Below are 56514 nucleotides of genomic sequence, written 5' to 3'. Positions count from 1 at the left end.
GTTTCGAGAAAGCCGACGGGCAAATCTCGCCTCAGGATATCCGTGATCGCCTGTTGTTCGTCCAGGCCCTGGAAACGGTGCGTTGTCTGGAAGAGGGCCTGCTGGTCTCGACCGCCGACGCCAACGTCGGCTCGATCTTCGGCATTGGCTTCGCGACCTGGACCGGCGGTGCGTTGCAGTTCATCAACCAGTATGGATTGCGCGATTTCGTGGCTCGGGTCCAGTACCTGGCCGAGCAATATGGCGAGCGTTTCTCGCCGCCGGCATTATTGCTGGAAAAAGCCGCCAGGCAGGTGCTGTTCTGAGACGCTGAGGGGCTTGCCTTGGGACCGTGTTTCGAGGCAGGCTCTGGGGTGTGCAATATTCCCATCATCGTGTCAGGTATTTTTTATGTCCCTACGCATCTGCATTCTGGAAACCGATATTCTGCGTCCAGAACTGGTCGATCAATATCAGGGTTACGGGCAGATGTTCCAGCGCCTGTTTTCGCAGCAGCCCATTGCCGCCGAATTTGTCGTCTACAACGTGATGCAAGGCCATTACCCCAGCGATGACGAGCAGTTCGACGCCTACCTGGTCACCGGCAGCAAAGCCGACTCCTTCGGTACCGACCCCTGGATTCAAACCCTCAAGACCTACCTGCTGGAGCGCTACCAGCGGGGCGACAAGTTGTTGGGCGTGTGCTTTGGTCATCAACTGTTGGCGCTGTTGCTCGGTGGCAAAAGCGAACGCGCCACCCAAGGCTGGGGCGTGGGCACCCATAGTTACAAACTGGCCGCCAAGGCGCCCTGGATGAGCCCGGTGAGGGAAGAACTGACCTTGCTGATCAGTCACCAGGACCAGGTCACCGAACTGCCGGAGAATGCCACGGTGATCGCTTCCAGCGATTTCTGCCCATTCGCCGCCTATCACATCAACGATCAGGTGCTGTGCTTCCAGGGCCACCCGGAGTTCATCCACGATTACTCCCGGGCCTTGCTGGAAATTCGCCAGCAACACCTCGGCGAGCAGATCTACAGCAAAGGGATGGCGAGCCTGGACCAGGAACACCATGGCACGACGGTGGCAGAGTGGATGATGCGTTTCGTAGCTCAGAAGTAGGTCTGAGCTACGAGCTACGAGCTGCAAGTCGGAGCGGCGACGCTAACTTGCAGCTTGCAGCTGCCTCCTACAACCATCCCGAACGTTTGAAGCTCCACCACAGCGAGGAGCAGCCCACCGCAATAACCCCCAGCACCGCAAAGTAGCCGTATTGCCAGCTTAGCTCTGGCATGTCCTGGAAGTTCATCCCATAGATCCCGGCCACGGCCGTGGGGAACGCCAGGATCGCCGCCCAGGCCGCAAACTTGCGCTGCACCACGCTCTGGCGCGAAGCTTCGAGCAGCACACCGACTTCAATGGTCTGGCTGGCAATGTCCGCCAGGGTCGTCAGGTCTTCCATCTGTCGGGTGACATGGATCTGCACATCGCGGAAATAGGGGGCCATGTTTTTGTCGATGAATGGAAAGTCGAGTTTTTGCAGTTCTTCGCTGATTTCCACCATCGGCGCCGCATAACGGCGCAGGCGCAGCACGTCACGGCGCAGGCTATGCAGGTTCTGGATGTCCCGTTCGTTCAGGGAACTGCACAGGACGTTGCGCTCCAGCTCATCGATCTCGGCGTGGATGGCTTCGCCCATGGGTTGGTAGTTTTCAATGACGAAATCAAGGATCGCGTAGAGGACGAAATCTTCCCCGTGCTTTAGCAACAGGGGACGCGCCTCACAGCGTTGTCGGACATGGGCGTAGGACGCCGAATGGCCGTTGCGGGCGGTAATGATATAGCCCTTGCCGGCAAAGATATGGGTTTCGATGAACTGCAGCTTGCCGTCCTTGCGGATCGGCGAGTAGGTGACGATGAACAGCGCGTCGCCAAAGGTCTCCAGCTTGGGACGACTGTGTTTCTCCATGGCGTCTTCGATCGCCAGTTCGTGCAGGTTGAACTGACGTTGCAGGTTGGTCAGTTCCAGGGCTGTCGGCTCTTCCAGGCCGATCCAAACGAAATGACCTGGTTTTGCAGCCCAGGCGCTGCCTTCGTCGAGGGTGATGTTGGTGACTTTCTTACCGGCGCTGTAGACCGCAGCGGCAACGACTCTACCCATAATGGTGATTCACTTCTTATTGGAAAATGGCAGTAGCAGGCACTTGCCCAGCTTAGCGCGCCCTGTTCCTTGGGCGTCAGCAAAATTTGCGCAATGTCGCGGCAAAAGAAAACCCGCCGTGAGGGTAACGCCGATCAGTTAAGGATCAAACGGTGCAAACCCTGTGGGAGCAAGGCTTGTTGTGGGAGCAAGGCTTGCCCGCGATGAAGTTGACGCGATCTGAAGTCGTGGCGCCTGTATCGCGAGCAAGCTTTGCTCCCACGGGTTTGTGGCTTAACTGATCGGCATTAGCCGTGAGGGCGGGTTTTCATTCACGCGGCTTGCAACTGCCGGTCCATCGAGGCGATGCACTCGCGCATCTGCTCGCGGCATTGGGCGATGAGCCGGGGCATGTCATCCATGCTCAACCCTGCCGTGGGAATTGCCGGCAATGATCGTATGAGAATGTCGCCGCTGCGCCAGCGGTTGAGGCGCATGTGCTTGATGTAGCTGCTGACGCACACCGGGACAATCGGCACCCCGGCCGCAATCGCCATCTGGAATGCGCCTTTCTTGAAGGGCAGCAAATCCTCGCCCAGATTGCGCGTGCCCTCCGGGAACACCCAGATCGACGTGTCCTCATGTTGCAAGGTATGGGTGGTGGTCAGCATCGCCCGGCGCGCCTTGATCGCGTTGCCACGGTCGATCAACACATTGCCTGCCAGCCAGAACAACTGTCCGAACAGTGGTACCCATTTCAGGCTCTTCTTGCCGATGCACACGGTACGGCGCGGCACCACGTTGCCGAACACGAACAGGTCATAGTTGGATTGGTGGTTGGCGATGATCACGCAGCTCTGGGGCTTGCCCCGCAGCGTGTCAACATCGGCCTTCACCCGCAGGCGCAAGATCCACATGGCTGGCAATGCATAGAGGCGTGCGCATAAACGGCTGTTGTCCGGATTGAATGGTCGACACAGGCCCAGGATCGTCCCAAACACACCCGCCAGGCAAAAGTGCAAGCCCATCAACAGCATACGCAGAACAAACAGCATCTACAGGTCCACCGGGACAAAAGGTGGCGCAGTGTACGGACGTGCACTGTTTTCGGCAATTGCCTGCTATAGAGGTAGGAAATGGATGATGTTCAAGTCGCACGTTTCAACGTAACGCGACAGAAGCGGCCTAGAGCTGTCGACCTAACGAGTGGCGAGGGAACCCGCTCCCTCGCCACGATGATCCGTGCAAGCGTTAAATGACTTGGTGGCGTTAGCCGAAGCTTTCCTGATCCAGCAGGATCGCACTGTCCAGCGTATCCAGCAGGGCTTTGCGAACCTTCAATTTGGTGTTCTTGTGGGCCGTCATATTGATCTTCTTCAACTGGCGCGCAGCTTCCAGGGCGGCGTCGTGCAGCTCTTCGGCGGCGACCACCTTGTCGAGGAAACCAGCATCCACGGCGCCCTGCGGGTTGAACATCTCGGCATTGATCACCGAACGATGAAACGCCGACTTGCGCAGCCGATCACGGGCCAGCTCGATACCGGCGTGGTGCATGGTCATGCCGATCTGCACCTCGTTCAGGCCGATGCTGAACGGCCCGTCCACACCGATGCGGTAGTCCGCCGAAAGCAGCAGGAATGCGCCCTTGGCCACCGCATGCCCCGGGCAAGCGACAACGATGGGGAAGGGGTGCGACAGCATACGGCGGGTCAGCGTCGAGCCCGCGGTGACCAGGCTCACCGCTTCCTTGGGACCGGCGGTCATCACTTTCAAGTCATAACCGCCCGACAGGATCCCCGGCTGCCCGGTAACGATCACCACCGCCCGATCCGCCGTCGCCTGGTCCAGCGCAGCGTTGAACGCGGTGATCACCTGGGGCGAGATGGCATTGACCTTGCCGTTGTTCAAGGTCAGGGTCGCGATACCGTCTTCGAGATGGTAGGCAATCAAGTCGCTCATGACGCTATTCCTTGTAAAAGAAGTGACGCAGACGTTACCCACCGGGGCAGGACAGGTAAAGCGCCATGACTGACTCGCCGGTCACTGCTCCAGGCCCATGAACCCGCTGCGCTGCCCAACCGGCCGCACCTTCCCCTATCGCGCGGGGCATTCGTTGCGCCGAAGATTGGCAGGTTTGCCATGTCCGAGAGCGTTGGAAATGACGGATGGCCTTAACCACATGAAAATTCTGAAAAAAACCTTTGCCATCGCCAAGGCTTTCGACTACATTAGCGCGCCTCGACAGACTGAACAGTTTGTAGAGCTACGGTGAAGTGTCCGAGTGGCTTAAGGAGCACGCCTGGAAAGTGTGTATACAGGAAACTGTATCGAGAGTTCGAATCTCTCCTTCACCGCCAAATTTGAAACGCCTAAACCCCTGAAAACGTTAAAGTTTTCAGGGGTTTTGTGTTTTCTGAGGGCCAAAAAAGGCCCATATGGGAACATCGGTGGGAATGGGGAGGAAACAGTAGGCGTGAATTCGTATTCAGAAATACAAAGCGCAGCTTGTGCTTGCGGATCGTCTTATTGTCCCGCTCGACGACCTCTACCGTCTCCGCTCTCTTGGTCTGGTTGATCGCGTCTAGCTTACGCAGCGCGTCCCACGCAGGCTCCAGCAGCCGCACCTTGCGAGTGGAGCGCCGGGTTTTCGTAACACGGTAAGCTCCGCGCACTTTGGATCTATTCGTTCAAGATGAGGGGGTAGAACCTGGAGTGGGAATGTTGCTGGGTGAGGCGCGGCTAAAAGGTAGGCAACTATTATGGATACTGTCGACGAAACTCAACCGGCCCTCCATTGAGAAGGGCAGGGCCTGGTTGAATAGTATGAGCCCAACAATCCACAGCCAAGCGCTATCGCGTTGGCTCTTCGAACAGACGCCTCGCATCGAAGATCTGCCAAAAGTTACCGCAGCGGCAGCATCAACGTAACCGGTGACAGCCCTGGGCAAGGGATGAATCCAGCGTACTTTATATAAAATTTGGACAGCCGCTCGTCGAGCGGGTGGACAATCAACGCGGTGGAGCCAATGGCCGCCGAGGCAGTAATCGTCCTTTCAATCGCGTCTTGCAGCAAGTCGATTGCAAAGCCTTGGCCTTGGGCTTCGAGAGTAATGCCCATGCGACCCAGAAGCGTCACTGGATGGACGTTCGGGGAGTTGCGTTGGCGGTTTTTCGGAGCCACGTTCTCGCGAGCAACCGACCCGCTTGATAGCGTGTAATACCCCATGACGACAGGCGTATCCTTGCGGCAGATAACGTAAACCACGGCCTGCTTTGCCGCTTGAGCCTTTCGCGCCTGTCGATGAAGGTAATCGTTGATCGACTGCACGCCTGAATCGAACTCGTCCAGGATGTGTTCTTCGTTCAGCTTTTCTGGAGCCCTCAGCTCCATCGTTTGGGTCTTTCGAGAAGTTGTTGGAGGCATTTGTTACCTCGAATCGGATTGGCTTCCATTGCCTGTTCAAATGCGTCAAATGCAACGTCGTCGAGAAGGAACAAACGCTTATCCAGAATGACTTCCTCTGCTTTCTGACAAGCAGCTTCCAGGATAAAGCTGGTTCGATCACGACCAGACATAGCAGCTGCCAAATCGATCAGGTTCCGTTTTTTTTCATCCGCTCGCATGTTGATGGGAACGGGCTTCGATCTTTCGACGTTTTCAATACTTACGGTCATGTAGATTCCCGCCTTGGAGATGCCTCAATGCTTCGCTTAATGTGATCAGTCGTTGGAAAGATCTATCGATTGAGATTTGATGCCGTTGAGTCGGCTTCGTGGTTAACACTATATGAGTGTGTAGCTATTGTCTATACGCGTATATCGTTTAGCTACACGGCCTGTGACCCTGTCAATCCTCGCCCAACCCACTCCGCCACCTGCGTAACAACGACATTTCCGGCACTGAAAGCCTCTGCAAGGTTGGCCGCATCCAGTCCGAGGCAAAACCCATCACCTGCTGATGCCGGACACCGCCGTTTTTTGGCGTCTCCTCTCCAACACCCATTCAAAAGATACGATTTCCCTAACCCTGACTCCGCCATTCCAATGACTAACCCCACGCGCGGCCGTGCTAAAAATCGGTCTCAATCAACGCGTGGAAAAAAGAAGATGCCACCAATCTCCCAACAAAAAAATGCCCCGCGGTTCGGTCTGTTTTGCGTAGCCAGTTTCCTGTTGTCCATCTCTTACGGCGCCACGTTCCTGGTCTCGCTGCTGGTGACTTCCCTGGGAGGCAGCGAGCGTGACGCGGGGCAGGTTTTTGCCGTGGCCATGTTGAGTACCCTGGCGGCGGTGGTGGGGTCGGGGCATTTGATGCAGCGCCTGGGGGCCGCGCGGTGTGTTGCTCTCGGTGCCGCGTTTCTAGCTATCGCATCCATGGGGTTTGCCCTGATATCCGGGCTCGGCAACGGACTGCTGGCGTGTGGCCTGATGTTGGGGATCGGCTGGGGGTTGTTCTACACCCTTGGCCCTATCATTGTGGCCGCGATGGTGGAGCCTGCCAGGCGGACTCATTGCTTCGCGCTGTTGTCGGGCAGCATGTTGACGGGGATCGGCAGTGGTCCACTCGCCGGGAAGTTGGCCAGTCATTTCGGGCTGCCCCTCCAAACCGCGTTCTTCTGCGCGGCGACCGCGGCGGTGTTGGGAGGTGTGTATTTTTGGCGGCTCAGAACACTTTCTACCGAGCGGATCGGCACCAAGGTCGAGATCGGGTTGAAATCGGCCGCGACGGTACTGCGCTCGCGCTCCGCGTTGTCTATTTTGATGGTGGGGTTGGGAGGGGCGGTCTTTGGTGGGCTGGGCAGTTTCCAGACCAGTTATGCTGCCAATCAAGGGCTGGATTATTCGCTGTTTTTCATCGGTTTCATGGGCGCGGCTATCGCGTGTCGATTGTTGATTGCCGGTTGGGTCGTCAAGCGCAATCCGTTCGCCACTTCCTGCCTGTTGACCACCCTCATGTTGATCGCCGTGACAGGTTTTGGCGAGTGGGTCCATGACGGTCTCAGCTATGGGTTGACCGCCGCATTGCTCGGAGTCGGCTACGGGCTGAACTATTCGGTTATCAACGGCCTGGCGGCCAACGAAGCCCCTCCTGGCCTGACCGCTCAGGCGCTGTTGCTGTTCAGTCTTTCCTATTTCATTGGCGTATTCGGCTTTCCGTTCATCGCCGGCAAGCTGATCAGCAGCGCCGGTGTGGACGGGATGTTGCTTGGCGTGCAAGTGATCGCATCGTTTGCCTGGCTCCTGAGCGCGAGCCGCTGGCTGGCCGGGCAATTGCGCAAGCATACCCGGCTAGCGACATAAAAACGGCTCGTTGATGAGACGAGCCGTTCATCAGGTATTCAATGCCAATTGCGGCGTATCCGGATTGAGTTGCTGGCGCCGGAACTGCCCCGGCGGCTGTCCATGTATCTGGCGAAAACGCCTGGAAAAATAGGCCTCGTCGGCAAACCCGCACAACCTCGCCACTTCACCCACGGGGCGCGTGCCGTTAAGCAAATAGTTGCGTGCCGCATGCATCCTGCGCTCGAGCACCAGTTCGGTGAAGGTCTTGCCGATTTCCTTGCGCAACCAGTGGGTCAGGTACGTCGGCGACAGGTAAGTCGCCGCGGCGACCTTGATCAGGTTCAGGTCCGGGTCGGCAATATTCTTGCGCAAGTACTCGGACATCCGGCCCAGGGCATCGCGGCGGCTGACCTCGGCGGCATTTTCTTCAGCCAGACGCTTGAGCGGTTCGGCATACAAGGCGCACACGCTGCCAATCAGTTGCAGCAGCAAGCCCTTGAGCATCTCGCGGGTGCCGAACTGCCGGTTCTCGTCCAGGGCGCGCATCTGTTCGATCAGCGTGCAGACCTGGTTGAAATCCTTGTCCTCGAGAATGAAGTCCAAGTGTTCCTGGAAACGGAACGGCGACAGCTCGGGCGCCAGCAGGATCGAGACTTCTTCCAGGTCCATCGGGTCGCATTGCAGGTGCGGCAGCAGGAAAGTCTGGGAGAAATTGATCACGATGAAATTGCTGTCCGCCGGATGCGGAATGACGTGCACGCGGTGGGGCAGGATGAACGCCAGGGTGTTGCGCGGAAACGGCCGTTCGACGTTGCCGATGTGCTGCACGGTGTCGCCGCCAAGGTTGATCTGGACCTGGAAGTATTCATGGCGATGTGGGCTGGTTTCGGCGCGCCGCCCCTTTCTGTCGCGGATGTAGAAGTCCGTCAATTCGCTGCGTTGCTGCATGACATAAGTAGGGACTCGACTCGGTGATGACATCTCCTGGAAACCCTCTGCGGTGCGTGGCGATGTCGACGATTGTGACGTCGCATCTGGCGGTTTTTCAAGAAGTTATACGATGACATCGCGCCGACTGGCCATTTTTTGCTGCTCCACGGCGGAGCGTGGCTGTCCAAAAACACGTAGGCGACCTTGTGATATTTTTCGTTTAAAAACAGCATGTTATGAATTGTATGAAAACAGAGCGGAGAATTCAGCCGAATTGATTTTTTTGGACAGGTTCCTTGTTGACGGTTTCAACGGGTAAAAATGATCTAACACCTCGGTTGATTTTGAACTGTTGTACGACCACTGTGGGGTCACGCAACCCATCCTGCTCTCCAAAAACAATCAAAAGGTGCGCACTCCATGAACCTGTTCCTGTACCTCGTTGACCCTCCCGATTGCTCCGCCGACCGATCCTGGCGCAAGGCCTCTTTGAACACCTGACACCGGCCGTCGGCACCTCTCACCCCAGTAGCGATTGTTCTGCCCCGGTATCGAGGGCATCGATTTCGGCTGCTCGTAAACATCTCGACGCTTCCAACAATAATGAGGTCTATCCATGTCGAACCCACACACCTCTCAGACTACCGCCGCGTCGGTGATGGCCGGCACCCGGGACGCCGCCGTGCCAGCGCGCCTGCCGTCGCGACGGCGCTGGTTCATGCTGTCGTTGCTCTTGATCGCGACCATCATCAACTACATCGACCGGGTGAACATTTCGATTGCCGCGCCATTCCTGGCCAAGGACCTGGGGCTGGACAAGATCGAAATGGGCCTGATTTTTTCGGCGTTCGCCTGGACCTACGCGATTGCACTGGTGCCTGCGGGCTTCATCGCCGACCGCTTCGGTTCCCGCTTCACCTACGGGGTGTCGTTGATCAGTTGGTCGACAGTCACCGTATGCCAGGGCCTGGCCACGGGGTTTGCCTCGTTGTTCGGCCTGCGCCTGGCCGTCGGCGCGATGGAAGCGCCGGCGTTTCCGGCCAACAGCCGTGCGGTCACGGTGTGGTTTCCGGCCCGTGAGAGGGGGCTGGCCAGCAGCATCTACGTGTGCGGCCAATACCTGGGCACGGCGTTGTTTACGGGTGCGTTGCTGTGGCTGGCGACCACCTTCGACTGGCGCCATGTGTTCTACAGCACCGGCGCGCTCGGCATCGTTTTCGGCGTGGCCTGGCTGTACCTGTACCGCGATCCGTTGAACTGCAAGAAGGTCAGCCAGGAAGAACTCAAGTACATCGAAGCCGGGGGCGGGCTGGTCAAGAGCAGCCAGGAGCGCACCCGTTTCAACTGGCGGCAGGTCGCTGAGCTGTTCAGCCATCGGCAGGTCTGGGCGATCTGCATCGGCAAGTTCGCCAGCACGTCGGCGCTGTATTTCTTTCTTACGTGGTTCCCGACGTACCTGATCGAGGAACGGCAACTGACCACGATCAAGGCCGGGATCTTCGCCGTATTGCCGTTCGTCGGTGCAACGGTGGGCATTTTGCTGGCCGGGATCGTCTCCGACCTGTTGATCCGCCGCGGCTACTCACTGTCCTTCGCCCGCAAGTTACCGCTGGTGGTGGGGTCGATGCTGGGTATGTCCATCGTGCTGGTGAATTTCACCGATTCGAACCTGATCTGCATTGCCGTGCTGACGATTGCTTTCTTTGCCCAAGGTATCGCGTCGTCCTCGTGGGCGGCGGTGTCGGAAGTGGCGCCCAAGGAACTGATTGGCCTGACCGGCGGGATCACCAGTCTGGCGGCCAACATTGGCGGGATCGTCACCCCCATCGTGATCGGCGCGATCGTGCACAAGACCGGCTCCTTCGCCTTGGCCTTCTGGTTCATCGGCGGCGTCGCGCTGATGGGCACCTTGTCCTACTCGCTGCTGCTTGGCCGCTTGTATCGCATTGAGCTCAAGGCGCGCTGAATCCGACATTCACCGTTTTTCTCCAACACGAGGCGGCATTTCTCCAACTTCACCCGGGATTGCCGCCGTACGCTGACGTTTCCCACAGGACTTTCATCAGGATGAACATGCCCGAATACGTCTTTACCCCGGACCTGCCAGTGACCTTGCCGGTGCTTGGCAGTCAGCAGCGTTTTCCCGTCGGCCGGGTCTTTTGTGTGGGTCGCAACTATCCATGGCCTGATACCCAGGGTGAATCCCGAGTGCCGCCGGTGTTCTTCATGAAGCCCTCGACATGCGTGGTGGACGCCGTTGGCGAAGTGCCGTTCCCGACGGTGACCGAGGAGTTCGTTCATGAAATCGAACTGGTCATCGCCATCGGTGAAGGTGGCGCGAATATCCCCGAGGAGCAGGCGCTGGCCTATGTCTGGGGTTACGCCGCTGGCCTGGACCTGACCCGGCGCGATGTCCAGCGCCTGGCCAAGCGCGACGGTTTGCCGTGGGAGGGCGCCAAGGTGTTTGACGGTGCGGCGCCGATGACGGCCATCGTGCCGGTGTCGCGGTCGGGGCACCCCGAGGGCGAGTTGTGGCTGAACGTCAACGGCCAGGAACGCCAGCGCGACAGTCTCGACAGCCAGATCTGGTCGGTCAGCGAGATGATCAGCCGCATCTCCCAATCGGTGTCGCTGCGGGCCGGCGACCTGATCATGACTGGCAGCCCGGCAGGCGTCGATCTGCTGCAACCCGGTGATGTGATCAGCGCTGGCATCGACGGCATCGGTCAATTGGAAATGCGCGTTGGCCAGCGGCCTTGAATCATTTTTGAAGAAGGAACGAACAACATGTCCAACTCATTGAAAGTGGCGCTGGTGACCGGCGCCGGCAGCGGCATCGGTCGCGCCGTGGCCCTGGGGCTGATGGCGGATGGGTACACGTTGGTGTTGGCCGGCCGCAGGCCCGAGCCCTTGCAGGCATTGGTCGACCTGGCGGCCTGTGAGGGGCGCGAAGCGTTGGCGGTGTCCACCGATGTGCGCGACCCGGTCAGTGTCGATGCGCTGTTTGCAACCATCGCCGAGGTCTACGGACGCCTGGACGTGGTGTTCAACAATGCCGGCGTCAATGCCCCTGCCGTGCCGCTGGATGAACTGACGTTCGAGCAGTGGCGCAACGTGATCGACACCAATCTCAACGGCGTTTTCCTTTGCGCCCGGGGTGCCTTCGGCCTCATGCGCCGGCAACAGCCCCAAGGCGGACGCATCATCAACAACGGTTCGATCTCGGCCCACACCCCGCGCCCCTTCAGCAGCGCCTACACCGCCAGTAAACACGCAGTGCTGGGGCTGACCAAATCCCTGGCCCTGGACGGACGTGAATACAACATCGCCTGCAGCCAGATCGACATCGGCAACGCCCTCACCGAAATGTCCGTGCGCATGACCCAAGGCGTGCGCCAGGCCAACGGCACCATCGCGGTGGAGCCGATGGTGGACGTCAAGCACGTGGCCGATGCGGTGCGCTACATCGCCGGCCTGCCACTGTCGGCCAACGTCCTGAACATGACCGTCATGGCCACGGCCATGCCGTTTGCCGGTCGCGGCTGAGCCGGTTTTTCCATTTGTTACACGAGGTCCACATGAAGCCAGAAGTCTTGCAACTCAGCCCGATCCTGATCCCTGAAATCAACACCCGGCTCAACGAGCTGTTCACGATCCGGCGCTATTTTGAGCAGGTCGACAAACCCGCCTATCTGAAAGAACACGGCGCCCACATTCGTGGCGTGATCACGGGGGGGCATACCGGCATCAGCCAAGCGCTGATGGCACAACTGCCCAAGCTGGAAGTGGTGGCGGTCAACGGCGTGGGCACCGATGCGGTGGACCTGGCCTACGCCAGGGACCGCGGGATCCGCGTGACCGCCACCATCGGCGCCCTGACCGAAGACGTCGCCGACCTGGCTATCGGCCTGTTGATCGCTGTGTGCCGTGGCCTGTGCACCGGTGACCGCTACGTACGCTCGGGCCAGTGGCCCCAGAGCCCGACGCCGCTGGCTCCGTTGCCACTGGCCCGGCAGGTCTCCGGCATGCGCATCGGCATCGTCGGCATGGGCCGGGTCGGTCGCGCCGTGGCCACCCGGGCCGCCGCGTTCGGTTGCTCGATCCGTTACACCGACCTGCAACCGATGAACGACGTGAGCCATACCTTCGTCGCCGATCTCACGCAACTGGCCCGCGACAGCGACGCCCTCATTCTCGCCGCTGCCGCCGACCAGGCCAAAGCCATCATCGATGCCCAGGTGCTGCGCGCCTTGGGCAAGGGCGGTTACCTGATCAACGTCGCCCGCGGCAAACTGGTCAACGAGGCCGACCTGGTGGCGGCGCTGACCGCCGGGGACATCGCCGGGGCGGCGCTGGATGTGTTTGTCGATGAACCGAACGTGCCTGAGGCGTTGTTTGGCAACGAGCAGGTGGTGTTGCAACCTCACCGCGCCAGCGCGACGTTGCAGACCCGTACACGAATGGGCGAAATGGTGGTGGCGAGCCTGGTGGACAGTTTTGCCGGGAAGGTGCCGCAAGGCTGTGTAACAGGCTAATGCGGGCTGCCACGCGGGTTCGGCGATCCCTTGGGACGGCGATAGGTTAGACTGGCGGCCGGATGGAAAGGCGAAAAGAGGCCGCCGTTGAACGAACAGACATTGTCCATGCGCCTGGAGCGCGTGGCGGCGCAGGTGCCGGCAGGGGCGCGGCTGGCCGATATCGGCTCGGACCACGCCTACCTGCCAGTGGCCTTGCTGCGCCGTGGCGTCATCGTCGCGGCGGTGGCGGGCGAGGTGGCCTTGACGCCACTGCGCTCGGCTGAACGGACCGTGCGCGAGAACGGCCTGGAGCCATGGATCAGCGTGCGCCGGGCCAATGGCCTGGCGGCCATCGAGCCGGAAGACAACATCACGGCGATCAGCCTCTGCGGCATGGGCGGGGAAACGATCCGCGACATCCTCGACAGCGGCAAGGCACACCTGAGCGGCCGCGAGCGCCTGATCCTGCAACCCAACGGCGGTGAGCAACCCCTGCGCCAATGGCTGATGGAAAACGGCTATCGCATCCTCTTCGAAGAAGTGCTGCGGGAAAACCGCTTCGACTATGAAATCATCGTCGCCGAGCGCGCCGGCCCGGTCACTTATACCGCCGAAGAACTGTACTTCGGCCCCCTGCAGCTTCAAGCCCGCAGCCCGGCATTCCTGGCCAAATGGCAACGCCTGCTGCGCCTCAAGCACAAGACCCTGAACCACTTCGCCCGGGCCCGACAGACCGTGCCCGAGCAGAAGGTGCAAGAGATCGAGCGGCAGACGCGGTGGATCAGTGAGTTGCTGGCAGAGTGCCGCTAGCTGAGCTATACATCCCCAACGGAGTCTACTGCTGAGGGATCTAGCGATGAGCGTTATTGCGCCGGCACGTCAGTCGTTTCGACCTTCATTGTGCAGTACCGAACCTTCCCAGTTGCGTTGTCGACCCGTCGCACGTCGGGGAATGGCCATGAAAGCGTACATCGCGTGGATACTGCTTACCTCCTTGATCGGATCTTCCGCGTTCGCACAAGGACTTTCCGGTGCCGTTCTACCCTGCAAGACCAACGCCGTGTACCTCAATAGTATTGGCGCTGACATTGCTACCGCCGTGGTGCGTACCTTGGTCGGTACCGCCATTGATACTGCCGTGGCGTATCTGGATGACCCGAAGGTGTCCAAGTACGAAGTGGTGGTTCCTGTCGACAATGCCGATGATTTGACCGGCGGAACGAAATGCATCTTCATCAGCTCCGCGCGCATCACCGCCGACGGTAAGATCCAAGGAAAATCCTTGTACGACAGTGCCTCTCTGGAAGGGGTTGATCTGTTCATCAAGTTTCAGATTTCAAAATCGTCCACCGCCAGCGCTTCGGGAGACCATCCGCTACGGGCCGGTATCCTGGCTTGGCAGTACAAGCACTTTCTGAGTGACGACTGTCCCTTCCTTCGCCAATGCTCCAAGCGTGACATCGTCATGAAGCTGGGCTTCATGCTGCCTGCGGCCAGCGCCAACAACACAACCCATACCTCGGAGCCTTTCGGTTTCACGATTGTGAACGCAACCGCCAATGAGGTTCAAAACGCTGTCCGGCTTGATGACAACGCAATAGCGACCCTTCCGTGGACCACCTCAAGCGAGTTGAAAGGGCCGATCAATATCCGTTTCGAATTGATCGAGACTTCGCAACCCAATGCATTCACCAAGGCCCTCGCGGCTGCGGTCAAGGCACAAAAAGGCGTCATCCAGGACACCGTCGAAAATAAGATCAAGGGTCTTTCCGATCAAGTGGCCGCTGCGGCGGCTCAACCGAGAGTCACTGAAGCCGCCAAAGCCTTCGACAACTACAAAGCGGCCTATGATGTGGCGTTGGCCACCCGAGCAGCGTACGAACTGGCCGATGCCAATCAGCGCAAAGTCCTTGCCGTGCAATACGAGATCCAACGACGGTCGGCGAAATTGGCGGAGACGTTGGGCAAAGCCGCTTTTAAACTCGCCGACCTGGACTGGCCCGACGGTGGGCTCGGAAATCTTCCAGCGCTTTAGGTTTTGCGCATGATTGGCACGTAGCCGGGGGATTTGTCTGTGGGCCGTTGCTGAAGGAGGTCTGGGAAATGACGCGTGAGGAGTTGCTTGGGAAAAAAGCGGCGGCGGGGCTGTATTGAGGCGTGTTCGAATGAGGTGGGATTGCCCTCAAGTGGTTTTCTACAAAACGTGTTATCAGGATCGATTCATGTTGCTGAGCTTTCACAAAATGCATGCCACAAGACGCATGCCAATGACGATGAAGCCCTCCAGAAAGCCAAGCCCAGCCCAACGCGATTGATTTACAATACCGCACCTTCGGCAGAGGCGGGCCCTCCGTGGATGCACTTTCCCTTTTTTATCAACAACTAAGCGCATGGGTCATTACGCCCGTTGCCAACCAGTTCCTGGATATTTTCAATTTCAATGGCCGGTTCGGCATCCTGTTTCTCTGCGCGTCCTACGGCGTCGCCTATGGCCTGTTCCGCTTCCGGAAACAGCGCGGCCTGACTGACGCTCGCACGTTCTGGCAGTTTATCGGCGGCAGCCAGGTGAATCTGCATCGTTCGGCGCTGCTGGATTATCGCTACTACTTCGTACGGGCCATCCTCAAAGTGGCCCTGGTATTGCCCATCGTCCATCTGGTAGACCCTTACATCCTGCGTTCCGGCGACTACCAGGCGTTTTTCAGCAATCTCTGGGGGGCACGACCTCGGCTGGGGGAGGGCCTTTCGCTCGCATTGCTCTATGGCTTGGGCGTATTCCTGGTGAAGGATTTCGTGCACTACTGGTTGCATCGGGTCTTCCACTCGCGTTGGCTCTGGGCTTTCCACAAGGTTCATCACTCGGCCCCGGTGCTGGTGCCAGCCACGGCGAGTCGGCTGCATTTCGTGGAGAAAATCGTCGAAAAGCTCGGCCTCACCGCCGGCGTGGGCCTCTTCGCGGGGGGCTTCTGGTATGCGTGTGGGGGTGAGGTCAGCCGCTATACGTTGTTCGGCGTGACGTACCTGGTGTTCATCTTCAATAGCCTGGCGGCCAACTTGCGGCACACCCATGTCTGGTTGTCCTTTGGCCCGGTGGTCGAACATGTGCTGAACAGCCCGGCCCAGCATCAGATCCACCACAGCGACGCGCCCCGGCATTTCAACCGGAATTTCGGCATCAACCTATCGCTGTGGGACTGGATGTTCGGCACGCTCTACGTCACCCGTTCGCAACCCGAAGTCCTGCGTTTTGGTACCGGAGAGCAGGATCATCATCGTTACCTGACGGTTTATAGCCTGATCGTCACGCCTTTTGTCGAGACGGCGCGCAAACTCCTGGCCACGTTTCCCTATCGAAATCCACGCGCGACGATGCCCCCAATGCCGGCTATTACGGATGAGGTTGAGCGACAGGCCGCCAAGGAACGTCCGTGAGTTTCTTCAAGACGCTGCTCGGTTCATTGAAGATCTTCGAACGCTTGCTGCCTGGCTCCCCCGGCCGATCCACAACCGAGATTGAAAACCCCATGGACGAACGCCAAAAAGCGATCAGGGACAAGATCGTTGCTGTGATGGCCGGCAGTGAATCCAACGAGATCGTCTATCAGTCCGAGTGGCTCGGTTATGTTCCTTTCGGCGTTTACCACTGGGTCGAATACCAGGGTAAAGACCTTTCCGGCGACTTTCCTTTTGGATGGTCGCTGGAAGACTTGGTTGGCCTTCAGCGGATCGGGTTCTTGGAACAGCTTGAAGCTTATGAGAATCCTGAGGATCAGTTTGATCGGTGTATCCGATACCGTGTTTGGCTTTCAATCCCACTTTCAAGGACGAACCCATGACCGCATCCCCCGCCAAACTCATCTTCCTACCCGGCGCCTCCGGCAACACCCAGTTCTGGCATCCGGTCGCCGAGCGCCTGACCCATCCGGCGCAGCAGGTGCACATCGGTTGGCCCGGTTTTGGCGACACGCCGTCTGAGCCTGGCGTGACTGGCATGAAGGACCTGGTGGCTCGCGTACTGGCCGAGATCGACCGACCCACAGCCCTGGTGGCGCAGTCCATGGGCGGTATCGTCGCGGTACTTGCAGCGCTTGAACGCCCTGAGCGGATCACGCACCTGATCTTGACCGTCACTTCCGGCGGGGTGGACATGTCGGCGCTGGGCGCGCAGGACTGGCGCGCGGATTTTGCAGCGGCCAACCCGACACTGCCGAGGTGGTTTCTCGACGACCGCACCGACCTTACCCACCGGATGGTCGAGTTGCCCATGCCCGTGCTGCTCCTCTGGGGCGATGCCGATCCGATCAGCCCCGTTCGCGTCGGCCAGCGCCTTGCCCAACTGTTACCCCGCGCTGCACTGCACGTTTTTCCAGGTGCCGATCACGACCTGGGGTTTACTCACGCAGATGAGGTGGCGCGGCTGATTGAAGAGCATCTGAGCAACAGGTGAGTGGCGCTTGTTGCCAAGGTATCGAATTGATTGTGCGGCGCGACGTGCTTCAATACTTCACGGACCCCAACTCCTTTCGAGATACCCAATGACCGACTACCGTGGACTGATTTTCGAGGACACCCGCGAAGGCGCCACCGACCGTGCCATCTCGCAGTTGGAAGCCAAGCTTGGCGCCCGCTTGCCGGACGACTATCGCCAGTTCCTCAAGACCTGCAACGGCGCCTACGTGGAATACGATGTGCTGGCCACCCTCGCCAATGGCGATGAGGAACTGCTGAGCTTTTCGCTGTACGGGCTGGATCCGGACGAAGAGTATGAATCCAACCCCTTTGAACTGGAGCAACTGCAGGCCCAGCCCGATTTCCCCGCAACCGGACTGCTGCCGATCGGTCGCGACGGTGGCGCGAGTGTATTACTGCTAGACCTGCGGGACGGGCGCCAGGACGTGGCGGCGATGGTGGCGGGCTTACCCGCCTGGACCGGCCGCCGCCAACAAGGCGATGAATACGTCGTGCTGGCGGATTCCTTCAATGGCTATTTGGACTTGCTGCATCTCTCCCACGAGCGGATCGAGGAACACATCAATCATTTCATCATCAGCCCTGACAGTGTCGAGGCGACGTTGGAGTGGTTGGACAAGGGGAGTCCGGGGTGGCGGGAGCGCTATCGGGCGTTGTGGAATGCGAGGGTGGTGGAGAGGTTGATTTGATTGGCTGGGTTGTTGCACTGCGGCTCGCGGATGGCCGCCGGCCAACCGCGAGCCAGTGCCATCAAGCCAGCAACTTAAGCTCGTCTTTACCGTACTTGAGCGATTTCTCGTCTGGAATCATCAGGCCGGTATGCTCGTTGCGCCCCTGCAGGATGAAGCGGGCGTTCGGGGTGCCCAACTGGGTGGCGGCCTGCTGGCTGTCGGCGCCGATCTCGCCCTTCTTCATGCGGTTGACGATCACCCCCACCGCCGTATCGTTGAAGTCGCGCAGCATCCAGGCATCGCCATCGCTGTCGCCAGCCACCAACACCGGGCCATAGCCCTTCTGTTTAACCAGCACGTTCTTGATGCCGACGGTCTTGCCCGGCCCGTAGTTGAAGTGCCAGTCCGGCTGATAGCGAGTGGTGTACTTGCCGCCTTCCATCGCCATGCGCAGGCCGATCACGTTCTCAGGCGGCACGCCGTATCCGTAGTGAGGATTGCCCGCGAACACGCGTACCACATCGTCGATCGAGGCGGTGCTGATATAGACGTCAATGCCGTTGGCGCGCAGCGTGTGCATCAGGCCGCGGATTTCCTCATGGATGCGGATGCCATGAAAGTGCGTAGCCGCCACCACCCCGGCCTTGCCTGGCAACGTGCGTGAGCTCTCGTACTTGACCTTGCGCAGCGCGTCGCCGATGGCATCGTTGTTGGAAGCCTCGGCCGTCGCCTGCAACTCAGCCGTGGTCATGTTCTTGTAGAAATACAGAATCCACTTATAGCCGATCTCCACCGGGTAACTGTCGCAGATCGCGTCGTACATGAAGTAGAGCTTGGCGAGAAAGTCCTTGTACTGCTCGCTGGCCTGAATCTCTTCCAGGCTCTTGTCGCCGGCGAGCCCCTTGTAGTTGGCGTGCAACCAGCGGTAATCCGCTTCTACGTCGCTGGCGATGTCTTCCATCTTGACCGGCTTGCCGTCCACCGTGGTGTAGTCCTTTATGAACGCGCCGTTCGGCACGTCCTGACGCACCACCTCAGCGAACTCATCGGGCGTCAGCTTGTACTGCAGATGATTGATCTGGTGGACCAGCAGCGCTTCTTCACAGTCGTTCATGATGCAGGTGTTGTCCCAGTCGAACACCGCGTACGGGCGCTGGTCAGGGCGGTAGGACGCGCTCTTGACGCCATGTTCATCGATCACCGCCTGCAGGCGCTTTTGGTTGAGCGGCGACCAGCGCGCCGGGTCCAGCGCACTGGGTGTGGCCAGGGGCGTGGCGGCTTGCGTTATGCGGGATGACAACAACAGCGGACTGACAACGGAAACGGTGGCGAGGGTGTTCAGAAACTGGCGACGCTGCATGGCATTGCTCCTACTTCTAGATGAGAGGTTACAACCGAGGCGATGGCGAAAGCGTGTTTCGAAATGCGGACGGGGGGAAAGAAACCGTCCGACCGCGAGGCTAGCTACAAATACACAAAAAAACAACAATGCCTCAACATCGCACAAATATGACGCGCAGGCTGCGCCAGCCCAGTGATCATGAGACCGCGCCAAACTTGACAGCGACTGACGCCCCTCCACAATGCGTGCTCGGATAGCGACTCGAACAGCAGGGACACCCGGTATGTGGCAAGAAGAGCGTTACCAGCGGATCCGCGCACTCCTGTCGACTTTGCAGCGCGTCACCACCGACCGCATCGTCACGGAGCTAAACGTTTCACGCGAGACGGTGCGACGCGACCTGGTCGCTCTGGAAGAACTGGGGGAGTTGAAACGGATACACGGCGGCGCCATCCGCGTTGAAGACGAAGCGCCCATCGCCGAGCGGGCGAACATCAACGTCAAATTCAAGCGTGACCTCGCGCGTGCAGCGGTCAGTCTGCTGTCCCACGGACAAACTGTGTTTATCGACGCGGGCACCACCACCGTCATCCTCGCCGAAGAGCTGGCCAAGCTGGGAGGGCTGACCGTGATCACCAACTCGTTCAACGTGGCGTTGCAATTGCGTAATCCCGTTGTGCCAGGCGGCCAGCACAACGAGGTGATCGTACTGGGCGGTTCGCTCGGCGACCGTGCTCCCGCTACGGTCGGCGGCACCACGGTGGCGGAAATTGGCCGCTATCGGGCCGACCTCGCGCTGTTATCGCCCGTCGGCATCGACGCCCAGCGCGGTGCCAGCAACTACGACCACCGCGAAGCCGAAGTGGCGCGCGCCATGGCCGACAATGCCGAAGGCGTGATCATCCTCGCCGATTACAGCAAGATCGGCGTGGAGAGCCGCGTCGCTGTCTGCCCGCCAGAACGCATCGACGCGCTCATCACCAACCACAAGGCCAGTACCGAAGCGGCGTTCGCCGCACTGAACGCCAAGCTCAAACGTATTGTCCTGGCGTAGCAGTGACTCGGCGGTGCAACAGGCATTGACGCTGCGTGATGCGCTAGTGCGGCGCAATCGGGTAGATCTTGCGCGATGCGACTCTCGGCGCGGGCAAATTGACTGTAACTGTATTGGCGGCGATCGCTTGCAATGAGGCGTTGACTGTCCCTGGCGACAGGCAACAATCGGCCAAAAGCAGACGGTGACGTCGAGGTATAGAATCCACACCTGAACCTGAGACGGTGTAGCACTGGGGGTGATAGACATGCCAGTGGCCAAATAGTAGCATCGGGTAAGAAAATCATAATAAATGTCTTAGAATGGAGTCTGATGTGGCGCTAACTAACTCTTATGTGCAAGTGTACGGACAATTACCTGATCTCTTCAGCCGTATACGGGAAGCTGGTGCTCCAGATAAGTTTACATCTCAACATTTGAAAGACTGGGGATATACTTCATCAAACTATCGCGCTGTTATTCCTCTATTGAAATCTTTGGGATTTCTAGCGCCCGATGGCTCACCCACAACCAGATATCACGACTACCGTAATAACGCACAATCGGCAAGTGTGATGGCGGAAGCATTAAGAGAGGCTTATGGTGATTTATTCAACATCAAAGCTAATCCAGCGCAAAGTGATAGGGCCCTAATCGAAGGGAAATTCAAAAGCTCGCACAACGCCTCACCAAATACTGCAAAAATGATGGCAAACACTTTTTATTCATTACTGGGTCTTGCGGACTTATCCATCCCTACAAATCAAGGTAGCAGTGCACTGGAGAACATTCGGGTGCAGTCTGCGGATTCACAGCCAAATCAACAAAATGAACAGCAACACAAGTCCGCACGACCTTCACTTCATTATAATATCCAGATCCACCTACCCGCGACAAAAGACATCGAGGTTTTCAACGCAATCTTTAAATCCCTAAAGGAGCATCTGCTTGACTGACCTAAAGAAAGATCTGCGTGATTTTATGTTCCGGGGGATCATGTTTGAATCTGAGGCTAGCCAATTTCAATCGGCTGGCATACAGGTCGGTGCCGATCAAGGGGATGCAGAAGAAAGACTATTATCCGAAGGTCTTTCTGTTTTCGGTATTTCTAGAAGAAATAACGCGTTAGAAATGGCCAGATTATATGCAATTTTGCACTGCTTTGAAAACGAAGTTCGCTCATTGATTAGTGAGACCCTAGAAGAAAAAGAAGGGCCAGAGTGGGCAGATAAACTGCCCTCAAAAGTACGTCAACATGCTACATCGAGGCAAAATACTGCACTTACTGATTCTTGGCTAGAAGGAGAAAAATCAGACATCTTAGGCTTCGTTGATTTTGGGCAGTTATCCTCAATCATTCTAGAGAAATGGAGTTATTTTGAAGCCCTAATGCCTTCCCAGCATTGGTTGAGGCAGCGAATGGATGAATTGGAAAAATCAAGAAATTTTATAGCCCATAATCGCATGCTGCTACCGAGTGAATTTCAACGAATTTACATGTACATAGCTGACTGGAATAAAGTTATTGGGCTTTGACGCAAACAAAAAAATATTCGCAAAAGCTAATGAAACAGATTGAACGGACACCGCTGAATGGCAGCATCTAGCTGAAAACTGCCACTCACAAAAGATTTCAACCAGAAATCGACACCCAGAACAAACTCAACTTGCGGATTTAATAGCTATGGATCTTTTTGACGGTGTACCATCCGTTGATACTTTAAGGATTTTACAGGACATAACTAGCGAAGATCTTCAGAAGATCACGAAGTCGCAGGGGTTATCTAGGGAGCGAGCAGAGTTGCTGGTCGAAGTAATAAAGCACAAAAGGAAAGTTGAATTCTATCTCGGAGTGGACATACAGCGATATGCATTGAAGATTTTGCATTCGGATTTATATGCAGATCTAGCCTTGGGTAATCACATCTATTCAACTTCTGAGCTTTATGACTATGACCCTCCTAAAAATGGTCAGAACGCTATTAAACACGGACTCAGCTTCAGAGAGGTTGTAAGCTACTCATCTCAGTTTGGAACTTTACTAGTTCCATGTCCTGACAATAATAATGGGGCAAGGTGCGTAATATTTTCCGATCTTGATGCTGGAGTCAATGGAGAGAACTTAGAACTTCCGATCTCGGGCATGAGTGGAGAAATATATACCATCTCTGTTGCCCAGCAAAGCTCAGGAAAATTTAGATTTATCTCTTCTAGAATGTTGAGTCAAAACAGTTACAAGGAAATTATGGGGCGTGCCTTCAAGAACATATATCAAGATGATCCCGGAGCGAAGGATGCCTTTGTAAAGCGCTGCATTGAAATCGTTGAGCAGCATTTATTTAAATGAAGTAATCATTGCCGGTATCACCTAATACCTCGAAAGGCCGCTTCTGGCCAAAAGCTGCCGGTCACAGATGGCTGTTTTCGGCCAAAAGCAACCGCTAAGCACCACCAGAACTCACTGAAAAATCCCCCAACAAGCTAGCTGCTATATTCAATGAACCTACCCGCTCACTATTTGCTCACCGACCAACGACGTTGCGTTGAGGGCCGTCATGGCTGGGACGGTGCGGAATGGATCAACGCGCAGGTGCGCCCCAAGATCCATCAGGCAGCGCCCATACGAGGGGATCGTGTCTATGCAGACTCGTATCAATGAGGCAATCCAGACGCACTACACCCGTACCGATCTGGGTGACGTCATACTCTCGGCGCTGGAGAAAGCGGGCAAGGACCTGAACCGCCTGACGCCCGAAGACTTGGCGCCCATCGATCAGTTTCATATCCGCGGACGGGCGGCGACGCTCGAGCTTGCCCGTGCTGCTGGGCTTGATGCGACAAAGCACGTGCTCGATGTGGGTAGCGGTGTAGGCGGGACCTCGCGGTGTCTTGCGCAGACATTCGGTTGCCGCGTCACGGGTATAGACCTCACCGACGAATACTGCCGAGCGGCTGCGATGCTCTCGGCCAAGACTGGTCTCGCCCACCTCGTCGATTATCGTCAGGGCGATGCCACCCAGCTGCCATTCGATGACCAGGTATTCGACGTCGTATGGACGGAGCATGTGGCGATGAACATCCCGGACAAGACTCGGCTGTACAGGGAGATGCATCGAGTTCTAAAGCCGGGAGGCACGCTCGCGATCTACGATGTACTGGCCGGCCCGTCTGGCCCGGTCCTGTTTCCGGTGCCGTGGGCGCGCACACCCGAGACGAGTTTCCTCGTGTCGCCAAATGAGTTGCGCAAGCTCCTCGAAGAAACAGAATTCACCGTCACCGACTGGTCTGACACAACGGAAGCGGCGCGTGCGTGGTTTGTGGCCCTGGCCGAGAAGATCCAGAAAGAAGGCTTTCCGTCCCTTGGATTCCATTTGCTGCTCGGGGCTGACTTCAAGGTGATGGCGCAGAATCAAGGTCGGAACCTGCAAGAGGGGCGGATTGTGCTGGCGCAAGTCGTGGCGAGGAAGTGAATGAAGGGGACAGTTTAAGTTCCCTCGCCACGGGTGTGTTGGTTGGCAGGCTTACAGAGTGGAGCCTGCCGGCGCCGCATCCAATCGTCGTGCAATCACATCCATCACGTCGCAGCCATCACGCAGTGGGATGCAGCAAAGCTGCGCCAGGTCTTGTAGGGTCGCGGGGTCGATGGTTTGTTCATCGCGCATTGCCAAATTCTCCAGGAACTGGGTGGCGGCGCGGATGCGGTAGGCGGCTGAGTCGAGCAGGATGTGTAGCGGGGCGGTGGTGTCGACGTAGAGAGGTTGGTCGTCGGCGTTGCTGGTAAGGCCCATGTATTGATTCATAAGTAAGCTCCACTGGAAGAGTTTCGCCACCTTCGTCGCCAAACGAAGGTGGCAACTGTACGCAGGTTGGCGAACCGGAGTGGAAGCCGGCAGACCCGAAGGTCTCCCGCGTACAGCTGCCATAACGACAACTCTACAGATGCAAGAACGCCTGCAACAAAGCAAGCGCTTCTGCATCCCACTGCGGGTCGCCAAACCCGGTCACCATCTGGGCGACGCCAAGACTATAGACGTCACCGCAAAAAATACGCAAGGGATTGATAGGGAAGGGGATTCCCAATCATATGTAGGACATTGCGATGGTTGTAACCGTCCGAGCTATATGTCTTACAACTGGGGAGGCCGCCACCTACATTGATAGGCGGGACTTCAATATCGAGAATCCCTGCGAGATTGCCGTTTTCTACGAATTCACGCGGCTCGCGTAAAATTTGCTCCAGAATTGCGGATCTCGAGCCGCTTTCCTGGCGTAGAAGGGAATTGATGAGCAAGTCTCTTTTAAACGTTGTGAGCCCAGCGCCCGGCACACTAGCTATCCCAGGAAAAAACTGTAACCATCCTCAGCTCTCCGGCCATCACAATTAGGCCTATTTTTCAGAACCTTTCAGCCGGCTTTGCCTCGGATGGCAGCAATATCGGGAGACACATGGGACATGTCCTTGGTCATGGAGAGCCTGAACAGGTATGAGCGAATTGAGTGCTCGAAGGTCAGCACTAGCGGCGGCTGTTATCCGAAGCATACCCATGAAGAGTATGTGATCAGTGCCAATCTACGCGGGCATGAGCGCATTTGGTATGACGGCAAACAACAGGACGTTTGGGAAGGTGAAGTGACCCTCTACAATCCGATGACCGTTCAGGCATCAGAGTTTTCTGAGAGCGATTCACAATTCATTAGCGTCCACCTGGATGGACAGCATGTCCAAAGCGTCATGGGCGAGCTCGCTAGCAGCAACGGTTTGCCCGTTTTCACTGAAGGCGTTATTCGAGATCGCGAGCTCTTTCACTCGATCGTCAGCCTGCATGCCCATCCGGACGCCGGCAGTAGTGAGGAAGCCCAGCTCAGCCTGTTCAGTGATCTGCTGCGCTTTCGCACTACCCGGGCGGATCCTGACGGTACGCTTCGGGTGACCCAACTGATCAATTTCATGAAGGCCAATCTGTACGAGCAGATTGATCTCGAAGATCTGTGCGTTGAGGCCAAGCTATCGAAGTTCCACCTTGTGCGTAGCTTCAAGTCAGAGAAGCATCTTCCGCCCATGCAGTTCTTCAGACAGCTTCGCCTCATTGAAGCGCGAAGGCGGTTGCGCTTGGGCGAGTCTCCCACTCGTATCGCTGTCGACTTGGGGTTCTTCGACCAAGCACATCTGAGCAATGCGTTCCGAAAGGTTATGGGGGCCTCGCCGTGGAGCTACGGCTCAATGCTCGGAGGCGTAGGGCTGCCTACAAATTCGGCGTAACCGGTAATCACGACATAAGCTGCGAAGTAGGCGAAGATCAATGCCGACGCGATGTACGTGTATTTGACCAGTTGCTGCCCCATCAGCCGACCGCCCTGCGCCGCCAACGTGCACAGCACAAACGCCCAGAAGATGCCCGCGGCGAAAAAGCCGCTTAGGAACAAGCCCGCGCTGACCATATCCGAACTCTGCCGGGCAATGATGGCGCCACCTACTGCAGCGAACCAGAGGATTGCGCTGGGCGACGACATGGCCAACATCACCCCGCGGGCAAAGAGAGCCCGATTGCTGTCACCCCACTGGTTGGCCGCGCCGCCTGGGTCGCTGGCCTTCACTCTTAAGGCGCTCATGACCATCTTCGCGCACAGGTAGCACAGCACCGCTGATCCACCGATCCACAGAACCCAGCGTACCCATTCAATTTGCAGCAGCACGGCCATGCCGGCCATGGCCAAAATGGCATAAATCAGATCGCCCACGCAGGTGCCGACACCCAGCCATACCCCTTGGGCAAAGCCTCTTTGCATCGCCAAAGTGATCATCGCCATGTTTGCAAGCCCGATCTCCAGGCAAAGCGAAAGACTGAGCAGAAAACCATTACTGAATTGCATTAACGGATCCTTCGAAAATTTCTTGTGTGTACCCCAGCGTGACATCACAACCGGGCAAACCGAACATGAAATCGCTTTCCTCGCCGGCAAGGCGGTGCGGGCAATATTGCGAAATGAAGGCCTCGAATCGCGCCAAGTCGCCTTTGAGCGCTGCATCGATCAGAGCTTGAGCAATGGAGCGCATCGCTTGGGCAAACAAATCGGTATCAACCGACCATGACTGGCTGTTCTTGCAATCAAGCACCCCAGAATCCTGCAGCAGACGCAGTTGGATGTAGGCAGATCCGGCATCCGGGAACTGGCGCGGCCCTCGCAGCAGGTAGCGTAGCAGCTCAAGCACATAGACTCGCACCATCTGCGCCGGTTTCAGGCCGACCCTGTTCGAAATGGCTTCATCAACGCTCAGCAGGAAACCGAACACATCAGCCAAGGCCTCCTGGATAACCATCGACCCCCAGCGGTCATGCTTGCTCAATTGAGCAAAGCTGGTGCCTTCAAGGACGATGGAATGGCCTAAGTCGTGTCCCCTGAACCAAGTGATCAAATAGGGTTCCAGTTCTTCACCCGCGGGAAGGTCAGAAGCCTGCCAATTGAAGAGCGGAGCTTGCTGTACTGCAATCTCCTCGAAAAGGTTGCGGTAGGTGTTGGCAAAGACAATTGTGCGTTTTACTGGGGAATACTTGACCCCCTGGTCCTCTGGCATGAAATAGGCGAAGTGCTTTGGAAAATAATTCGCTTCGCCAGCAATGCCGAAAAGATCGATGATTTTGTACGAGCAGTGGGGCACCACCTGCAGAGGTGCACACAGGTCAATGGCCAGCTGCTCCAATGCCTTAGTGAAATGCTCGTCAACGCAGTCCGACACGTGTTGCAGGCGAGCGTTAGGGGTTCCGAAAAAAGCCGAGCTGAAGGTCTTACGCGACTTGCCTAGCCAGGTCGAAAGATCTCCGACGTGAGCGACCAGTTCACGCTCATCCAATGCAGCCACGGCTTGGCTCATTGAGGCAAATTGCGCACTACCCATTAACCCCTCTGCGATGTAACCGATGGCAGTGCGGGAATCAGAATCTTGCAGATGTGCCGAGACCTCAGCCAGGTGGGTGGCAATGCTCTTCTTCAGCTCATTGACCACGTGCGTATCCGTATCGCTGCAGGCTTGCACGCTACGCAGCGCGTCAACTCTGCACAGAATCTCCCGGATTGCCTCGATGAGTTCAAGGCTAAGCATGGGGGATGAAAGCGCAACTGTACGAACTACATGTTGCGGACGTGGGGGCCAAAAAAATCCATTCATGGTGGTGCTCCTTGAAAAGGAGCCCATCACACCAGCCAGACCTTGGCGGTTATTGGAAAAAATTGCTTATATGCCGCTGCATGGCCCGAATGCCGCTTACGTCTTGAGGAATAGCTGCGCGAATGGAGGACGCGCGCGCAGGTCAGCCGCATAGCAGTGCTCCGCCTCAACCGCAGATCGCAGCATCGGTGTAAATCACTTTTTCACTGGCAACCAAGATGTCTTACAGTGCAAAAAAAGTGGTTTACATGCCAGTCTTTCGGGGGGGGCATACGTTAGGCACCGAATCGTCCTGATCAGTATCTGGGCAACCGCAAGACTATGCACGTTCCCCTAAAAACTACACAAGACCGCCGCACGCAGGCCAATTCCCAACGATATGTAGGACATATCTGTAGCCCCATCACCCGTTTCCCCCCGCCGGCCGTCATTTTCAGTCCTACCGCTCCCACAAGCCCATCGCGCATTCCCACCCACCACGGGATAATGCTGTCAGGCTTGAGGACAAGCGCTTTACTTCGATGGTAAGGACAGCAGAGAAGGATCGGACGCAATGACAGACTGGCTTCAGCGTGATGGAGACATGGCCGGACGGATACGTCGCCATGATTGGAACGGTACTTCCCTCGGGCCGTTGGAGCAGTGGCCGGATGTGTTGAAGACGACCGTGGCGCTGAGCCTGGCCTCTCATTTCCCCCAGGCCATCGTATGGGGGCCGGAGCTGGTCACGCTGTACAACGATGCGTTCGTTCCGATCCTGGGCAGCAAGCCCGAGGCGTTGGGGCGGCGGTTCGATGAAGTGTGGCAAGAGGTCTGGAGCGAGATCGGGCCGATCGTGCGGGGAGCGTTCGACGGGCGAGCGACGTATATCGAAAACTTCCCTCTGGTGATCGAGCGTGGCGGTGGGCCTGAGCCGGCCTATTTCACCTTTTGCTTCAGCCCCATCCGTGATCAGTTCGGCAACGTCGTGGGCATGCTCGATACGGTCACCGAGACCACGTCGACGGTGTTCATGACCCAGCGCCTGGCGGTGCTCGATGCCATCGGCAACGCGGTGGCGAACGCCAGTGATTCGCAGACGATCATGGCGACCACCACGCAGATCCTGGCGGCACGCCTGAACCTGTCCAATTGCGCCTATGCCGACATGGATGAGGACGAGGACGGTTTCACCATTCGTGGCGATTGGGCCCGGGAGGGCTCGCCTCATATCGTTGGGCACTATCGCCTGGCGGATTTCGGGCAACTGGCGGTCGCCAACTTGCGCGCCGGCAAGCCACTGGTGGTCAACGATAACCTCAAGGAACTGGCGCCAGAGGAAGCGGCGACGTTCCAGGCCATTGGCATCGCGGCCACTATTTGCGTCCCGTTGATCAAGGGCGGGCGCTTGACCGCGTTGATGGCCATTCACGACAGCGCGCCCCGGGTCTGGTCTTCCAACGACCTGGCGCTGTTGATGGAGGTCACGCAACGGTCCTGGGCGCACATCGAGCGCGCTCGGGCCGACGCGGCGGTACGTGAAGGCCTGGCGGCGCTGGCCGAGCTGAACGCGACGCTGGAGGAGCGCGTCGAGGAGCGCACCACGCGGCTGAAACAGACCGAGGCGGCGCTTCGCCAGTCGCAAAAACTCGAGGCCATCGGCCAACTGACTGGCGGTGTGGCGCACGACTTCAACAATCTGCTGACGATCATTCGTTCTTCCGTCGACTTCCTGTGCATGCCCAACCTGTCCGAAGAGCGCCGGCAGCGCTACATGACGGCGGTGTCCGAGACGGTGGAGCGTGCGGCCAAGTTGACCAGCCAGTTACTCGCATTTGCCCGGCGCCAGCCACTCAAGCCGAAAGTCATCGACGTCGGCAAGCAGGTGCGGGGCCTGGGGGACATGCTGCAAACCGTCACGGGCGCGCGGATTCAGGTTGTTGTCGAACTGTGCGACCGGCCCTGTCACATCCGGGCTGACTTGAGCCAGTTCGAAACGGCCGTGATCAACATGGCCCTCAATGCCCGCGATGCCATGAATGGCCAGGGCACATTATGGCTGCGGCTCAGTTGCGGCAATGGCATGCCGCCGATCCGCGGCCATGCCGCGGCCGCGCAACCCTTTGCCGCCGTGACCCTGGCGGACACCGGCAGCGGCATCGTGCCGGAGGTGCTCGAGCACATCTTCGAGCCGTTCTTTACCACCAAGGAAGTGGGTAAGGGGACGGGGCTGGGGTTGTCCCAGGTGTTCGGCTTTGCCAAGCAGTCCGGCGGTAACGTCGACGTCTCGACGGTTGTGGGCGAGGGGACGGTGTTCACCTTGTACCTTCCGGAAGTCGAGCACGAGGCAAGCCATGAGCTCGACCGGGAAGAAACCTCGCACCTGGTGCTGGAAAAAGGCAAGCGCCGGGTACTGGTGGTGGAGGACAACCTGGAAGTGGGACGTTTTGCGAACCAGATCCTGCAAGACCTGGGTTATGAGACTGATTGGGCGACCAATGCCGAGGAGGCGCTGGAAATGGTCGGCGCGGATGCGATGGCTTTCGATGCGGTATTTTCCGACGTCGTCATGCCGGGCATCAGTGGTATTGCCCTGGCAAAAGAGCTACGCCAACGACGCAAGGACTTGCCGGTGGTCCTGACGTCCGGCTACAGCCAAGAATTGGCGCTCACCGGCCATGAAGGCTTCGAGTTCCTGTCCAAACCTTATTCGGCAGACCAGGTTTCCCGGGTTTTAAGCCGGGCGATACTGCGCGCCGAATGAGTGTTTCCTTTTTGAAACAGTGAGTTCCATTCGTCGGTCAGGGCTTTGTTGAATGAGCAGTCTGTTGCTGACCAACTAGTCTCTTTGTCGTGAAGGTCGATATTTTCAGGCAATCGGTTGTTGCCGGTATGGGCCTCGATGAAAGGGGAAAGGCAATGGGAGCACCGTACAGCGAGGAGAACGGAGCCGTATATCCAATCAACGAAGGTTTGCAGTGTGGTCAGTCGGCCTACCGGTCAGACTTCGGCGACGAGCCGATCAAGTCCATCCGCACCAAAGTGCCGAAAGTGCAGCGAGGGGAGAAGGCCAAGTTCCTGCCCCGGGTTCCGGCGAGGAAGTAGCGGCGAATCGAAGTGGCTGGCGCTTGGCTCCGTAGGCGCCGGTCAATATTTTTCATCTTTTTCCCAGGGTGGTTCCTTTCACGTTTCTTTCACAAGCGGCCACGTAGTCTGGGCTCATCCGTTAGAAAGCAGTACCTGCCCGTTTCCCCAGCGGGCTTTTTTTTGCCTGTCATAAAACTCCCCCTGTGTTTGCTGTCCAAGCGGTATGGCTGGTTCCGTTTGGCGTAGACTCGCGCCCGTGTGTACCGGCTCTTCCTGCCGATGCGGCATTCTTGAGGTTTTCATCATGCGTTTGACTTTGTCCACCTTGGTACTTGGGCTTGTGGTTGCTCAGGGCGCGATGGCTGCGGGCGACGGTACCGCCGCGATTGGCGGTGGCCTGGGCGGTGTGTTGGGTAATGTGGTCGGCCAACAAATGGGCGGCAGCACTGGCGCGGCGATTGGCGCGGGTGTCGGCGGTGCCGCCGGCAGTGCGGTCGGTGCTCGCAAGGGCAGCCGTACGGAAGCGGCCATTGGCGGTGGCCTGGGTTCGGCCGGTGGTTCGATTGTCGGTAACCGTCTGGGCGGGTCCAGCGGTTCTACCATTGGTGCAGGCATTGGCGGTGCGGCGGGCGGGGCGTTGGGCAGTCATCTGTCTGAAGGCGACGGACATTCCGGTGGCAAGCACAAGTACAAGCACAAGAGAGGGCATCGTTGATTGGGTGTTTGAGTGAGCGGTCTCGGCCTTGTGCTGTGGGGCGGCTCACTTAGGGGGAAACGGCGTTTTTTTCAGAAATGAAAGGCGCCGTTTTTTGGGGATATATCCGTTTCTTCGGCAGCGGCTGCTTAAGGTTCCGCCCTTACGGCGGGTTACTTTTGGCAAACGCCCCAAAAGTAACCAAAAGGTCTTAGCCCCACCACTCGGCACCTCGCCATGCGAGGTGTTCCCTCACTCCGGCATTGCTCCGTGGGCCCGCCGCGAAGGGCCATCCATGGCCCAGCGCGGCTATCCCGGCCTCCATGCCGGGATGCCCACTGCGCAATGCCTGCGTTCGGCCAGCGTGGTTAACGGGGCGTCAGGATCAAGATCAAGATCAAAAGCCGGGGCTAAGGTATTTGTCTGGAACGTTTACTACTTGCCAGCTTCGAATCCATACATCCATCAGCAATTGCGAGGTGTGCCATGACGCCGCAAACCGAAGGCAAGGAAGAAAAAGGGCCGACGGGCGTTTCCTTTATCGATGATCCGGGCCTCAACGACCCGGGCAATGAAGACCCCGGCTCGCTGATGGATGATGCCCAGGTTCCGTTGATCGATGATGAAACCCCGGAATACCCGCTACCATCACCCACCAATTCCCTGAGCCGCGACCAGCGCCCACCCGACGATGATGCGGGCGTGGAGCAGGTGCCCAACGATGATGAGGATGTCGAGGTGACGCCGGACGACCCGGATATCGCCGGGGACGACGCGTCCGGCAAGCCGAGCTGATCCGGTCCCGCCTGTCGATTTCGCGGCACCATCGCGCCGGCCGGTTTGCCACACATCAGGTAGCACCTTGAAAAGGAGACTCACCATGATGAAGCCAAGCGTGACGGCGCTTGCTCCCCCTGGGGCGGCCCGACGTTTCGGGCGAAGCACACGACATCAGCCACAGGTCCCCCATTGCCTGTTCCAAGCCCTCCTCGTTATGCTGCTGAATCCTTTAAGGCGAGCTGATAACGGATCAGATGCGATGAGTGCAGCGCTGAAAGAGTTTGGCCCGATCAAGGCCGTGATTTTCGACATGGACGGGCTGTTGCTGGACACCGAGGGTATCTACACCGAGGTCACGTCCATCATCGCCGAGCGCTACGGGCGCACGTTCGACTGGAGCGTGAAGCAGAACATCATCGGGCGTGGGGCCACGGACCTGGCCAATTACGTCGTCCAGGCGCTGGAATTGCCGATCACACCGGAAGAATTCCTGGTCATCCGCGAGCCCCTGATGCGCGAACGTTTTCCCCGCGCCTTGGGTATGCCGGGGGCTGAAGAGCTGGTGCGTCATCTCAAGGCCCACGACGTTCCGATTGCGGTGGGCACCAGTTCGTCGAGCCACACGTTCGAGCTTAAAACCACCTTGCACCGCGACTGGTTCGCGCAGTTCGACTTCATCGTGACGGCGGACGATCCGGAAGTGGGCGCGGCAAAACCGGCACCGGATATTTTCCTGACCGCCGCGCGACGCCTGGGGGTGGCGCCGCGCGATTGCCTGGTGTTCGAGGATTCCCCATTCGGCGTGACGGCGGCCAAGGCGGCGGGCATGACTGCCATCGCCGTTCCGGATTCGGCCATGGCCGACGAAAAATATGCCCACGCCGATGGGATCATCCGTTCGTTGAAGCTGTTCCAGCCGAGCCTGTGTGGTTTGCCGGAACTGGAGTGGGCCTGAAGAGGGGCTGCCCTGTCCGAGGCGTCGGACCGATCCAGCGGGAGCAAGCTCCCTCGCCACAATGATGATCAGCTTCGGATGATCAGCTTCGATCAAGCACCGAATCCACCGTCGATGGTCAGGCTGGCACCGGTGATGTAGCCGGCTTCGGGGCCTGCCAGGTAACTGACGAAGCTGGCGATTTCATCGACGTTGCCGTAGCGCCCGATCGCCATCAACGACATCAGGCTGGAGGCGAAATCGCTGTCGGCCGGGTTCATGTCGGTGTCCACCGGGCCGGGCTGCACGTTGTTGACGGTGATGCCGCGCGGGCCGAGGTCACGGGCCAGACCTTTGGTCAGGCCCACCAGGGCCGATTTGCTCATGGCGTAGGTGGCGCCGCCGGCGAAGGGCATGCGGTCGGCGTTGGTGCTGCCGATGTTGATGATGCGACCACCTTCGTTCATGTGCCGGGCGGCGGCCTGGCTGGCGACGAACACGCTGCGCACGTTGATCGCCAGGGTCTGGTCGAAGTCTTCGAGCTTGAACTCGTCCAGCGGCGCCATGGCCAGCACGCCCGCGTTATTGACCAGGATGTCCAACCGACCGAAGGCTTCGACGGTGGCTGCCACGGCGTTGCGGATGGCGTCAGCGTCGGCACTGTCGGCCTTGATCGCCAGGGCCTTGCCGCCCGCTGCGGTGATGCTGTTCTGCAGTTCTTCAGACTTGGCGCCCGAGCTGACGTAGGTGAAGGCCACGGCGGCGCCTTCGGCGGCCAGGCGTTTGACGATGGCGGCGCCGATGCCGCGCGAACCGCCTTGGATCAAGGCGACTTTACCGCTCAAGGGTTGAGTGTTCATGGTGTTCTCCAAAAAGTGCCGGGGCGGGATGCCGCGGTTGTTGGACGTGAGTATCAAGTCTTGCCGATGGGCTGTGTAGGCTGCGGTTGATATAGTCTGTGTAAACCAAAAGTATGGAATCTGGCTTGTGGAGACGTTCAGCAGTATCGAATGCTTTGTGCGCAGCGCCGAAGTCGGCAGCTTTGCCGAAGCCGCGCGCCGCTTGAGCGTGACCCCGGCGGCGGTGGGTAAAAGCGTGGCCAAGCTGGAAGCGCGGTTGGGCGTGCGGCTGTTTCAGCGTAGCACCCGCCGCCTGACACTCACCGAGGCTGGGCAATTGTTTCTCAAGGAAGTCAGCAGCAGCTTCAACACCATCCAGAACGCCGTCGCCAACCTGGCCAGCGTCGGCGGGCAGCCGGCGGGCACGTTGAAGGTCAGCATGGGCACCGCGTTCGGGCGTTTGTTCGTCGTACCGCTACTGGGCGAATTCTTGCGGCGTTACCCGGCGATCAGCCCGGACTGGCATTTCGATAATCGCCAGGTGGACCTGATCGGCCAGGGCTTCGATGCCGCCATCGGCGGCGGTTTCGAGCTGCCCCAGGGTGTGGTGGCGCGCAAGCTGACGGTGGCCCATCGGGTGCTGGTGGCGTCCGCGGCTTACCTGCGCGACCACCCGCCCGTGACCGAGCCGGAGGACCTGGCCGTGCACCAGGGCATCCTGATCCGCTCGCCCCAGACCGGGCGCGTGCGTTCCTGGCAACTGACCAGTCGCGCACGGCAACACAGCCCGCTGATGTTGAAGGCACGCATGACCATGAGCGACTCGGAAGCCGACTGCGCGGCCGCGGCCCAAGGGCTGGGCATCGGCCTGGTGAGCATGCCGATCGCCGTTCCCTACCTGGAATCCGGTGCGTTGCAGCGGGTGCTGCCGGACTGGTACGTCGACGACGGCAATATTTCCATCTACTACGCCGAGCACAAATTGCTGCCGGGCAAGACCCGGGCATTCGTGGATTTCATCATCGAACGGTTTGCCGAGCAGGGGTTGGCGCAGCGCTTCAGTGCGATCTAAACCTGTGAACTCACCGCCCAAACCGCCCCGGCCAGCCAATGATGGTCTTGGGCCGAGGCGTCGCGTAGGTGCGCACTTTCGAGGTGGACAACCCCAGCCGCACCAGCGATTCGGCGATGGTCACCGCCGCCGTCACGCCATCGACCACCGGCACTCCGGTGCGTTGGCGGATCTGTTCATCGAGCCCGGCCATGCCGCCGCAGCCCAGGCAAATGACCTCGGCCTTGTCCTGGCTGACCGCCAGTTCGGCCTGTTGCACGATGGCTTCCACCGCCCGTTGCGGGTCCTGTTCCAGTTCCAGCACCGCCAGGCCGCTGGCCCGTACCGAGGCGCAGCGGTCGAACAGGCCGGAGAGCTTGAGGCGGTCTTCGATCAGCGGCACGGTGCGGTCCAGGGTGGTGACCACCGAATAGGCGTGACCGAGGAACATGGCGGTGCTGGCGCCCGCGTCAGTGATGTCCACCACCGGGACGTTCAGCAGTTCCTGCAAGCCTTCGCGACCATGTTCCCCATAACCGGCCTGGATCACTGCGTCGAACGGTTGGTCGTAGGACATCACCCGGTCCATCACCGCAATGGCGGCCAGGTAGCTTTCGAAATTGCCTTCCACGGAATCGGCGCCGAAATACGGCGTGAGCCCGACGATCTCGGTGCCCGGCGCGGCCACGGCCTGGGCCTGCCGGGCGATGGCCTGGGTGATGGAGTCAGTGGTGTTGACGTTGACGATGAGAATTCGCACGGGCGGTTCCTTAGCGCATAAAAGTAAGTGGCCCGCACCGGGCGGGCCGTCTTGAGCGATCAATGACTGACGTTATCCACAGCGATGGATTCACCGCTGACGTCTTCGTAATACGGCTGGCGCTTGGCGACGATCAGGTACAACAGCCCTGCGATCGACGCACCGATGAGCCAGGAGAACGGTGACACGCTGTCGAAACCGGGCACCAGCGCCAGGACGATGGCGATCAGCGCGGCGGGAATGAACGCCACCAACGCACGCAGGTTGACCCCGTTGCTGTAGTAGTACGCCCCGTTGGGGTCTTCGCTGTACAACTGCGGCACGTTGATGCGGCCTTTTCGCAGCAGCCAGTAGTCGACCATGATCACGCCATACAGCGGCCCGAGCAGGGCGCCAAGGCCGGAGAGGAAATACACGATCACCAGCGGACTGTTGTAGAGGTTCCACGGCAGGATCAGCACGGCGATGCCCGCGCTGATCAGCCCGGCGCGGCGGAAGGTCAGGTATTTGGGCGCCAGGTTGCTGAGCACGAAGGCCGGGGCGACGAAGTTGGCCATGATGTTCACCGCGACGGTGACGATCAGGAACGCCAGGCAGCCGAGCACCAGGAAGAAGGTGTTGGGGATTGAGGCGATGACTTGCGTCGGGCTCTCGATGATTTGCCCGTTGATCTGGAACTGCGCGCCGCAGAGCAGGACGGTAATCGCGGCGAACACCAGGATGTTGACCGGCAAGCCCCAGAAATTGCCGACGATGATGGTCTTGCGGCACGGCGAGGAGCGGGCGAAGTCGCAGAAGTTGAGCACCAGGGTGCCGTAGATCGCCAGCCATAACGCGCCGCCGGCAAAAATGTTGCGCCACATCGGGCCACCGGTCAGCGGCTCGTGGATCGACCAGGCAATGGTCGCGCCGGCCTGGGTGTACATCCACACGGCGAGGGCCGCGACGGTCACCAGGATCACCGGGCCGGCGAAACCTTCGTAGCGCCGCACGGTTTCCATGCCATAGGCCAGGATCACCAGTTGCACGAACCAGATCGCCACGAAACACACCCAACCCAGGCTCGACAGGCCCAGGATCGAGTCGTGGTCGTAGTCGGCGAAGCCAGGGTGAATCGCCGTCAGCAACACCCGCAAGACCACCGAGGCCAGGTAAGTCTGGATACCGAACCAGGCGATGGCGATGACGGCCCTGATCAGCGCGGGAATCTGCGCGCCATGGATGCCGAAACTGATCCGGCTGATCACCGGAAACGGCACCCCGGTCTTCTGTCCCATGAAGCCGGACAAATTCATGAAGCCATACACCAGCGCCGCCCCGATTCCCAGGGACAGCAAGATCTGCCAGCCACCCAGGCCCAGCGCGTACAGGCCGATGGCGAAGGAGTAGTTGGCAATGTTGTGCACATCGTTGGTCCACAGGGCGAAGATGCTGTAGCGACCCCAACGGCGGCCTTCGGCCTTGGTCGGTGCCAGGTCTTTGTTGTGCAACCTTGGACTCAAGGTCTGTGGCGTTTTCTCGTCTAGCGGTGTGGTGGGAGAGGGCAGATCCAGCGCGATGTTATTAGAAAGACTTGTACGCATTCCGGCAGGCTCCTGATTCTCGGGGCCGCGATGACTGTGCATGAGCGCGAGGCTCGACAAATCTTCGTCGCGGCGGGTGAGCATCATTGGTTATGGGGTATCTGCAGCCTGTACGGGATAGGGCGCTTCAGACTGTCGGATCTAAAGTGTGTGTAGGTTTTGTTAGGTTTGTATACAAAACACGAGTCGGCTAAAGCCAGAACTGTGCCACTTATCGATCTATCTGCGGCAGGGCTAATTTCGTTTCGTTATGGAGAATAAGTAACTGATTGAAATGCAAGCTTTATAAATTGACCGTTTGAACAGGTATTTATTTTTCTGGACAAGATGAGGGAAAAGAAAAGCGGGTGGGGAAAGGGAGAGGGTGTAACTTTTCAGGGCATTAGCGGTGTGACTGCACACAAAAATGGCACCTGAGGTGACATTTTTGTGTACAGAAGTACGGCGGGGTTATACGGACTTGGCTTTGGCGATGATATTGCCGGCGTGAAGCCCGCATTCTTTCTGTGTGGCTTCTTCCCACCACCAGCGTCCTTCGCGTTCGTGCTGGTTTGGCAGCACCGGGCGGGTGCAGGGTTCGCAGCCGATGCTGATGAAGCCGCGCTCATGCAGGCTGTTGTACGGCAGCTCCAGCATGCGGATGTAGCCCCAGATTTCCTCGCTGGTCATCTGCGCCAGCGGGTTGAATTTGTACAGGGTGCGTTCCGGGGTGGAAAACGCCGTGTCGATTTCCAGCACCGCCACCTGGCTGCGCGTGCCGGGGCTCTGGTCGCGACGTTGGCCGGTGGCCCAGGCGCGGACATCGCTCAGCTTGCGGCGCAGTGGTTCGATCTTGCGGATGCCGCAGCATTCGCCATGGCCGTCCTTGTAGAAACTGAACAGGCCTTTTTCCTTCACGAACGGCTCGAGTTTCGTATGGTCCGGCGAGATCACTTCGATGTCGATCTTGTAGTGCTCGCGCACCTGATCGATGAAGCGATAGGTTTCAGGATGCAGGCGGCCGGTGTCGAGGCTGAACACCTTGACGTTCTTGTTCAGTTTCCAGGCCATGTCCACCAGCACCACGTCTTCGGCGCCGCTGAAAGATATCCACAGGTCATCGCCGAATTCGGCGAAGGCCAGCTTGAGGATGTCCTGGGCGGACTTGTTGGCATAGGTGGTGGCGAGTTCCACGACGTCAAATGATGGCTTCATCAGGGCGGTTTCCTACAGGTCGGCGGCGCTGTGCGCTCTATATGGGACCGATGGTAACAAATGCTGTCGGGGCTGGCGCGCCCCTGTGCGTTGCGTGTACACCGGTGAAGGTTTGTGTTGGCAAACCGCTGTTCGCATAACCAATACACACCGTCATCGCGGGCAAGCCTTGCCACAGGGACACGACATCAGCCTGTGGGAGCAAGGCTTGCCCGCGATGCTTTAGAGGTTCTGCAAGGTCTCCAGCAGTACCTTCACCTTGGTAATCGACTCCTGATACTCGGCCGCCCAATCCGAGTCCGCGACAATCCCGCCGCCGCCCCAGCAACACACTTGCCCATCCTTGACCAACAGGCTGCGGATGGCGATGGAGCTGTCCATTTCCCCGCGCACATCCAGGTACAGCAACGAGCCGCAATAGAGGCCGCGCCGGGTCGGTTCAAGTTCGTCGATGATCTGCATGGCGCGGATTTTCGGTGCGCCGGTGATCGAGCCGCCGGGAAAGCTGCCGGCGATCAGGTCCAGGGCGTCTTTGTCGTCGGCCAGTTCGCCGGTCACGCTGCTGACCAGATGATGCACGTTCGGGTAGCTTTCCAGGCTGAACAACTCCGGCACCCGCACCGAGCCGATGCGGCAGGTGCGGCCCAGGTCGTTGCGCAGCAGGTCGACGATCATCAGGTTCTCGGCGCGATCCTTGGGGCTGGCCAACAGCTCGGCGGCGTGGGCCGCGTCTTCGCCGGGCGTGACGCCACGGGGCCGGGTGCCCTTGATGGGCCGGGTTTCCACATGGCCTTCGCTGACCTTGACGAAGCGTTCCGGCGACAGGCTCAACACCGCGCCGCCGTCCGGCAGGCTCTGGAAACCGGAAAACGGCGTCGGGCAGGCCGCCCGCAGCGCCAGGTAAGCAGCCCAGGCGTCGCCCTGGCAAGGCGCGCGAAAGCGTTGGGCGAAGTTGACCTGGTAGCAGTCTCCGGCCTGGATGTACGCCTGGATGCGTTCGAACGCCTGTCGATAGGCGTCGGCGCTGAGGTCGGGCGCCATAGGGCCGGTGAGGCTGAACGCGCCAACAGGCGTGGCAACGGTCGGGGTGAACAGGGCGATCAGGCGCTGGCGTTCACTTTCGCCGCAATGGGGATGGAACACCAGTTGGCTGGTGCCGGCCTGGTGGTCGGTGACCAACGCCCAGTCGTATACACCGAAACGCGCATCGGGCAGTTGCAGGTCGTCCACGGCGTGGGATGGCAGCGCTTCGAGGTGTCGGCCAAAGTCGTAGCTCAAGTAGCCGATCAGGCCACCGGCGAAGGGTAATTGCACCGTGGCAGGCAATACCGCTTCACCCAGCTGGGTCAGTTGGTTGCGCAAACGTTGCAGGAAGTCGCCGCCGCGCTCGTTCGGCAGCACCGCCAATTGCTCCAGTGGCCAGGCACTGAGCAGGTCGTAGCGACCGCGTTCGGCACTCGGTCGGCCACTGTCGAGCAGCACGCTGCCAGGGGCATGGCGGATCGCCGTGAAGTACTCGGCGGGGTTGGCACGGTAGGGCAGCGGGTGTACGGAGCAGGTTGGCATGGGCGGGGTGGGTCAGCCGTTCAGGCGGGGGGGCGATTGTAATCCCTCTGTAGGATTTGCACCTAGAGGGATGTCGGAGATGGGTAAGTGTCTGGCTATGGGATTGTGGGAGCAAGGCTTGCCCGCGATGAAGTTAACGCGGTTTAACCTTGAACCGAGGCGTCTTCATCGCGGGCAAGCCCACAGTCGTGTATGACTGATTTTTGGATCAACCCTCGACCGGCGGAATATGCCCAAACAACTCCTGGGCAAACGCCACCCGTTGTTCCACGGTTTCAACCACGCCCCGGGCCTTGAGTTCTTCCAGGCGTGCTTCCACCGCGTGGGTACGCAGGGTCAGGCCGCAGTCGTTGGCGATCTGGATGTTCAGGCCAGGGCGGGCATTGAGTTCCAGGATCAGCGGGCCTTTTTCCTGGTCCAGCACCATGTCGACGCCGATGTAGCCCAGCCCGCACAGCTCATGGCAGCCAGCGGCGAGTTTCATGAAGCCGTCCCAGTAAGGCAGTTGCACGCCATCCACCGCGTTGGTGGTGTCGGGGTGCTTGGCGATGATGTTGTTCAGCCAGGTGCCGCGCAGGGTCAGGCCGGTGGCGAGGTCCATGCCCACGCCGATGGCGCCCTGGTGCAGGTTGGCCTTGCCGCCGGACTGGCGCGTCGGCAAGCGCAGCATGGCCATCACCGGGTAGCCCATCAGCACGATGATGCGGATGTCCGGTACGCCTTCATAACTGATGCTCTTGAAGATCTGGTCCGGCACGACTCGATATTCGATCAGCGCCCGATCACGGTGTCCGCCCAGGGAATACAGACCGGTGAGGATACTGGAGACATGGTGCTCGATTTCCTCATGGCTGATGATCTTGCCGGACACCGTGCGGTAGCGGCCCTCGAAACGGTCGGCGATGACGATGATGCCGTCGCCGCCAGCGCCCTGGGCCGGTTTGATCACGAAGTCGGTGCGCTCGCCGATGATCTCGTCGAGCTTGTCGATTTCCTTCTCGGTGGAGATCACTCCGTACAGTTCCGGCACATGGATGCCGGCGGCGATGGCCCGTTCCTTGGTGATGATCTTGTCATCGACGATGGGGTACAGGCTGCGCTTGTTGTACTTGAGCACGTAGTCGGCATTACGCCGGTTGATGCCCATGATGCCCCGGGCTTCCAGGGCCTTCCAGGTCTTCCAGAGGCCGAACATCAGGAGTCAGCCTTGACGAAGGCCTTGAACCGCACCAGCTCGGTCAGGCGGTAGCCGCGATAGCGACCCATGGCCAGCATGAAGCCCACCAGGATCAACAGGATCGCCGGGAAGGTGAACACGAAGTACACCAGTTCCGGCACGCTCATGATCAGGTGCGCCAGGGACGCGGCGAACAGCGTGCCGATGGCGACTTTCATCGCATGGCCGGCGCCGCGCTCTTCCCAGGTGATGGACAGGCGCTCGATGGTCATGGTCAGGATCACCATCGGGAACAGGGCCACCGACAGACCGCGCTCCAGGCCCAGCTTATGGCTGAACAGGCTGATGGCGGCAATCAGCACCACGACGAACGTCAGGACCACCGAAAGCCTTGGCAGCATCTGCAACTTGAGGTGTTCGAGGTAGGAGCGCAACGACAGGCCCAGCGTGGTGATCAGCGTGAACAGGATGATGCCGAAGCCCAGTTGGGTCTCGCGAAAGGCCAGGGCGATCAGTACCGGGGTGAAGGTACCCAATGTCTGCAAACCGATCAGGTTGCGCAGGATCAGGATCACCAGTACGCCGATCGGGATCATCACCATGATCATGAAGGTCTGCTGGGTTTGCAGCGGCAGGCCGTAGAGCGAGTACTCGAGGAAGTTGGCGTCGGTGTTCTCGTCCGTCAGCTTGGCCAGGCGAATGGCGTTCATTTCGCTGTTGTTCATGCTGAAGGTCACGGTGGCTTTCTTGCCGCCATCGACGGTGATCAGGTTTTCATCGCCGGTCCACCACAGCAGGCGGTCGGTGGGCAGGCCCTGTTCGCCGGTGTCCGGGTTGAAGTACAACCAGTCGGTGCCGTTGAAACTGCGCAGCCACAGCTCCGGCGTTTGCGGCTGGTCGGCCACCAGGCGGATGGTGTGGACCTTTTCCACCGGCACGTGGGCGATGGACAGTACCAGCTCGACGATTTTCGCCTTGTGGGCCGAGGTCTGGTCGCCGGCCAGCAGCAGCTTGACGTTGTCGTCGTTGAGGTTGTTGACGCGCTTGATGGCTTCGCTGATGAAGGTCTCGACGTCGGCCGAGTGTTGGCGGATCGGCGCGAGCAGCGCCTCGGCGGCAATTTTTTCCGGACCTTCGACGGCGATGCTGTCACGGAAGGTCGGGCCCTTGATCTTGGTCTTTTCGGCGCTGTAGCGCTTGGTCAGCACCAGGCGGTAGTACAGCGTCTGGTTGCCCTTGGCCCGACGGGCCGACCAGGTCACCTTGCGGTTGCCGTCGACCCGGTTGACCGCCACCCCGTAGTTATTGGAGATGAAGCTCTCGTTGAGGCTGACATAGTCGCGGCTCAAGGGTGGGACGAACATCTGGATCTTCACCGGATCCTTGGCGTTGGGCACGAATTCGACCTTGGCGTCGATGTTCCACAGGTCGTCGGTGGCGTCTTCGGTCACCGGGATGCCGAGCACGAAAATCTGATAGGCCGTCACCGACAGGCCCAGCACCACCAGGATGGCGATCAGCATTTTCAAATGGAGGGTAAGCGAGCGCATTGGAATTACTCTGCGATTTGAGCGGCATTGGCGCAGGCGGGTTTGCCAGCAGCGTATTTAAGACTGGGGTCGACCAGCGCGTCGAAGCGCTTGAGCGCCTCGGAGCCGATCAGCAACGGGTATTGGAAGGCGCTGCGGTCGGTCAGGTTCACTTCGATGCTGCGCAGGGCCGAGCCCATGCAGATGTCCAGTTCGATGACCGGCCGGGCCGTGTATTTCTTGCCTTCTTCCGGGTCGTAGTCGCCGGCGCGGCGCTTGATCTTGCTGACCCGGGCCAGGGGGCGTTCGATGGGGTGCGAGTGGGCGGCGTCGATGGCCAGGTAGAACCGCACCCAGGATTCGCCGTTGCGCTTGAAACGCTTGATGTCCCGGGCGCTGAGGGAGGCGGTCTTGGCGCCGGTATCGAGCTTGGCGGCCACCTCCAGGTCGATGCCCTGCAAGGTGGCGTATTCGTTGAGGCCGTACACGGTTTTTTCACCCGCCACGGCAAGCCCCGGCAGGCACAAGAAATAAAAAGCGGCAGATAAGGGCTTGAGTGTCATAAATCCTGGTGCGCAGCGTTCCGTGTATCGGGTCGGGCCCTGGCATTACTGCACAAGCTCCTTCGGGGGCCTTCTCTGTCCTCTATAAAAGGAGAGGGGCAACAGCGGCGGCATTCTAGCACGGTGGTTTTCTGACGCCACCGCTGGCCGGCGGCTATCGAGGGAAGGTGGACGGCTGGTCATCGGCGTACCCTATTAGACGATTGTCGACAATATCGTTTTTTGTTTTGACGTATCGATGTCTATTGGGTAGTTTTTGCCGTATTGATTTCAAAGGTGTCGACAATATGCTCGATCAGCTCGAAGCCACAGTGATGGCCCAGGACGACTCGGAGACCTTGTCCGAGAACGTCTTCCGGCGTATCCAGGCCGCCATCGTCAAGGGTGAAATTGCCCCCGGCAGCAAAATCTCCGAACCCGAGCTGGCCCGCACCTATGGCATCAGTCGTGGGCCGCTGCGCGAGGCGATCCATCGCCTGGAAGGCCAGCGCCTGCTGGTGCGCGTACCCCACGTCGGCGCCCGGGTGGTGTCGCTGAGCCACGCCGAGCTGCTGGAGCTCTACGAAATCCGCGAATCGTTGGAAGGCATGGCCTGCCGCCTGGCGGCCGAGCGCATGACCGTGGAAGAAATCGACGAGTTGCGCCAAGTGCTGGAAACCCATGAGCGCGATGCGGCGTTCCAGGCCGGTGTCGGCTATTACCAGCAGGAAGGCGATTTCGATTTCCACTACCGGATCATCCAGGGCAGCGGCAACCGTACCCTGACGCAAATGCTCTGCGGCGAGTTGTACCAACTGGTGCGCATGTACCGCATCCAGTTCTCCACCACGCCCAACCGCCCGCGCCAGGCCTTTGCCGAGCACCACCGGATTCTCGATGCCATCGCCGACCGTGATGGCGAACTGGCTGAATTATTGATGCGCCGGCACATCGGCGCTTCCAAACGCAACATCGCGCGTCATTACCAGGACAGCGCCACCACTGAACGAGGTGAGTCATGAGTTCCAGCAAGAGCACGCCAGGCCAGCGCTTTCGCGATGCGGTCGCCACCGAGCATCCGCTGCAGGTGGTAGGCACCATCAACGCCAACCATGCATTGCTGGCCAAGCGCGCCGGTTTCAAGGCGATCTACCTGTCGGGCGGCGGTGTCGCAGCCGGTTCCCTCGGCGTGCCGGACCTGGGCATCACCGGCCTGGACGACGTGCTTACCGACGTGCGTCGCATCACCGACGTCTGCGACCTGCCGCTGCTGGTGGATGTGGACACCGGTTTCGGTTCCTCGGCGTTCAACGTGGCCCGCACGGTCAAGTCGATGATCAAGTTCGGCGCGGCGGCCGTTCATATCGAGGACCAGGTCGGCGCCAAGCGTTGCGGTCACCGGCCGAACAAGGAAATCGTCTCGCAGCAGGAGATGGTCGATCGCATCAAGGCCGCCGTCGACGCCCGCACCGATGACAGTTTCGTGATCATGGCCCGCACCGACGCCCTGGCCGTGGAAGGCTTGGAATCGGCTCTGGACCGCGCGGCCGCTTGCGTCGAGGCCGGTGCCGACATGATTTTCCCCGAAGCGATCACCGAGCTTGAGATGTACAAGCTGTTCGCCAGCCGCGTGAAGGCGCCGATCCTGGCCAACATCACCGAGTTCGGCGCCACCCCGCTGTACACCACCGAGCAACTGGCCGGCGCCGACGTGTCGCTGGTGCTGTACCCGCTGTCGGCCTTCCGCGCCATGAACAAGGCGGCCGAGAACGTCTACACCGCGATCCGCCGCGACGGCACGCAACAGAATGTCATCGACACCATGCAGACCCGCATGGAGCTTTACGATCGTATCGACTACCACACCTTCGAGCAGAAGCTCGATGCGTTGTTCGCCGCGAAGAAGTAAGGCGCGACTCCCCTACAAATTCAAGAAATGGAGACAAGCAAATGGCCGAAGCAAAAGTACTCAGTGGCGCCGGACTCCGTGGCCAGGTGGCCGGGCAGACCGCATTGTCCACCGTAGGCCAGTCGGGCGCCGGCCTGACCTATCGCGGCTACGACGTCCGCGACCTGGCGGCGGACGCTCAATTCGAAGAAGTGGCCTACCTGCTGCTGTACGGCGAGCTGCCGACCCAGACCCAGCTGGACACCTACATCGGCAAGCTGCGCCAGTTGCGCGATTTGCCCCAGGCCCTGAAGGAGGTACTGGAGCGCATCCCCGCCGACGCCCATCCGATGGACGTGATGCGCACCGGCTGCTCGTTCCTGGGCAACCTGGAGCCCGAGCAGGATTTTTCCCAGCAGCACGACAAGACCGACCGCCTGCTGGCCGTGTTCCCCGCGATCATGTGCTACTGGTATCGCTTCAGCCATGAAGGCCTGCGCATCGACTGCGTAAGCGACGAGCCTTCCATCGGCGGCCACTTCCTGCACCTGCTGCATGGCAAGAAGCCGAGCGAGCTGCACGTCAAGGTGATGAACGTATCGCTGATCCTCTACGCCGAGCACGAATTCAACGCCTCGACCTTCACCGCCCGGGTTTGCGCTTCCACGCTGTCGGACCTGTTCTCCTGCATCACCGCGGCCATCGGCTCGTTGCGCGGCCCACTGCACGGCGGCGCCAACGAAGCGGCGATGGAAATGATCGAGCGTTTCAGTTCACCGCAGGACGCCGTCGACGGCACCCTCGGCATGCTGGCGCGCAAGGACAAGATCATGGGCTTCGGCCATGCGATCTATAAGGACAACGACCCGCGCAACGAGGTGATCAAGGGCTGGTCGAAAAAACTCGCCAATGAAGTGGGCGACACGGTGCTGTTCCCGGTCTCCGAAGCCATCGACAAGACCATGTGGGAGCAGAAGAAACTGTTTCCCAACGCCGATTTCTACCATGCCTCGGCGTACCACTTCATGGGCATCCCGACCAAGCTGTTCACGCCGATCTTCGTTTGCTCGCGCCTGACCGGCTGGGCCGCCCATGTGTTCGAGCAACGGGCCAACAACCGCATCATCCGCCCGAGCGCCGAATACACCGGCGTCGAACAGCGCAAGTTCGTGCCAATCGAACAACGCTGAGCTGGAGGAGCAGGCGCAACCGTTGAAGGAATCGCCAACCCCGCGTGGGAGCGGTTCCTTCAGTCACCGCGTAACCCTCCTGAAACCACCGTGACCCGAGTCCTGACGATGAACACAGAATTTCGCAAACCGCTGCCTGGCACTGCACTGGATTACTTCGACGTTCGCGGGGCCGTGGAGGCCATCCGCCCCGGCGCCTACGACGGCCTGCCGTACACCTCCCGCGTGCTGGCGGAAAACCTGGTGCGACGCTGCGAGCCGGCGACGCTGGGCGAGTCGCTGTTGCAATTGATCGAGCGCAAGCGTGACCTGGACTTCCCCTGGTTCCCGGCGCGGGTGGTGTGCCACGACATCCTCGGCCAGACCGCCCTGGTGGACCTGGCCGGCCTGCGCGACGCCATCGCCCAGCAGGGCGGCGACCCGGCGCAGGTCAACCCGGTGGTGCCGACCCAACTGATCGTCGACCACTCCCTGGCGGTGGAAAGCGCGGGCTTCGACCCCCAGGCGTTCGCCAAGAACCGCGCCATCGAAGACCGGCGCAACGAAGACCGTTTCCACTTCATCAACTGGACCAAGAAGGCCTTCAAGAACGTCGACGTGATTCCGCCAGGCAACGGGATCATGCACCAGATCAACCTGGAAAAAATGTCCCCGGTGATCCAGCAGCGTGACGGCGTGGCATTCCCCGACACCTGCGTCGGCACCGACAGCCACACCCCCCATGTCGATGCCCTGGGGGTGATCGCCATCGGCGTCGGTGGCCTGGAAGCCGAGAGCGTGATGCTCGGCCGTGCCTCGTGGATGCGCCTGCCGGAGATCATCGGCGTCGAACTGACCGGCAAGCTGCAACCGGGCATCACCGCCACCGATATGGTGCTGGCGCTGACCGAATTCCTGCGCAAGCAAAAAGTCGTCGGCGCCTGGCTGGAGTTCTTCGGCGAAGGCGCCCGGGCCCTGACCCTGGGCGATCGCGCGACCATCTCCAACATGGCCCCGGAATACGGCGCCACGGCGGCGATGTTCTACATCGACCAGCAAACCATCGATTACCTGAAACTCACCGGCCGCGAAGACGCGCAAGTGCAGCTGGTGGAAACCTACGCCAAGCAGGTGGGCTTGTGGGCCGACAGCCTCAAGGGCGCGCAGTACGAGCGCGGCCTGACCTTCGACCTGTCGTCGGTGGTGCGCAACATGGCCGGCCCGAGCAACCCGCACGCCCGTGTCGCGGTGTCGGACCTGGCTGCCAAGGGAATCGCCGGCCAGTGGGACGAGGTACCCGGGCAAATGCCCGATGGCGCGGTGATCATCGCCGCCATCACCAGTTGCACCAACACCAGCAACCCGCGCAACGTGATCGCCGCAGGCCTCTTGGCGCGCAACGCCAATCGCCTGGGGCTGGTGCGCAAGCCGTGGGTCAAATCCTCCCTGGCGCCAGGTTCGAAAACCGTGGCGCTGTACCTGGACGAGGCCGGGCTGACGCCTGAGCTTGAGAAGCTGGGCTTCGGCGTGGTGGCGTTCGCCTGCACCACCTGCAATGGCATGTCCGGTGCGCTGGACCCGGTGATCCAGCAGGAAATCGTCGACCGCGACCTGTACGCCACCGCCGTGCTGTCGGGCAACCGCAACTTCGACGGGCGCATCCATCCGTACGCCAAGCAGGCGTTCCTCGCATCGCCGCCGCTGGTGGTCGCTTATGCCATCGCCGGGACCATTCGTTTCGACATCGAGAAAGATGTGCTGGGCGTGGTGGACGGCCGGGAAATCCGCCTCAAGGACATCTGGCCGAGCGACGAGGAAATCGAAGCGGTGGTCAAGTCGGCGGTCAAGCCGGAACAATTCCGCCAGGTGTACATCCCGATGTTCGCCATCCAGGAAGACACCGGGCCGAAAGTCACGCCGCTGTACGACTGGCGCCCGCAAAGCACCTACATCCGTCGCCCGCCCTACTGGGAAGGCGCGCTGGCCGGTGCGCGGCCGCTCAAGGGCATGCGCCCGCTGGCGGTGTTGCCGGACAACATCACCACCGATCACCTGTCGCCGTCCAACGCGATCATGCTGGACAGCGCCGCCGGTGAGTACCTGGCGAAAATGGGCCTGCCGGAGGAGGATTTCAACTCCTACGCGACGCACCGGGGCGACCACCTGACCGCGCAGCGCGCCACCTTCGCCAACCCGAAACTGTTCAACGAAATGGTTCAGGAAAACGGCAAGGTCAAGCAGGGCTCCCTGGCCCGGGTCGAGCCGGAAGGCAAGGTCATGCGCATGTGGGAAGCCATCGAGACCTACATGGAGCGCAAGCAGCCGTTGATCATCGTTGCCGGCGCCGACTACGGCCAGGGCTCGTCGCGGGACTGGGCAGCCAAGGGCGTGCGCCTGGCGGGTGTCGAGGCGATCGTCGCCGAAGGTTTCGAGCGCATCCACCGCACCAACCTGGTGGGCATGGGCGTGCTGCCGCTGGAGTTCAAGCCCGGCACCGACCGCAAGACCCTGGGTATCGACGGCAGCGAAATCTATGACGTGATCGGCGAACGCACGCCACGGGCGACGCTGACCCTGGTCATCACCCGCCGGAACGGCGAGCGCGTCGAAGTGCCGGTGACCTGCCGCCTCGACACCGCCGAGGAAGTATCGATCTACGAGGCCGGTGGCGTGCTGCAACGCTTTGCCCAGGACTTCCTCGAATCGGCGGTTGCCGTCTAAACCTCTGCGTGCGGCCAAAGGAACCTGAGTCCTTTGGCCGCTGGCTTTTATGGAGCAAGAGCACCATGGCTCACTCGCCTCAAATCAAGATTCCCGCGACTTATATGCGGGGCGGCACCAGCAAAGGCGTGTTCTTCAGCCTGCAAGACCTGCCCGAAGCGGCCCGCGTTCCGGGTGCCGTACGTGATGCCCTGTTGCTGCGGGTAATCGGCAGCCCCGACCCCTACGAAAAGCAGATCGATGGCATGGGCGGCGCGACGTCCAGCACCAGCAAGACCGTGATCCTGTCCAAGAGCACCCGGGCCGACCATGACGTGGATTACCTGTTTGGCCAGGTGTCCATCGACAAGCCCTTCGTGGACTGGAGCGGCAACTGCGGCAACCTGTCGGCGGCGGTGGGTTCGTTTGCCATCGGCAGCGGTTTGGTGGATGCCGCTCGCATCCCGCATAACGGCGTGGCGGTGGTGCGGATCTGGCAGGCCAACATCGGCAAGACCATCATCGCCCATGTGCCGATTACCGATGGTGCGGTGCAGGAAACCGGTGACTTCGAACTCGACGGCGTGACCTTTCCGGCGGCCGAAGTGCAATTGGAATTCATGGACCCGGCAGCCGACGAAGAGGGCGGCGGCGGTTCGATGTTCCCCACCGGCAATCTGGTGGATGATCTTGAAGTGCCGGGGGTGGGTACGCTCAAGGCAACCTTGATCAACGCGGGCATCCCGACGATTTTCATCAATGCCCGGGACGTCGGCTACACCGGTACCGAGTTGCAGGGTGCGATCAACGGTGACCCCAAGGCCCTGGCGATGTTCGAAACCATCCGTGCCCACGGCGCCTTGCGCATGGGGCTGATCAAGCACCTGGACGAAGCCGCCCAGCGCCAGCACACGCCGAAAGTGGCGTTTGTCGCGCCACCGGCGGATTACCTTTCATCCAGCGGTAAAGCCGTGGTGGTGAAGGACGTCGACCTGCTGGTGCGGGCGCTGTCCATGGGCAAGCTGCACCACGCGATGATGGGCACCGCCGCCGTCGCCATCGGCACGGCCGCCGCGATTTCCGGCACGTTGGTCAACCTCGCGGCCGGCGGCACCGAGCGCAACGCCGTGCGCTTCGGCCATCCGTCCGGCACCTTGCGTGTCGGCGCCGAGGCCAGCCAGGTCAACGGCGAATGGACTGTGAACAAAGCCATCATGAGCCGCAGCGCGCGGGTGTTGATGGAAGGGTATGTGCGGGTGCCGGGAGATGTCCTGGGGTGACAGTCAGGCTCAACTGCAGCTTGTGGGGGCGAGCTTCCACAAGCTGCAGCCAGCGGGAGCAAGGGTGGGTCAGCCTTGCTGTTGGAACATTTCTCTGGCCCGTTGCTCGATCTGCTCCTGGCTCAGGTCTTCCTTGTGCGTCGCCAGGAACCACACATGCCCGAACGGATCCCTGAGGGCCCCGGTGCGATCACCGTAGAACTGGTCCTTGACCTCGGAGATCACCGTGCCGCCGGCGGCAATGGCCTGGGCATAGGCGCGATCTACGTCCTCCACGTATAGATGCAGGCCGACCGATGGCGATTGGTCCGGGTTTTTCAGTGGGCCTTGATCGCACGGTGTGCCGAGCATGATCGGATAACCATTGATCCGCAGCTCGGCATGTCCTACGCCACCATCAGGCATCGCCAGGCGCATGACCTCGGTGGCATTGAAGGCTTTTTTATAAAAGTCGATGGCTTCGGCAGCTTTTTGAATGCCCAGATAGGGCGTGATGTTCTGGAAACCTTCGGGAATGGCTTTGACGCCCATGACGTTTCTCCTTGTTGTATGGGAGGCGAAGAGGGTCTTCGTCCATTTGCGCCAATCCACTATAGGCCTGCGACCGTGGATGGGCTTGCGTCCCGACGAACGTCCTTACGGTTCATCCAGCAAGTGCGCGCCTGGTCCGCGCTGGCCCAGCACATCGCCCTGGTTGCGTAACGGGCAGCCTTCCATCGACAGGCAGCCGCAGCCGATGCAACCATCGAGTCGGTCACGCAGCGCGATCAATTGGTTGATGCGCTCGTCCAGGTTCCGGCTCCACTGCGCCGACAAGGTCTGCCAGTCGGCGGCCGTGGGCGCGCGGTCGTCCGGCAGGCTCTTCAACGCCTCGCCGATTTCCGCTAGGGGAATGCCCAAGCGTTGGGCGACCTTGATCAGCGCCACGCGGCGTAACACGCCTCGTGGGTAACGGCGTTGGTTGCCCTGGTTACGCGTGCTTTTGATCAGCCCCTTGGCTTCATAGAAGTGCAGGGCCGTGACCGCCACGCCGCTGCGGGCGGCCACTTGGCCGACGGTGAGTTCCTTGTGGACATCGATCTGCGTCATCGCTTCGATTCACTGCTTGACCTTGACTTAACTAGAGGTTTTACCCTGCACACTTTCGGATCGCAAGATCCGCCTTACCTGCATAGGGGACCTTTCATGCAATCGCCCAGGAACAATCGCAGCTTCACCCAACTGATGGAATTCGAGATCGAACCTCAATGGCAGCAGGCACTGGTAACGGCCTTGTCGGAGCAGACCGAGCGCTTGGCTCGGGACCACCGGGGGTTCCTGAGTGCCAGTGTCCAGGCCAGCGAGGACGGTCGGCGCGTACTCAATTATTTGCAGTGGCAGACCCGCGAAGCCGGTGAGGCGGCACTTCAAAGTTTCGAACATGGCGAGCAGGGCTTCTGGCGGCTGATCCAGGCCCATCGAGCCAAAGCCGTGACGTTCGGCTCGTTCCAGGTGCTGCGCAGTATCGAGCGCAGCCTGGATGACGCGCTGCATTGTCCGGTGGTCGGCTGAGCTCAGCGGTTGATCCGCAAAGGCAATAGCCACTATCGAGAGGGTTGATTTCTGCTGTGCAGGGCCGGGGCGTAGCCTTTGTTCATCGCCCAACGCCAGAAGCCCGGACACTCGCCATGAACCGTACCCTTGTTGTTTTGTTGCTGACCGCCGTCTTGAGTGGTTGTGCCGCTTCGTCTCCGGAGTTGCGCCCCTACACCGCCGACGAAACCCGGGAACTGGCCCTCGAAGCCTTGAACCGCAGGGGCCTGTCGTTCGATGAGTACCATGCGAAAAAAGCCGAACTGCTCGGCACGGCGCAAAAAAACACGGCTTTCGACGAGCACGGCCAGATGAGCGCCGAGCAGGTCGTGCAACAGCCAGGCCGCTCAAGTTGAGAGACTGTACTGCTCGAAGTTTTGCCTGACTGTTCATAGGTTTGGATCGGGACGTGGGGTAGGGTCATGGCTTGACTGACCGCCCGATGGATTAGACCTGCCATGACCCTCTCTATTGACCTGTTGCTGGGCTTTGCCCTGTTTGCCCTGGTGACGTCGATCACGCCTGGCCCCAACAACACCATGTTGCTGGCCTCCGGCGTCAACTTCGGTTTCAACCGCACCATTCCACACATGCTGGGTATCACCTGCGGCTTCTTTTCCCTGGTCCTGGCGGTGGGCTTTGGCCTGGGCGCGATGTTCCAGACCTATCCGTTGCTGTACACGGTCCTGCGTTATGTCGGCGCGGCGTACTTGTTGTACCTGGCCTGGAAAATTGCCCGCTCCGGCCCGGTCTCGGAAAACCAGGCGGGGAAAAGCACGCCGATTACCTACTGGGGCGCGGCCGCCTTCCAGTGGGTCAACCCCAAGGCCTGGATCATGGCCATCGGTGCCATCAGCACCTACACACCGCTTCAAGGCTACTTCTTCAATGTGGTGGTGATCGCGGCGGTGTTTGCCTTGATCAATCTGCCGAGCGTCAGCGTGTGGGTGGTTTGCGGCAGCCTGTTGCGCAGCTTGTTGCGTGATCGCCGCTGGCTGCGGGTGTTCAACTGGGGCATGGCGTTGCTGCTGGTCGCTTCGCTGTACCCGTTGATGCTCGAAAGCCTCAGTTGAGTGCTGAGCTTCGACGCGATGCCTGCTAAGCTCGCTGAATAATTGATAAGCAGGAGAAACGATGAGCACCGAGCCTTTGATCCACGGACTGGTTCCCCAGCGCCTGGCGCAAATCCGCGAACTGATGCACCGCGAGGGCGTGCATGCGTTGTTGGTGCCATCGGCTGACCCGCACCTGTCGGAGTACTTGCCGGGGTATTGGCAAGGGCGGCAATGGTTGTCGGGCTTCCATGGCTCGGTGGGCACGTTGATCGTGACCGGCGATTTCGCCGGGGTCTGGGCCGACAGCCGCTATTGGGAGCAGGCCACCAAGGAACTCGAAGGCAGTGGCATCGAGTTGGTCAAGCTGGTTCCAGGTCAGCCTGGTCCATTGGACTGGTTGGCCGAGCAGACGCCTGAAGGTGCGGTGGTCGCGGTCGACGGCGCCGTCATGGCCGTGGCGTCGGCCCGTACCCTCGGTTCCCTACTCGAGGAGCGCGGTGCGCGATTGCGTACCGACATCGATCTGCTCAAGGAAGTCTGGACCGACCGCCCCGGCTTGCCCGATCAACCGGTGTACGCACACCTGCCACCCCAGGCGACCGTCAGTCGCGTCGAGAAACTATCCACGCTGCGCCAATCCCTCAAGGAGCGTGGCGCCGACTGGCATTTCATCGCGACCCTGGACGACATTGCCTGGCTGTTCAACCTGCGTGGCGCGGATGTGTCGTTCAATCCGGTGTTCGTTTCCTTCGCCTTGATCAATCAGCAACAGGCGACGCTGTTCGTGGCACTGGACAAGGTTGATGCGCAACTGCGCGCCGTTCTCGAACAGGACGGTGTGCGCCTGCGCGACTACAGCGAAGCGGCCAGTGCATTGCGGGAAGTGCCCGGTGGGGCGAGCCTGCAGATCGATCCGGCGCGGGTCACCGTTGGTTTGCTGGATAACCTGGGGGGCGATGTAAAGCTGATCGAGGGGCTCAACCCGACGACGCTGGCCAAGTCTCGCAAGAGCCTGGCCGACGCCGAGCATATCCGTCGTGCCATGGAGCAGGACGGGGCTGCGCTTTGTGAGTTCTTTGCCTGGCTGGAAAGTGCCTGGGGACGCGAACGCATTACCGAGCTGACGATCGATGAACACTTGACCGCAGCCCGTACTCGCCGACCGGATTTTGTTTCCTTGAGCTTCAATACCATCGCCGCGTTCAACGCCAATGGCGCCATGCCCCATTACCACGCGACGCCAGAGGCCCACGCCGTCATCGAAGGTGACGGTTTGTTGCTGATCGACTCAGGCGGCCAATACTTGGGCGGGACCACTGACATCACCCGCATGGTGCCGGTGGGAACGCCCACTGCTGAGCAGAAGCGCGATTGCACCCGTGTGCTCAAGGGCGTGATCGCCTTGTCCCGCGCCAAATTCCCACGGGGCATACTCTCGCCCTTGCTGGATGCCATTGCCCGTGCGCCGATCTGGGCCGAGCAGGTGGATTATGGTCACGGCACCGGTCACGGCGTCGGCTATTTCCTCAATGTCCATGAAGGCCCGCAGGTGATCGCCTATCAAGCCGCTGCCGCCCCCCAGACGGCTATGCAGCCGGGCATGATCACTTCCATCGAGCCGGGTACTTATCGTCCTGGCCGTTGGGGCGTGCGCATCGAGAACCTGGTGTTGAACCGCGAGGCGGGGAATAGTGAGTTTGGAGGGTTCCTTGAGTTCGAAACCCTTACCCTGTGCCCGATCGACACCCGCTGCCTGGAGGCTTCGCTGCTGACCCGGGAAGAAAAAGACTGGTTCAACGCCTACCACGCTGAGGTGCGGCGCCGATTGAGCCCATTGCTGGAGGGCGATGCCTTGCAATGGTTGAATGAGCGGACAATGGCAATCTGACCCGCTGCGGACTCATGGACGAGTACAGTAATAGTCAGCGGGGATCGCCCGCTGACTATTTGCAGATGACGATCATGCTGCGGCTTGTATAGCCGGCTGGATTGAGTCCGAAGGGGTAGTCTCCGGGTTCCTCGACGGAGTCCCCCGATTTTGCGATCACTTTGTAGCCCTTGGGAGCGCATGAATTGGCCGCGCTGGCAGCGCATTGACCCCATGAGGAGGACAAGCCGGAGCAGTCGATGTGCAAGCCTTTTTTGCCACGCTTGACTTCAGTTTTCGTTGTCGCCGCACAACCCGTCACTGCCAGCACGACGACCAATAGCAAAATTCGTTTCATTCCCGTCCTTATAATCGCCGCAAATCTCATGTCCACGTACGATTGTGCGCGCTCTTGCTTGAAGCGTTCATGACGTCCTGTATGAAAAAATCCATGGCTGACATTAGGTTACCGGCCTAAACATGGCTTAAATGCGTGGCAAATGCCAGAGCTAAGTTCAAGTCTGCCTCAATCCGCCGGCACGACGGGCTTTGCACGGGCATTCATGGTCAGTGTTGCGCCAACCGACGCAAGGATGATGCAGATAATGGCTGCCCATTGGGCCAGGGACAGGTATTCCTGAAGGAACACCAATCCCGACAAGGCGCCGAATGCCGGCTCGATGCTCATCAGGGTGCCGAAGGTTCGGGCTGGCATTCGAGTCAGGGCGATCATCTCCAGGGTGTAGGGCAGGGCGGTGGACAGGATCGCGACGCCAATGGCAATGGGAATGAGGCTCGGTGTGAGCAGTGCGGAGCCCGCGTGGACGAGGCCGATCGGCGCGACGAGCAGGGCGGCGATCATGACGCCCAATGCGGCGGTCTGCACGCCATTGTCCGCCCCGGCCTTCTGTCCGAACAGGATGTAGAGCGCCCAGCAAACACCAGCGCCCAGCGCATACCCCGCCCCGATCAAGTCAACGCCTGCACGGGTTGCGCCGGTCGGTATCAACAGCAGCAGGCCGACCACGGCCAAGGCGATCCACAGGAAATCGATGGCCCGGCGTGAGGCGTAGATCGCTACTGCCAAAGGGCCGGTGAATTCCAGTGCAACGGCAATCCCCAGCGGAACGGTGCGCAATGACATGTAGAAAAGAAAGTTCATGCCGCCCAGCGCCATCCCGTAGACGATCACCGTGCGCAGGGATTGGGCTGTGAGCTTGGCGCGCCAGGGACGCAGCAAGATGAGCATGATGATGCTGGCAAAAATCAGCCGTAGCGTGGTGGTTCCTTGTGCACCTATGACCGGAAACATGCTTTTGGCGAGGGAGGCTCCGGATTGGATGGAGGCCATGGCTATTAGAATCAGGGCAACCGGGAACAAGGAGGAAGCCAGGTTGCGAGGTGAGGCTGTCATTGCGGGAAGTCATCCAGAAAAGAGCAAAAGGAGCAGGTATGAGCAATATACTGCGCATTCTGGGCTGCTGCGTCTATATATCGGCCGGATTTAAACGCTGATGGCAGGATATAGATAGAAAATCCAAATTAGGGGTTGACGGCAGATTCTGGATCTCTATAATTCGCCCCACTTCCGGCGCAGTCGAAACGGAAAACTCCTTGAAATTCAATGAGTTAAGTAAGTTTCGAAGGTGCAGGGCTTCAGTTCATCGAAGTCCGGAAGCGCTGAAAAAGAGGTGTTGACAGCAGCGAGTAACGCTGTAGAATTCGCCTCCCGCTGACG

Annotated in this window: 56 protein-coding genes, 1 tRNA gene and 1 pseudogene (1 of these 58 only partly in view); 35 read left to right on the top strand and 23 right to left on the bottom strand. The window is 59.7% G+C overall.

Going from position 1 to position 56514, the window contains the following annotated elements; translation table 11 throughout:
• Both N4Q37_RS17805 and N4Q37_RS17800 read left to right on the top strand, forming a co-directional pair.
• Positions 1–305: the 3' end of an enoyl-CoA hydratase-related protein gene (locus N4Q37_RS17805; protein ID WP_260960798.1), read on the top strand. The gene continues 1372 nt to the left of window position 1, outside the view; only the last 305 of its 1677 coding nucleotides appear in the window; its start codon lies beyond the left edge, outside the window; the stop codon is at positions 303–305.
• Between the two features lie 85 nt (positions 306–390).
• On the top strand, positions 391–1101 hold the full coding sequence (locus N4Q37_RS17800; protein ID WP_260960795.1) for an amidotransferase: 711 nt from the start codon (positions 391–393) through the stop codon (positions 1099–1101).
• Positions 1102–1168: 67 nt separating this feature from the next.
• On the opposite strand, the gene N4Q37_RS17795 is transcribed toward N4Q37_RS17800, so the two are convergent.
• The 3 genes from N4Q37_RS17795 to N4Q37_RS17785 all read right to left on the bottom strand — a co-directional run bounded on the left by N4Q37_RS17795 (position 1169) and on the right by N4Q37_RS17785 (position 4078).
• Positions 1169–2140, bottom strand: coding sequence for a magnesium and cobalt transport protein CorA (locus N4Q37_RS17795; protein ID WP_260960792.1), 972 nt, complete (start codon positions 2138–2140; stop codon positions 1169–1171).
• A gap of 311 nt (positions 2141–2451) precedes the next feature.
• On the bottom strand, positions 2452–3174 hold the full coding sequence (locus N4Q37_RS17790) for a 1-acylglycerol-3-phosphate O-acyltransferase (protein ID WP_260960790.1): 723 nt from the start codon (positions 3172–3174) through the stop codon (positions 2452–2454).
• 214 nt (positions 3175–3388) lie between these two features.
• Positions 3389–4078, bottom strand: coding sequence for a crotonase/enoyl-CoA hydratase family protein (locus tag N4Q37_RS17785; RefSeq protein WP_260960788.1), 690 nt, complete (start codon positions 4076–4078; stop codon positions 3389–3391).
• A 308-nt stretch (positions 4079–4386) separates the two neighbouring features.
• On the opposite strand from N4Q37_RS17785, the gene N4Q37_RS17780 reads away from it, so the two are divergent.
• Positions 4387–4476: transfer RNA gene (locus N4Q37_RS17780), tRNA-Ser, on the top strand.
• Positions 4477–4572: 96 nt separating this feature from the next.
• Here N4Q37_RS17780 and N4Q37_RS17775 read toward each other — a convergent pair.
• The 3 genes and pseudogenes from N4Q37_RS17775 to N4Q37_RS17765 form a co-directional block, all read right to left on the bottom strand.
• A pseudogene (locus tag N4Q37_RS17775) lies at positions 4573–4800 on the bottom strand (site-specific integrase); the annotation flags it as partial.
• 221 nt (positions 4801–5021) lie between these two features.
• Positions 5022–5510, bottom strand: a complete 489-nt coding sequence (locus tag N4Q37_RS17770) for a hypothetical protein (protein ID WP_260960786.1) — start codon at positions 5508–5510, stop codon at positions 5022–5024.
• Positions 5501–5794, bottom strand: coding sequence for a type II toxin-antitoxin system TacA family antitoxin (locus tag N4Q37_RS17765; protein WP_260960784.1), 294 nt, complete (start codon positions 5792–5794; stop codon positions 5501–5503). The genes N4Q37_RS17770 and N4Q37_RS17765 overlap by 10 nt, the downstream gene beginning before the upstream one ends.
• Positions 5795–6226: 432 nt before the next feature.
• Here N4Q37_RS17765 and N4Q37_RS17760 point away from each other — a divergent pair, with 432 nt between their 5' ends.
• Positions 6227–7420 carry an MFS transporter gene (locus N4Q37_RS17760; RefSeq protein WP_260960783.1) on the top strand — a complete coding sequence of 398 codons (1194 nt, stop codon included), beginning with the start codon at positions 6227–6229 and terminating at the stop codon, positions 7418–7420.
• Between the two features lie 30 nt (positions 7421–7450).
• Here the strand turns inward: N4Q37_RS17760 and N4Q37_RS17755 are convergent, their stop codons facing one another.
• On the bottom strand, positions 7451–8383 hold the full coding sequence (locus N4Q37_RS17755) for a helix-turn-helix transcriptional regulator (protein ID WP_260960781.1): 933 nt from the start codon (positions 8381–8383) through the stop codon (positions 7451–7453).
• 565 nt (positions 8384–8948) lie between these two features.
• Here N4Q37_RS17755 and N4Q37_RS17750 point away from each other — a divergent pair.
• The 10 genes from N4Q37_RS17750 to N4Q37_RS17705 all read left to right on the top strand — a co-directional run bounded on the left by N4Q37_RS17750 (position 8949) and on the right by N4Q37_RS17705 (position 18008).
• Positions 8949–10298, top strand: coding sequence for an MFS transporter (locus N4Q37_RS17750; RefSeq protein ID WP_260960780.1), 1350 nt, complete (start codon positions 8949–8951; stop codon positions 10296–10298).
• Positions 10299–10399: 101 nt separating this feature from the next.
• Positions 10400–11092, top strand: a complete 693-nt coding sequence (locus N4Q37_RS17745) for a fumarylacetoacetate hydrolase family protein (RefSeq protein WP_260960779.1) — start codon at positions 10400–10402, stop codon at positions 11090–11092.
• Positions 11093–11119: 27 nt separating this feature from the next.
• The gene (locus N4Q37_RS17740; protein ID WP_260960777.1) at positions 11120–11878 is read left to right on the top strand and encodes an SDR family oxidoreductase; all 759 of its coding nucleotides are present in this window, start codon (positions 11120–11122) and stop codon (positions 11876–11878) included.
• A gap of 32 nt (positions 11879–11910) precedes the next feature.
• Positions 11911–12867, top strand: a complete 957-nt coding sequence (locus N4Q37_RS17735; RefSeq protein ID WP_260960775.1) for a 2-hydroxyacid dehydrogenase — start codon at positions 11911–11913, stop codon at positions 12865–12867.
• Between the two features lie 87 nt (positions 12868–12954).
• Positions 12955–13659 carry a tRNA (adenine(22)-N(1))-methyltransferase gene (locus N4Q37_RS17730; RefSeq protein ID WP_260960770.1) on the top strand — a complete coding sequence of 235 codons (705 nt, stop codon included), beginning with the start codon at positions 12955–12957 and terminating at the stop codon, positions 13657–13659.
• A 148-nt stretch (positions 13660–13807) separates the two neighbouring features.
• Complete coding sequence (locus tag N4Q37_RS17725) at positions 13808–14884, top strand: hypothetical protein (protein ID WP_260960767.1); 1077 nt, start codon at positions 13808–13810, stop codon at positions 14882–14884.
• A gap of 317 nt (positions 14885–15201) precedes the next feature.
• On the top strand, positions 15202–16281 hold the full coding sequence (locus tag N4Q37_RS17720) for a sterol desaturase family protein (protein ID WP_260960765.1): 1080 nt from the start codon (positions 15202–15204) through the stop codon (positions 16279–16281).
• A complete protein-coding gene (locus tag N4Q37_RS17715; RefSeq protein WP_260960762.1) occupies positions 16278–16685 on the top strand; it encodes a hypothetical protein in 408 nt (135 codons plus the stop codon). The genes N4Q37_RS17720 and N4Q37_RS17715 overlap by 4 nt, the downstream gene beginning before the upstream one ends.
• Positions 16682–17296, top strand: a complete 615-nt coding sequence (locus N4Q37_RS17710; protein WP_260960760.1) for an alpha/beta fold hydrolase — start codon at positions 16682–16684, stop codon at positions 17294–17296. Before N4Q37_RS17715 ends, N4Q37_RS17710 begins: the two co-directional genes overlap by 4 nt.
• A gap of 88 nt (positions 17297–17384) precedes the next feature.
• Positions 17385–18008 (top strand): SMI1/KNR4 family protein, encoded by a 624-nt coding sequence (locus N4Q37_RS17705; protein ID WP_260960759.1) that lies wholly within the window; start codon positions 17385–17387, stop codon positions 18006–18008.
• 61 nt (positions 18009–18069) lie between these two features.
• On the opposite strand, the gene N4Q37_RS17700 is transcribed toward N4Q37_RS17705, so the two are convergent.
• Positions 18070–19350: a haloacid dehalogenase-like hydrolase gene (locus N4Q37_RS17700; RefSeq protein WP_260960757.1), complete on the bottom strand. Its 1281-nt coding sequence runs from the start codon at positions 19348–19350 to the stop codon at positions 18070–18072.
• 265 nt (positions 19351–19615) lie between these two features.
• Between N4Q37_RS17700 and N4Q37_RS17695 the strand changes: the two genes are divergently transcribed.
• The 5 genes from N4Q37_RS17695 (at position 19616) to N4Q37_RS17675 (ending at position 23835) form a co-directional block, all read left to right on the top strand.
• A complete protein-coding gene (locus tag N4Q37_RS17695; protein WP_260960755.1) occupies positions 19616–20386 on the top strand; it encodes a DeoR/GlpR family DNA-binding transcription regulator in 771 nt (256 codons plus the stop codon).
• 314 nt (positions 20387–20700) lie between these two features.
• Positions 20701–21321, top strand: coding sequence for a DUF5343 domain-containing protein (locus N4Q37_RS17690; RefSeq protein ID WP_260960753.1), 621 nt, complete (start codon positions 20701–20703; stop codon positions 21319–21321).
• Positions 21314–21901, top strand: a complete 588-nt coding sequence (locus N4Q37_RS17685; protein WP_260960751.1) for a Swt1 family HEPN domain-containing protein — start codon at positions 21314–21316, stop codon at positions 21899–21901. Before N4Q37_RS17690 ends, N4Q37_RS17685 begins: the two co-directional genes overlap by 8 nt.
• A 148-nt stretch (positions 21902–22049) precedes the next feature.
• On the top strand, positions 22050–22712 hold the full coding sequence (locus N4Q37_RS17680) for a hypothetical protein (RefSeq protein ID WP_260960748.1): 663 nt from the start codon (positions 22050–22052) through the stop codon (positions 22710–22712).
• A 292-nt stretch (positions 22713–23004) separates the two neighbouring features.
• On the top strand, positions 23005–23835 hold the full coding sequence (locus tag N4Q37_RS17675; protein ID WP_260960746.1) for a class I SAM-dependent methyltransferase: 831 nt from the start codon (positions 23005–23007) through the stop codon (positions 23833–23835).
• A gap of 51 nt (positions 23836–23886) precedes the next feature.
• Here the strand turns inward: N4Q37_RS17675 and N4Q37_RS17670 are convergent, their stop codons facing one another.
• Positions 23887–24165 (bottom strand): hypothetical protein, encoded by a 279-nt coding sequence (locus tag N4Q37_RS17670; protein ID WP_053189585.1) that lies wholly within the window; start codon positions 24163–24165, stop codon positions 23887–23889.
• A 653-nt stretch (positions 24166–24818) separates the two neighbouring features.
• On the opposite strand from N4Q37_RS17670, the gene N4Q37_RS17665 reads away from it, so the two are divergent.
• Positions 24819–25625 (top strand): AraC family transcriptional regulator, encoded by an 807-nt coding sequence (locus N4Q37_RS17665; protein ID WP_260960744.1) that lies wholly within the window; start codon positions 24819–24821, stop codon positions 25623–25625.
• Here N4Q37_RS17665 and N4Q37_RS17660 read toward each other — a convergent pair.
• Positions 25577–26236, bottom strand: coding sequence for a LysE family translocator (locus N4Q37_RS17660; RefSeq protein WP_260960742.1), 660 nt, complete (start codon positions 26234–26236; stop codon positions 25577–25579). The two genes, N4Q37_RS17665 and N4Q37_RS17660, sit on opposite strands and share 49 nt — an antisense overlap.
• On the bottom strand, positions 26223–27530 hold the full coding sequence (locus tag N4Q37_RS17655) for a hypothetical protein (protein WP_260960739.1): 1308 nt from the start codon (positions 27528–27530) through the stop codon (positions 26223–26225). The genes N4Q37_RS17660 and N4Q37_RS17655 overlap by 14 nt, the downstream gene beginning before the upstream one ends.
• A gap of 553 nt (positions 27531–28083) precedes the next feature.
• On the opposite strand from N4Q37_RS17655, the gene N4Q37_RS17650 reads away from it, so the two are divergent.
• The 5 genes from N4Q37_RS17650 (at position 28084) to N4Q37_RS17630 (ending at position 33025) form a co-directional block, all read left to right on the top strand.
• Positions 28084–30273 carry a GAF domain-containing hybrid sensor histidine kinase/response regulator gene (locus N4Q37_RS17650; protein ID WP_260960737.1) on the top strand — a complete coding sequence of 730 codons (2190 nt, stop codon included), beginning with the start codon at positions 28084–28086 and terminating at the stop codon, positions 30271–30273.
• A gap of 89 nt (positions 30274–30362) precedes the next feature.
• Positions 30363–30614: a hypothetical protein gene (locus N4Q37_RS17645; protein WP_260960736.1), complete on the top strand. Its 252-nt coding sequence runs from the start codon at positions 30363–30365 to the stop codon at positions 30612–30614.
• 286 nt (positions 30615–30900) lie between these two features.
• The gene (locus N4Q37_RS17640; RefSeq protein ID WP_260960734.1) at positions 30901–31311 is read left to right on the top strand and encodes a glycine zipper domain-containing protein; all 411 of its coding nucleotides are present in this window, start codon (positions 30901–30903) and stop codon (positions 31309–31311) included.
• A 570-nt stretch (positions 31312–31881) separates the two neighbouring features.
• On the top strand, positions 31882–32085 hold the full coding sequence (locus tag N4Q37_RS17635; RefSeq protein WP_260960900.1) for a hypothetical protein: 204 nt from the start codon (positions 31882–31884) through the stop codon (positions 32083–32085).
• A gap of 244 nt (positions 32086–32329) precedes the next feature.
• Positions 32330–33025, top strand: coding sequence for an HAD-IA family hydrolase (locus N4Q37_RS17630; protein WP_260960732.1), 696 nt, complete (start codon positions 32330–32332; stop codon positions 33023–33025).
• Between the two features lie 92 nt (positions 33026–33117).
• Here the strand turns inward: N4Q37_RS17630 and N4Q37_RS17625 are convergent, their stop codons facing one another.
• The gene (locus tag N4Q37_RS17625; protein WP_260960729.1) at positions 33118–33864 is read right to left on the bottom strand and encodes a 3-oxoacyl-ACP reductase family protein; all 747 of its coding nucleotides are present in this window, start codon (positions 33862–33864) and stop codon (positions 33118–33120) included.
• A 127-nt stretch (positions 33865–33991) separates the two neighbouring features.
• Here N4Q37_RS17625 and N4Q37_RS17620 point away from each other — a divergent pair, with 127 nt between their 5' ends.
• Positions 33992–34915 carry a LysR family transcriptional regulator gene (locus N4Q37_RS17620; RefSeq protein WP_260960728.1) on the top strand — a complete coding sequence of 308 codons (924 nt, stop codon included), beginning with the start codon at positions 33992–33994 and terminating at the stop codon, positions 34913–34915.
• A gap of 10 nt (positions 34916–34925) precedes the next feature.
• On the opposite strand, the gene N4Q37_RS17615 is transcribed toward N4Q37_RS17620, so the two are convergent.
• The 7 genes from N4Q37_RS17615 to rloA all read right to left on the bottom strand — a co-directional run bounded on the left by N4Q37_RS17615 (position 34926) and on the right by rloA (position 43266).
• Positions 34926–35654 carry an aspartate/glutamate racemase family protein gene (locus N4Q37_RS17615; RefSeq protein ID WP_260960726.1) on the bottom strand — a complete coding sequence of 243 codons (729 nt, stop codon included), beginning with the start codon at positions 35652–35654 and terminating at the stop codon, positions 34926–34928.
• A gap of 59 nt (positions 35655–35713) precedes the next feature.
• The gene (locus N4Q37_RS17610) at positions 35714–37237 is read right to left on the bottom strand and encodes an NCS1 family nucleobase:cation symporter-1 (RefSeq protein WP_260960724.1); all 1524 of its coding nucleotides are present in this window, start codon (positions 37235–37237) and stop codon (positions 35714–35716) included.
• Positions 37238–37687: 450 nt separating this feature from the next.
• Positions 37688–38431, bottom strand: a complete 744-nt coding sequence (locus tag N4Q37_RS17605) for a phosphoadenylyl-sulfate reductase (protein ID WP_260960722.1) — start codon at positions 38429–38431, stop codon at positions 37688–37690.
• Between the two features lie 222 nt (positions 38432–38653).
• Positions 38654–39997 carry an aminodeoxychorismate synthase component I gene (pabB, locus tag N4Q37_RS17600; RefSeq protein ID WP_260960720.1) on the bottom strand — a complete coding sequence of 448 codons (1344 nt, stop codon included), beginning with the start codon at positions 39995–39997 and terminating at the stop codon, positions 38654–38656.
• A gap of 208 nt (positions 39998–40205) precedes the next feature.
• Entirely contained in the window at positions 40206–41192 is a 987-nt protein-coding gene (locus tag N4Q37_RS17595; RefSeq protein WP_260960719.1) for an alpha-L-glutamate ligase-like protein, read from the bottom strand.
• Entirely contained in the window at positions 41192–42724 is a 1533-nt protein-coding gene (rloB, locus tag N4Q37_RS17590) for an osmotic stress tolerance membrane protein RloB (RefSeq protein ID WP_260960717.1), read from the bottom strand. The genes N4Q37_RS17595 and rloB overlap by 1 nt, the downstream gene beginning before the upstream one ends.
• A gap of 5 nt (positions 42725–42729) precedes the next feature.
• The gene (gene rloA / locus N4Q37_RS17585; protein WP_260960672.1) at positions 42730–43266 is read right to left on the bottom strand and encodes a retropepsin-like aspartic peptidase RloA; all 537 of its coding nucleotides are present in this window, start codon (positions 43264–43266) and stop codon (positions 42730–42732) included.
• Between the two features lie 287 nt (positions 43267–43553).
• On the opposite strand from rloA, the gene N4Q37_RS17580 reads away from it, so the two are divergent.
• The 5 genes from N4Q37_RS17580 (at position 43554) to prpF (ending at position 50282) form a co-directional block, all read left to right on the top strand.
• Entirely contained in the window at positions 43554–44267 is a 714-nt protein-coding gene (locus tag N4Q37_RS17580) for a GntR family transcriptional regulator (RefSeq protein WP_260960663.1), read from the top strand.
• The gene (prpB, locus tag N4Q37_RS17575; RefSeq protein WP_260960661.1) at positions 44264–45154 is read left to right on the top strand and encodes a methylisocitrate lyase; all 891 of its coding nucleotides are present in this window, start codon (positions 44264–44266) and stop codon (positions 45152–45154) included. The genes N4Q37_RS17580 and prpB overlap by 4 nt, the downstream gene beginning before the upstream one ends.
• A 41-nt stretch (positions 45155–45195) precedes the next feature.
• Positions 45196–46323: a bifunctional 2-methylcitrate synthase/citrate synthase gene (gene prpC, locus N4Q37_RS17570; RefSeq protein ID WP_260960659.1), complete on the top strand. Its 1128-nt coding sequence runs from the start codon at positions 45196–45198 to the stop codon at positions 46321–46323.
• Positions 46324–46431: 108 nt separating this feature from the next.
• On the top strand, positions 46432–49023 hold the full coding sequence (gene acnD / locus N4Q37_RS17565; RefSeq protein ID WP_260960639.1) for a Fe/S-dependent 2-methylisocitrate dehydratase AcnD: 2592 nt from the start codon (positions 46432–46434) through the stop codon (positions 49021–49023).
• Positions 49024–49088: 65 nt separating this feature from the next.
• Positions 49089–50282 carry a 2-methylaconitate cis-trans isomerase PrpF gene (gene prpF, locus N4Q37_RS17560; protein ID WP_260960629.1) on the top strand — a complete coding sequence of 398 codons (1194 nt, stop codon included), beginning with the start codon at positions 49089–49091 and terminating at the stop codon, positions 50280–50282.
• 69 nt (positions 50283–50351) lie between these two features.
• On the opposite strand, the gene N4Q37_RS17555 is transcribed toward prpF, so the two are convergent.
• Positions 50352–50813: a VOC family protein gene (locus tag N4Q37_RS17555; RefSeq protein WP_260960618.1), complete on the bottom strand. Its 462-nt coding sequence runs from the start codon at positions 50811–50813 to the stop codon at positions 50352–50354.
• Between the two features lie 105 nt (positions 50814–50918).
• On the bottom strand, positions 50919–51371 hold the full coding sequence (soxR, locus tag N4Q37_RS17550; RefSeq protein WP_260960616.1) for a redox-sensitive transcriptional activator SoxR: 453 nt from the start codon (positions 51369–51371) through the stop codon (positions 50919–50921).
• A gap of 96 nt (positions 51372–51467) precedes the next feature.
• Between soxR and N4Q37_RS17545 the strand changes: the two genes are divergently transcribed.
• The 4 genes from N4Q37_RS17545 to N4Q37_RS17530 all read left to right on the top strand — a co-directional run bounded on the left by N4Q37_RS17545 (position 51468) and on the right by N4Q37_RS17530 (position 54797).
• The gene (locus tag N4Q37_RS17545) at positions 51468–51833 is read left to right on the top strand and encodes an antibiotic biosynthesis monooxygenase (RefSeq protein ID WP_260960605.1); all 366 of its coding nucleotides are present in this window, start codon (positions 51468–51470) and stop codon (positions 51831–51833) included.
• 116 nt (positions 51834–51949) lie between these two features.
• On the top strand, positions 51950–52210 hold the full coding sequence (locus N4Q37_RS17540) for a lipoprotein (protein WP_260960603.1): 261 nt from the start codon (positions 51950–51952) through the stop codon (positions 52208–52210).
• Between the two features lie 102 nt (positions 52211–52312).
• Positions 52313–52927 carry a LysE family translocator gene (locus tag N4Q37_RS17535; protein WP_260960587.1) on the top strand — a complete coding sequence of 205 codons (615 nt, stop codon included), beginning with the start codon at positions 52313–52315 and terminating at the stop codon, positions 52925–52927.
• Between the two features lie 61 nt (positions 52928–52988).
• Positions 52989–54797 carry an aminopeptidase P family protein gene (locus N4Q37_RS17530; protein ID WP_260960577.1) on the top strand — a complete coding sequence of 603 codons (1809 nt, stop codon included), beginning with the start codon at positions 52989–52991 and terminating at the stop codon, positions 54795–54797.
• A 55-nt stretch (positions 54798–54852) separates the two neighbouring features.
• Here N4Q37_RS17530 and N4Q37_RS17525 read toward each other — a convergent pair whose 3' ends face one another.
• Positions 54853–55134, bottom strand: coding sequence for a hypothetical protein (locus tag N4Q37_RS17525; RefSeq protein WP_260960574.1), 282 nt, complete (start codon positions 55132–55134; stop codon positions 54853–54855).
• A gap of 168 nt (positions 55135–55302) precedes the next feature.
• Complete coding sequence (rhtA, locus tag N4Q37_RS17520) at positions 55303–56190, bottom strand: threonine/homoserine exporter RhtA (RefSeq protein WP_260960567.1); 888 nt, start codon at positions 56188–56190, stop codon at positions 55303–55305.
• Between the last annotated feature and the right edge of the window lie 324 nt (positions 56191–56514).

It is taken from the genome of Pseudomonas citri (assembly GCF_025336485.1).
GTDB classification, from domain to species: Bacteria; Pseudomonadota; Gammaproteobacteria; order Pseudomonadales; family Pseudomonadaceae; genus Aquipseudomonas; species Aquipseudomonas citri.
The sequence above is the reverse complement of the archived record's forward strand: the minus strand, read 5'-3'. Positions and strand labels throughout refer to the sequence as shown.

Coding starts and splice junctions, on each gene's coding strand:
- N4Q37_RS17800 (WP_260960795.1), top strand. CDS start 391: ATGTCCCTACGCATCTGCATTCTGGAAACCGATATTCTGCGTCCAGAA.
- N4Q37_RS17795 (WP_260960792.1), bottom strand. CDS start 2,140: ATGGGTAGAGTCGTTGCCGCTGCGGTCTACAGCGCCGGTAAGAAAGTC.
- N4Q37_RS17790 (WP_260960790.1), bottom strand. CDS start 3,174: ATGCTGTTTGTTCTGCGTATGCTGTTGATGGGCTTGCACTTTTGCCTG.
- N4Q37_RS17785 (WP_260960788.1), bottom strand. CDS start 4,078: ATGAGCGACTTGATTGCCTACCATCTCGAAGACGGTATCGCGACCCTG.
- N4Q37_RS17770 (WP_260960786.1), bottom strand. CDS start 5,510: ATGGAGCTGAGGGCTCCAGAAAAGCTGAACGAAGAACACATCCTGGAC.
- N4Q37_RS17765 (WP_260960784.1), bottom strand. CDS start 5,794: ATGACCGTAAGTATTGAAAACGTCGAAAGATCGAAGCCCGTTCCCATC.
- N4Q37_RS17760 (WP_260960783.1), top strand. CDS start 6,227: ATGCCACCAATCTCCCAACAAAAAAATGCCCCGCGGTTCGGTCTGTTT.
- N4Q37_RS17755 (WP_260960781.1), bottom strand. CDS start 8,383: ATGTCATCACCGAGTCGAGTCCCTACTTATGTCATGCAGCAACGCAGC.
- N4Q37_RS17750 (WP_260960780.1), top strand. CDS start 8,949: ATGTCGAACCCACACACCTCTCAGACTACCGCCGCGTCGGTGATGGCC.
- N4Q37_RS17745 (WP_260960779.1), top strand. CDS start 10,400: ATGAACATGCCCGAATACGTCTTTACCCCGGACCTGCCAGTGACCTTG.
- N4Q37_RS17740 (WP_260960777.1), top strand. CDS start 11,120: ATGTCCAACTCATTGAAAGTGGCGCTGGTGACCGGCGCCGGCAGCGGC.
- N4Q37_RS17735 (WP_260960775.1), top strand. CDS start 11,911: ATGAAGCCAGAAGTCTTGCAACTCAGCCCGATCCTGATCCCTGAAATC.
- N4Q37_RS17725 (WP_260960767.1), top strand. CDS start 13,808: ATGAAAGCGTACATCGCGTGGATACTGCTTACCTCCTTGATCGGATCT.
- N4Q37_RS17710 (WP_260960760.1), top strand. CDS start 16,682: ATGACCGCATCCCCCGCCAAACTCATCTTCCTACCCGGCGCCTCCGGC.
- N4Q37_RS17705 (WP_260960759.1), top strand. CDS start 17,385: ATGACCGACTACCGTGGACTGATTTTCGAGGACACCCGCGAAGGCGCC.
- N4Q37_RS17700 (WP_260960757.1), bottom strand. CDS start 19,350: ATGCAGCGTCGCCAGTTTCTGAACACCCTCGCCACCGTTTCCGTTGTC.
- N4Q37_RS17695 (WP_260960755.1), top strand. CDS start 19,616: ATGTGGCAAGAAGAGCGTTACCAGCGGATCCGCGCACTCCTGTCGACT.
- N4Q37_RS17680 (WP_260960748.1), top strand. CDS start 22,050: ATGGATCTTTTTGACGGTGTACCATCCGTTGATACTTTAAGGATTTTA.
- N4Q37_RS17675 (WP_260960746.1), top strand. CDS start 23,005: ATGCAGACTCGTATCAATGAGGCAATCCAGACGCACTACACCCGTACC.
- N4Q37_RS17670 (WP_053189585.1), bottom strand. CDS start 24,165: ATGAATCAATACATGGGCCTTACCAGCAACGCCGACGACCAACCTCTC.
- N4Q37_RS17665 (WP_260960744.1), top strand. CDS start 24,819: ATGTCCTTGGTCATGGAGAGCCTGAACAGGTATGAGCGAATTGAGTGC.
- N4Q37_RS17660 (WP_260960742.1), bottom strand. CDS start 26,236: ATGCAATTCAGTAATGGTTTTCTGCTCAGTCTTTCGCTTTGCCTGGAG.
- N4Q37_RS17655 (WP_260960739.1), bottom strand. CDS start 27,530: ATGAATGGATTTTTTTGGCCCCCACGTCCGCAACATGTAGTTCGTACA.
- N4Q37_RS17650 (WP_260960737.1), top strand. CDS start 28,084: ATGACAGACTGGCTTCAGCGTGATGGAGACATGGCCGGACGGATACGT.
- N4Q37_RS17640 (WP_260960734.1), top strand. CDS start 30,901: ATGCGTTTGACTTTGTCCACCTTGGTACTTGGGCTTGTGGTTGCTCAG.
- N4Q37_RS17635 (WP_260960900.1), top strand. CDS start 31,882: ATGGATGATGCCCAGGTTCCGTTGATCGATGATGAAACCCCGGAATAC.
- N4Q37_RS17630 (WP_260960732.1), top strand. CDS start 32,330: ATGAGTGCAGCGCTGAAAGAGTTTGGCCCGATCAAGGCCGTGATTTTC.
- N4Q37_RS17625 (WP_260960729.1), bottom strand. CDS start 33,864: ATGAACACTCAACCCTTGAGCGGTAAAGTCGCCTTGATCCAAGGCGGT.
- N4Q37_RS17610 (WP_260960724.1), bottom strand. CDS start 37,237: ATGCGTACAAGTCTTTCTAATAACATCGCGCTGGATCTGCCCTCTCCC.
- N4Q37_RS17605 (WP_260960722.1), bottom strand. CDS start 38,431: ATGAAGCCATCATTTGACGTCGTGGAACTCGCCACCACCTATGCCAAC.
- pabB (WP_260960720.1), bottom strand. CDS start 39,997: ATGCCAACCTGCTCCGTACACCCGCTGCCCTACCGTGCCAACCCCGCC.
- N4Q37_RS17595 (WP_260960719.1), bottom strand. CDS start 41,192: ATGTTCGGCCTCTGGAAGACCTGGAAGGCCCTGGAAGCCCGGGGCATC.
- rloB (WP_260960717.1), bottom strand. CDS start 42,724: ATGCGCTCGCTTACCCTCCATTTGAAAATGCTGATCGCCATCCTGGTG.
- rloA (WP_260960672.1), bottom strand. CDS start 43,266: ATGACACTCAAGCCCTTATCTGCCGCTTTTTATTTCTTGTGCCTGCCG.
- N4Q37_RS17580 (WP_260960663.1), top strand. CDS start 43,554: ATGCTCGATCAGCTCGAAGCCACAGTGATGGCCCAGGACGACTCGGAG.
- prpB (WP_260960661.1), top strand. CDS start 44,264: ATGAGTTCCAGCAAGAGCACGCCAGGCCAGCGCTTTCGCGATGCGGTC.
- prpC (WP_260960659.1), top strand. CDS start 45,196: ATGGCCGAAGCAAAAGTACTCAGTGGCGCCGGACTCCGTGGCCAGGTG.
- acnD (WP_260960639.1), top strand. CDS start 46,432: ATGAACACAGAATTTCGCAAACCGCTGCCTGGCACTGCACTGGATTAC.
- prpF (WP_260960629.1), top strand. CDS start 49,089: ATGGCTCACTCGCCTCAAATCAAGATTCCCGCGACTTATATGCGGGGC.
- N4Q37_RS17555 (WP_260960618.1), bottom strand. CDS start 50,813: ATGGGCGTCAAAGCCATTCCCGAAGGTTTCCAGAACATCACGCCCTAT.
- soxR (WP_260960616.1), bottom strand. CDS start 51,371: ATGACGCAGATCGATGTCCACAAGGAACTCACCGTCGGCCAAGTGGCC.
- N4Q37_RS17545 (WP_260960605.1), top strand. CDS start 51,468: ATGCAATCGCCCAGGAACAATCGCAGCTTCACCCAACTGATGGAATTC.
- N4Q37_RS17540 (WP_260960603.1), top strand. CDS start 51,950: ATGAACCGTACCCTTGTTGTTTTGTTGCTGACCGCCGTCTTGAGTGGT.
- N4Q37_RS17535 (WP_260960587.1), top strand. CDS start 52,313: ATGACCCTCTCTATTGACCTGTTGCTGGGCTTTGCCCTGTTTGCCCTG.
- N4Q37_RS17530 (WP_260960577.1), top strand. CDS start 52,989: ATGAGCACCGAGCCTTTGATCCACGGACTGGTTCCCCAGCGCCTGGCG.
- N4Q37_RS17525 (WP_260960574.1), bottom strand. CDS start 55,134: ATGAAACGAATTTTGCTATTGGTCGTCGTGCTGGCAGTGACGGGTTGT.
- rhtA (WP_260960567.1), bottom strand. CDS start 56,190: ATGACAGCCTCACCTCGCAACCTGGCTTCCTCCTTGTTCCCGGTTGCC.